Here is a 57,671-nt window from a genome sequence, read left to right as displayed (position 1 = left end):
TCTCATGATCATGATGCATTGTTTTCATTTTTGGGTTCTCTCAGTTTTAATAGGAGGGGCTCTCTTCACGGAAAATAAAACATCTAAAATCACAAAATAAATTGTCGTAAAAAAGCTCTATGGGGGATTATGGGGGGGCTTTATGGGCCCCGTGTTGCTCATGCAATGCTCTCCCTATAATGCTCTTGTGTTGTGAGGGGTATGTAAAAAATACCTCGCAATGTTTGTTCACGTCCATATCATGGGGCGTATAACGTAAAAAGACCTCGTGAAGTCTATCTCGTCCATAGAGAAGCATTTTTGCCATTTATAGATCAAAGTATGGCTTCTCTCCTTGTTTGCTTGTGGTGGTTTAATCGTTATGACATTGAAGATTAGATAGAGGGGGGAGATGAGATCAAAGGGGAATTTTTATGCATTGCTTTTGCTTTCTTGTGAGGTATGAATGGTTTTGTTTGATGGCATTATGTCTCGTTTGTTCGTGTGTTTAAATGTATAAACTCATAACATATGTCCTTCTTTTTACTGGTTTTGTCCTTTGCTGCTGTTTTCTTTGTGGGCGAGCCTTTATTCAAAAGGGGGAAAAGTGTATAAACTAGCGTTTATGGCAGAGACGATTCGTATTATAGGTATTGATCCCGGACTACGGTATACGGGATGGGGCGTTATCGATCTTGCGGGCAATCGTCTTCAGTTTGTTGCGGCAGGGACGGTTTCTTCTGATGTACAGTGTGATCTGGCTTCTAGACTCTGTCAAATCCATAAAGGTCTTTCAGAGGTTGTGCATCAATTTATGCCCCATGAAGCTGCGGTGGAACATGTGTTTGTCAACAAAGATGCTACAGCAACGCTAAAACTTGGGCAAGCGCGTGCCATTGCGCTACTGGTTCCTGCACAGGCAAAGTGTCCTGTTTTTGAATATGCCCCCAACAAAGTCAAAAAATCGGTTATTGGTGTTGGACATGGCGCTAAAGAACAAATTCATATGATGGTTAAAGTTCTCCTCCCACGGGCTGAATTTGATAGCAATGATGCGGCGGATGCCCTTGCTCTTGCTCTTTGTCATAGCATGCATCGTAAGAGGATTGATCAATCTTATCAGGCAAGGGTGGCGATATGATTGGGGTGGCGATATGATTGGCAAGTTAAAGGGTACGCTTGAACATATCTTTGAAGATTATATTGTTCTTGATGTTCATGGTGTGGGGTATGTCGTTTTTATCTCAAATCGGTTGCGTCCTTCTTTGCCTTCTGTTGGGGAGGCATTAAGCCTCTTTATTGAAACGCATGTTCGGGAAGAGGCAATCCGCCTTTTTGGTTTTGCAACAAGAGCCGAACAGGAGTGGTTTTGTATGCTCCAAAATGTTCCAGGTGTAGGGGCAAAGGTTGCTTTGGCAATCTTGGGGACTTTATCGCCAGATGAACTTGCACAAGCTATTGCCTTAAACGATGTGGCGATGATTAGTCGCGCACCAGGCGTTGGTAAAAAAGTTAGTGAAAGAATTGTTGGGGAACTGAAAAGTAAAACACTCCCCTTTGAACAGGCGGTCAAGACGGTTTCAGTTCCGCAGCGTGAGATAACTCATCAACCTGCCCATGATGCGCTTTCCGCATTGATGAAGCTAGGCTTTGAACGTGAGCAAGCAGCCCGGGCTCTTGCTCTAGCGATGAACGCCCTTGAGGGGGACGCTGTTTCTTCTGCCCTCTTGATCCGCCATAGTCTCAAATTGCTTTCTTCTCCTACTTGAAATTAAGGTAACAATGCATAAAGATGAAGATCAACGCCTTTTAGGGGCAGCACCCCTTCCCAACGATCCGGATCGTTCCTTAAGACCACAAGTTCTCGATGATTTTATTGGTCAAGAAGCGGCGCGGGCTAATTTAAAAATATTTATTGAAGCCGCAAAAACCCGGAAAGAAGCGTTGGATCACGTTTTGTTTGTAGGACCACCGGGACTGGGAAAAACAACGCTTTCACAGATTATGGCAAAAGAATTAGGGGTTAACTTTCGCTCTACTTCAGGACCAGTCATTGCTAAAGCAGGAGATTTGGCTGCTCTTTTGACCAATCTTGAAGAACGCGATGTCTTGTTTATTGATGAAATTCATCGTTTAAATCCAGCGATTGAAGAAATTCTTTATCCAGCCATGGAAGATTATCAACTCGATTTGATCATTGGGGAGGGGCCGGCAGCACGCTCGGTTAAAATTGATTTGGCTAAATTTACTTTGGTGGCAGCTACCACACGGTTGGGGCTTTTGACCACACCGCTTAGAGACCGTTTTGGTATCCCTATTCGTCTTAATTTTTATACGATAGAGGAATTAGAATATATCGTGCAGCGTAATGCGCGGCTTTTTGCCGTCAAGATCAGTGATGATGGCGCCCATGAAATTGCACGTCGAGCACGGGGGACCCCGCGCATTGCCGGACGGCTTTTACGGCGCGTTTGTGATTTTGCTTTGGTGAAACAAGCAAAACAAATTGATCGAAAAATCGCCGATGAAGCGCTTTCGCGCCTTGAAGTGGATCATCTTGGGCTTGATCCGCTTGACCGGCGTTATTTGCTGCTGATTGCCGAAACTTTTCTAGGAGGACCGGTAGGCATTGAAACTATTGCGGCTGCTTTATCAGAACCACGCGATGCGATTGAAGATATTGTTGAACCGTATCTTCTCCAACAAGGTTTTATTCAAAGAACGGCTCGTGGACGCATTCTGACCGAAAAGGCGTGGAGCCATTTAGGACTTGCTGCGCCTGCTTCAATGTCGATACAAAAGCGTACGCAACTTTCTGATGCTCAAGACAATGTATCACTTCAGGCAACTTTATGGGATGGGGAAGATGACTAAGGCATCTTTTTAATAAGAACTGTGCGGATGATTTATCGCAAGCTCTTATAAGGACAAGAAGAAAGCCTCTGGTTCTTGTGTTTTCATCGAAAAGGTTTAGAACGATAGAGGGATTTTGTGCTTTTTCTTTTCACAACTTCAACACAAAAATATGTTCAGTCTTTTGATTGATAAACAATTTTCTAACTTAAATGATTTTATGGGACATGAAGTCAATGACAGAAGTAATGCCTTTCAAGAGCGATCATAAAAATGCTTTTCATAATTTTCAGGTGCGCGTTTACGTGGCTGATACAGATTTTTCCGGTGTGGTTTATCATGCGCGTTATCTGGAATTTTTTGAACGGGGACGTTCAGAGTTTTTACGGGATACCGGTTTTAATAATAAGATATTAGCCGCAGGAACTGAGGGGGAAAAACTGTTTTTTGTTGTGCGCCATATGGAAATTAGTTTTTCACGACCAGCCAAAATTGATAACCTTTTAGTCGTTAAAACACGTGTTGATCATATCCAAGGAGCACGTTTTTTTATGGAGCAGTCGATTGTGCACGAGGCGACCACGTTGGTAACAGCGAAAGTTGAAATTGCTCTGATTAATGAAGAAGCAAAACCGCGACGTTTACCCAAAGAGCTGTTTGCAAAAATGCTTGGTTAAAACTCTTACATGTTGAATATACAACAGTTTTATTGATAATGATAAGGTAGGGTTATTCAATTTAAATGAGAGCCTGTGAGTGTTGTAAAATTTTCTCATTTCAAACTCTTTTGTGAATTCATCAAAATCATTTTCTTGTCACAGGCAGGGTTGATGGGTGGAGATAAAAAGGATTGAGAAAGGCATAAAATGCCTTTTATAAAGCGTTTTAAAAGTGCCAAGACTGATTGCAAATTTTGAGCTGGGAGCGCTTATCCTATCATGCTGTAAAACACTTCTCTTTGGGGCGGTGATCGTTGGGTAATGTAAGGGGCTTTTTGTGCGCGTGGGGGGTGAATATTTTGAAAGATTTGCGGGTTGGGGAACACTCTTCTTTGAGAGACAGTGATAATCCTATGAAATAATCAGCTGAGAAATCCGCTAGCACCAGAAGCCAGCGTGTTGATAGACTATTGTTTGCAAAACGGTGTGGGGATAGTTTTGTTTGCTGATTTCTGTCAAAATGAAAAAGCGTAAAACGTGGATCTGTCAAAATGAAATAAAGGATTGGAGCTTTGTGTGTGCTTTTGCCTAATCGGAAATTAACCACCAAATTGCCTTTTGTTTTTTAGGGTGGAGTTCTCTAAAAGTTTTCAAAAGGGTGTGTTCTTTTTCGCTATAGATTTCTTGATCATCGTGTGAGGGATATTCTTTTATGAGGTTATCTTCTTTTTTAGCAATAATATCTGCATAAAAAAAGCTCATTGGAACCTCCAGTAGGTTAGCAATTTCTAGCAAACGTCCTGCGCTTACACGGTTTAACCCTTTTTCGTATTTTTGGATTTGTTGGAAACTGACACCTAAGGAATTCCCTAATTCTTTTTGAGAAAGCCTCATTGACATTCTTCTATGACGAATTCTTTTGCCGATAGAAATATCGTTAAAACGTGAATTTTTGGTTTGCATTTTTCCCTCCCGCCGGTTGCGAGCGCCCTCGCATGAGTATTCCGGGAGGTTGAAAATACTGAACTCGAATCAGCTCTTTGCTTTTAGTGCTGAGATGCACCTGGACATAGCAAAAGCTCCCGGAATTCCGGGATACCCACATAGTGGGACAAATTCATGTACGAGTTTTCGGGTTTTCAACTCCCTATTTGACCGTTGCGTGGACGATCAAAAACACAAGCTCATCAATAAAGCACTTTCAAGAGATTGGCAAGACTAATTAAAGCATTGGCTATGCTATTATACTGTAAAATAGTGTTATTTGAGAGGTGGAAATCTGAAGTCAATGAGAGAATTCGCTTTAAAGAAAGCTGGCGTGTTGATAGACTATTGTTTGCAAAACGGTGTGGGGATAGTTTTGTTTGCTGATTTCTGTCAAAATGAAAAAGCGTAAAACGTGGATCTGTCAAAATGAAATAAAGGATTGGAGCTTTGTGTGTGCTTTTGCCTAATCGGAAATTAACCACCAAATTGCCTTTTGTTTTTTAGGGTGGAGTTCTCTAAAAGTTTTCAAAAGGGTGTGTTCTTTTTCGCTATAGATTTCTTGATCATCGTGTGAGGGATATTCTTTTATGAGGTTATCTTCTTTTTTAGCAATAATATCTGCATAAAAAAAGCTCATTGGAACCTCCAGTAGGTTAGCAATTTCTAGCAAACGTCCTGCGCTTACACGGTTTAACCCTTTTTCGTATTTTTGGATTTGTTGGAAACTGACACCTAAGGAATTCCCTAATTCTTTTTGAGAAAGCCTCATTGACATTCTTCTATGACGAATTCTTTTGCCGATAGAAATATCGTTAAAACGTGAATTTTTGGATTGCATTTTTCCCTCCCGCCGGTTGCGAGCGCCCTCGCATGAGTATTCCGGGAGTTAAAGGTACTGAGCTCTAGTCAGCTTTTTGCTTTTAGTGCTTTTGGCACCTGGACATAGCAAAATCTCCCGGAATCCCGGGATACCCACAACAGTGGATTTATTTGTACGCTAGAGCTTAGGACCTTTAATCCCTCTTGATCGGTGCGTAGACGATCAAAATATCTTTTGATTGATAAAGCACTTTCAAGAGATTGGCAAGACTAATCTAAAGCATTGGCTATGCTATTATACTGTAAAATAGTGTTATTTGAGAGGTGGAAATCTGAAGTCAATGAGAGAATTCGCTTTAAAGAAAGCTGGCGTGTTGATAGACTATTGTTTGCAAAACGGTGCGGGGTTAGAAACTTTGTCTTTTACAGTGAGGGGGGAAAGTCAAGATGGTGGAGCATTCTTTTCATAAACGGGGGGATTGGGTTTTATCCTTCATAGGTATGAAGGGGGAGGCTTTAGGGTGATCTTGCATAAATGCCTTTGTGAGAGAGAGGTGAGGTGTCTTGAGAGATATCTTTGATGATCACTTTTTAAAGAAATTTAAGAAACAGGTCTTGTTTTAGTGCATGGATTTATGTGAGACTGAAATTTTTTACTTAAATTTAGAAACTATAAAACAATCTGTTTTATAAAATTTTAAGAAGTGCACCTTTCATTTAGAGGGACAAAAATTATGCCGCATGGTGAACTAATGAATCCGCAAACAATGGGAATGTTGCATTTGTTTATGCAAGCAAGTCTCGTCGTTAAAGTTGTTATGGTTGGGTTGCTGCTTGCTTCCGTCTGGAGTTGGGCCATTATTTTTGATAAAATTTTTACGTACCGGAGAATACGGCGTGAAATAAAGAAATTTGAACGTAGTTTTTGGTCTGGCAAAGCGCTAGAAGATCTTTATGTCGCCTGTAAAAGTCACCCTACCAATAGCATATCTGCCGTTTTTATGGCAGCAATGGCTGAATGGAAAAAATCTCTTGAAAAAGGAACCCATACTTCGATCAGTTTGCAGAGCAGAATTGATAAGGCGATGGATCTAACATTGGGACGCGAAAGCGAAAAAATAGAATCAAAGTTAAGTTTTCTTGCAACACTGGGATCTGCAGGACCCTTTATTGGCCTTTTTGGAACAGTGATTGGGATTATGCAGTCTTTTCTTTCTATTTCAGCTTCTCAAAATACCTCTCTTGCCATTGTCGCACCAGGGATTGCAGAAGCACTTTTGGCAACAGCTATTGGTTTGTTTGCGGCAATTCCAGCCGTTATTGCCTATAATAAATTGACCCATGAAAGTGCGCGCATCATTGCACAAATCGAAAATTTTGCTGATGAATTTTCAACAATTGTCTCACGGCGTCTTGATGAAACACGTACAGCACCTTCCTCTTTATAAAAAGGAGTTTGTCCTATGGGAATTTCTGTTGCTTCTTCTTCTCAAAAAAATACACGGAGGCGGCATCATTCACGAAGTCAACTGATGAGTGAGATTAATGTTACCCCTTTTGTGGATGTGATGTTGGTGTTGCTTATTATTTTTATGGTCTCTGCTCCCCTTTTGGTGAACGGTGTTCCTTTGGATTTACCACGCAGTCAAGCGGGACCCGTCCGCGCACAAAAAACACCCCTTACGGTTTCCCTGGATGCGCAAGGGCGCTTTGCTATTCATCAAGATTATTATGAAAGTTCACAAGCGTTGATTGCACAGCTTAAAACTCTTCTGGAAGCGGATCCTACACAAAAAGATCAACGGGTTTTTGTGCGGGTTGCTAAAACTGTTGAATATCAACAAGTCTTAAAACTACTCGCAGATATTCAAAAGGCAGGGTTTTCTCAAGTTGCGCTAGCAAGTCTAGCACAATAAGTAACGGACAATAACATGGTCCATAACTTTTTGTTTTTAAATGTTTTTAAAAGAGTGCAGCGTGATTAAAAGTGAAAAAATACAAGGGTTCAATTAAGGCATAAAGAATGAACAAAGACTCCTATCATAGTATGAAACGAGGCTTGGTTTTATCCCTTGTGGTCCATGTTATTTTGATCAGTTGGGGCGCCGTTCAGTTTACAAACTCTGTTTCTTTGCCACAACCCTTGGAAGCAATTCCCATCACTCTTGCGCCTGTGAGCGAAGAGTTTTCCTCTCAACAAGGCGCCGTGGAAGCGCCACTCCATGCAATTCCTGCTGTTAAACCAACCACTGCCCCCCAAGAGATAGAAGATGCTCGCCATATTGGAGAAGGACAACGAGATAGTCTTGCGCCTTTTCAGCCAAAGGAAAAACCGCGTCCCGTTGAGACAATACCGCCGCTTCCAAGCGATCCGTCAGAAACATCCAAGCTTACAGAATCAGTAGAAGCAAAAACAGAGGGTGTACCGAAGGTTGCACCTGAGATGCCTTTGCAAGCGCTAGAGGACGCCCCGAAGGTTGCACCTGAGATGCCTTTGCAAGCGCTAGAGGATGTGCCGAAGGTTGCACCTGAGATGCCTTTGCAAGCGCTAGAGGACGCCCCGAAGGTTGCACCTGAGATGCCTTTGCAAGCGCTAGAGGACGCCCCGAAGGTTGCGCCTGAGATGCCTTTGCAAGCGCTAGAGGACGCCCCGAAGGTTGCACCTGAGATGCCTTTGCAAGCGCTAGAGGATGCGCCGCCCAAGCTTTCTCTTAAGCCTGCGCACAAAAGTGAAGAGATGATATCGCCGAAAGAATTGGCTCCAACGGTACAAAAGGTCCCAGTAGAGCAGATTGTGTCTCAAGTGCCTAAAATTGCACTTCCAGAAAAACCTCTTCTTCCCCAGTTTAAACCAAAATTTAATGAAGAATTTCCAAGGAAGAATGAGGCTGCATTGAAGCAAAAGACGTCAAAGCTTAACAAGAAAAATCAAGAGAAACAGACGATTGAAGATATTTTAGCCATGGAAGAAAATAATTTGCTCAATCGTGCGCGCTCACAAGGAGGGGGAGCAAAACGCTCTCATACACCAGAGGCAATGGGGGCAAGAAAAAATATTCATGATACCACAAAAATGGCACAAACATTGGTCAATATTGCGGGGGGATGTATTCAACAGAAGCTTAAACTGGTGGCGCTTGGTGGCGATTTAAAAAACCGTCCCGTCGTGCGGTTGCGTTTTTACTTAGACCGTGAAGGGATGGTTATGGGGGATCCTATCATTGATCCTGTAAGCGGTCTTGAGAGCCAACAGGCGATTATGATAAGGCAGGTCTATGCGGCTGTCTTTTCATGCCAACCTTATGCAGATCTCCCACGTGATCAATATGATCTGTGGGGGCAAGGTTTTGACTTTAATGTTGACCCCCTCCAAGAAATAAGATGATAAATAAAGAAAAAATCGCTTAACGAAAGGACACATTCCATGATGACTATAACAAGACATAAATTTTTTAGGTGGTTTATAGTCACTTGTGGTGTGTGGCTTTCAAGTTTCTCATCGGCTTATGCGCAATTGAAAGGAACAATTTCCAGCGCTGATTTTAATCCCATTCCCATTGCAGTTACGGATTTTATCTCCAATGATTCGATCGGGTTGAAAATATCTGCTGTGGTGACAGACGATCTTGAACGGTCGGGGCTTTTTTTACCACTTGATAAGGAACATTTTTTTGAAAAAATTTCTAATCCGAATAAACAACCGCATTTTGCTTCGTGGCAGAAAATAAAAGCGCAAGGTTTGGTGACGGGACAAGTCATGAGAGAAATCGACGGACGCTTGAGGGTCGATTTTCGTCTATGGGATGTTTTTGGACAGCGACAATTGAAAGGACGGCGTTTTTATACTGCCACAGAACGTTGGCGGCGTGTGGCCCATATGATTGCTGATGAAATCTACAGTGAAATGACAGGAGAAAGTGGCTATTTTGATACAAGAATTGTTTTTATCGATGAAACAGGTCCCCAAAATGCACGCATTAAACGTCTAGCCATGATGGATCAAGATGGCGCAAATTTGATTTATATGTCTGATGGAAGTGAATTGGTGCTTACACCGCGGTTTTCACCAAAAAGGCAAGAAATCACCTATATGGCTTATGAGGATAATCAAATCCCTCATGTTTATCTCCAACAAATTGAAATGGGGCAAAGAGAGTTGATTGGAACGTTTCATAATATGACAATTGCGCCGCGTTTTTCTTCTGATGGACAAAAAGTCATCATGAGTTTATTGCAAAATGATGGAAGTGCAAATCTTTACACCATGGATTTGCGGACCCGTACAATGACGCGGCTGACAACAACGGCTGCCATTGATACCTCTGCTTCTTATTCACCAGATGGAACACAAATCGTCTTTTCCTCAGATCGTAGCGGAAAGCCGCAAATCTATAAAATGAATGCCGATGGCAGTGATATTCAGCGTATTTCTTTAAACGAGGGCAGTTATTCGACACCCATTTGGTCGCCAAGGGGTGACTATATCGCCTTTACAAAACAATTAAGCGGACAATTTTCTATCGGTGTTATGCGCCCTGATGGACAAGGAGAACGAATTTTAACCACAGGGTTTCATAATGAAGGACCGACTTGGGCCCCCAATGGTCGTGTGTTGATGTTCTTTCGTAAAAACCCCGGTATGGGACCAAAAATTTATACCATTGACATTACGGGACGCAATGAACGTCAACTCCCTACACCCAATGATGCTTCTGATCCAGCATGGTCGCCATTGCTCAATATACAATAAAAAAATGCTTGATCAAAAGATAAAAACAGAAAAGAAATATCAGTCTACACAATCTGAATGGTCTTTAATCAGTTAAAAGAACGCACTTGTGAGAGGAGGCATGGGGGCTATCAATTTCATCCAGCATTGGCTGTCGTTTATCGATAGTCGAATTTTCCTGAGACAAAAACATTTAAAAAAAACAATTTCTTATGGTTTACAGATCAGATGGGGGTGAAATTTTCATCCCTTGAGAGGAGGGAGGAAAGGGGACTCTTTAAAAATAAAGAGAGAGGGCTATAGGGATAATCTTTGGGGTATGTAAGGAAAGCGTGAGACTACAGAGTCTTAGCCTTTATCATAAAAACTGTTGAGCGTTTAAGGAGGCTTGCTTTATGCTATCTTTTTTCTTCAATTCGCTTTTTGGGGCCATCGGTTCTATTTTTGCGATTGATTGATTGTGGTTTTTTTGGCCGCTACCAATGATTGGCCCCGCTTTTTACGCGGGGCTTTTATATTTATGGCTAACGAGGTGAAAGATGTTTTTTAGTCCCTCATTGGTGAAGAGAGGGGGCAATAATGGGCATTATACGGACAGTTTTGCCAAAATCTCATCGCTGACATCAAAATTAGCATAAACATTTTGCACATCATCATCTTCTTCTAAGGTTGAAATTAGTCGTAAAACGGATAAAGCTTTTTCTTCATCTATGGGAGCAAGGGTGGTAGCTTTCCAAATTGTTTTAATCGATTCTGCTTCACCAAGTTTTGCTTCAAGTGTTTTTGAAACTTCACCAATATCTTCAAATGCGCAGGTAATATGATGTCCGGTTTCTTCGGATTGTACATCTTCAGCACCAGCTTCAATGGCTGCATCCATGATGTTGTCTGCTGTTCCTGCTTCTGGTTTATAGATTATTTCCCCAATCCGATTAAACATGAAACTGACTGATCCTGTTTCGCCTAAGGCTCCTCCTGATTTGGTGAAGGCGGCGCGCACATTTGAAGCGGTGCGATTGCGGTTGTCTGTTAAAGCTTCAACAATGACAGCAACACCGCCTGGTCCATAGCCTTCATAGCGGACTTCATCATAATTTTCGACATCGGTTCCTGAAGCTTTTTTAATCGCGCGTTCAATATTATCTTTCGGCATTGACTGTGCTTTGGCATTTTGGACCGCCAGCCTTAAACGTGGATTCATGGCTGGATCAGGAGCACCTTGTTTCGCTGCGACGGTAATTTCGCGTGCAAGCTTAGAAAATATTTTCGAGCGCATCGCATCTTGACGCCCTTTACGGTGCATAATATTTTTAAATTGTGAATGGCCTGCCATAGTTTTCCTTCCTGTTTGAGGGCTTTCTTTCTGGGGTGGGTGTTTTTTAGAATGTAAGGCGATAAAACACGCAGCTCACCAGAATACCCACCAGAATAAATGTGCCACAGCATGAGGTGAAATAATCAAATAAATTCCTTATAAGAAAATTCATCTTAAAGGTAAAGACACCTTTGTTGAGGATCATTCCAAGAGAGATCTCTTGTCGTTGAGCAAAAATCACGCTATAACAGAATGTAATCTCATGGTAAAACGGTTTATTCCAGTCTCGCTTTATTTTAAATAGTGGGTGGAAAAAAACAACATATAAAAACATATAATAAAGAAGTTCCAGTGCTCTTGAATGGGCGGTAACCTGCCTCATAAAAGAGGCGCAGAAGAGGATTTATAAAAATGGCAACGCAACTTTTGATGCCCAAAGCAACAGCTGTTTGGTTGGTTGATAATACAGCTCTTTCTTTTGAGCAGATTGCAGAATTTTGTAAATTGCATGTCTTGGAAGTCAAAGCTATTGCCGATGGAGAGGCCGCTTATGGTATTAAAGGTCTCGATCCAATTAGTTCTGGGCAGTTGACGCGCAGTGAAATTGCACGGGTGGAGGCGGATCAAAACGCACGCTTGAAACTTTCTCAATCGAGGGTGCACATTCCTGAAAAAAAACGTAAAGGAGCACGCTATATCCCTCTTTCTCGACGTCAAGATCGTCCCAATGGTATCTTATGGTTGGTGACCAACCATCCCGAGTTGAAAGATGCACAAATTGCACGGTTGATTGGCACAACAAAAGCGACCATCGAACAAATCCGCCTTCGAACCCATTGGAATAGTGCGAATTTATCTCCTCTTGATCCTGTAGGGCTTGGCTTGTGTTCGCAAATCGATTTAGATTTTGAACTCCAACGTGCGGCAAAAAACCGCCCTGTTGCTGCAGAGGAGGATAGGTCATTGCTTCCTGCCTCTGTGACTGAAAATGCTGCTCTCGAGGAAAATGAGCGTGAAGACAACCCACACAAGACTTTTGATGCTGATAAAGTTTTTGCAAAATTGAACGCGCTGCAAAAAAATCGTCAAGAGCAAGAGGATGCGTAAAAAGCATGACGTATAAGGACAATATTGCTCAATTTCTCGTGGAGATGTTCGAGGAAGAGCTGGAGGGAAGAAAAATTGGCAGAGATTGAAAAATGATGATAAAAAAGAAGAAAAATTTCGTCTTCATTAGGAATTAATGGTTATTCTTAAAAATATTTTTAAGAATTTGCCCTTCTTTACGAAATTCGAGGAGAACAAACTATGCGCTCTACCAAAAATACCTTCTCTCATTCTTTAGCTATTCTCTTGTTTTTCTCATTGTGCTTGGGTGGGTGTGGCAAAAAAAAGATCGGTGCACTTGATGGTATGCATGGTGCTTATATGAATGATGCTGCTTTGAATCAGGGACCAGGTTCAGGGCAGGAGTTTACGGTTAACGTGGGGGATCGCGTGTTTTTTAGTCTCGATTCTTCTTCATTGGATGCCGATGCTGAACGTATTTTAACGCGCCAAGCAGAATGGTTGCTTCATTATCCTTATTATTCTATTATGATCGAAGGTCACGCTGATGAACGGGGAACACGTGAATATAACTTGGCACTTGGACAGCGTCGTGCTGTTGCTGTGCGAAATTATTTGGTGTCTCTTGGTGTGTCTGCACAACGGATTCAAACAATTTCTTACGGAAAAGAAAGACCTGTCGCAGTATGTGATGATATTTCCTGTTGGAATCAAAATCGACGTGCCGTGACAACGTTGAGTGACATGAACAGTCGTTAAAAAAGCGAATGGTTTGTTTCAACCATTCAATGAGCTCTTAAGGGGAGAAAAGAATGTATCGTAAAATTAATTGGAAAACACTCTTTTATATGGCGGTTTTCGTAGCTTGCTCTGCTTCATTTGCTGAAAGTGCAGCACGAAAGGCTTCTGAATATCCAGCACATGATACGGATAAAGTTGATGCTGCCGATAAAGATTCCGATGTGGTGAAGAAAGCCCCTGACGTTGTTGATAAAGCTGCTACTGATACGGCGGAAAAAGCTTCTGAGACTGCCGATAAGGCATCTGATGCTGTGAAGAAAGCCCCTGACGTTGTTGATAAAGCTGCTACTGATACGGTGGAAAAAGCTACTGAGGCTGCCGATAAGGCTTCCGATGCGGTGAAGAAAGCTTCTAATGCTGCCGGTAAAGCTGCTTCTGGTGCGGTGGAAAAAGCCACTGAGGCTGCCGATAAGGCTTCCGATGTGGTGAAGAAAGCTTCTAATGCTGCCGGTAAAGCTGCTTCTGGTGCGGCGGAAAAAGCTTCTGAGACTGCCGATAAGGCTTCCGATGTGGTGAAGAAAGCCCCTGACGTTGTTGATAAAGCTGCTTCTGATACGGTGGAAAAAGCCACTGAGGCTGCCGATAAGGCTTCCGATGCGGTGAAGAAAGTGCGTGATGCTGCCGGTAAAGCTGCTTCTGGTGCGGTGGAAAAAGCTTCTGAGGCTGCCGATAAGGCTTCCGATGTGGTGAAGAAAGCTTCTAATGCTGCCGGTAAAGCTGCTTCTGGTGCGGTGGAAAAAGCCACTGAGGCTGCCGATAAGGCTTCCGATGCGGTGAAGAAAGTGCGTGATGCTGCCGGTAAAGCTGCTACTGATACGGTGGAAAAAGCCACTGAGGTTGCCGATAAGGCTTCCGATGCGGTGAAGAAAGTGCGTGATGCTGCCGGTAAAGCTGCTACTGATACGGTGGAAAAAGCTTCTGAGGCTGCCGATAAGGCTTCCGATGTGGTGAAGAAAGTGCGTGATGCTGCCGGTAAAGCTGCTTCTGGTGCGGCGGAAAAAGCCACTGAGGCTGCCGATAAGGCATCTGATGCTGTGAAGAAAGCCCCTGACGTTGTTGATAAAGCTGCTGGTGTTTCGGTGCACCAAGGGATTATTTTAGAGAATCAGCAGGCTTTATTTAAAGATTATGATTTAGATAAGCTTTTACATAAGATACGGATGGTGCTTGAGCATAACAATTTGAAGACTGTTAACAATCAGTTCCACCGGCTTTTTGATAAAAAAGACTCTTCTGTTTATTCTTGTTCCATTGAAAGTGCCGCTTTGGATGCAAAATCTCAGACTGTAAAAAAAGAGACGGTGCAGGACCATAGCACGAGTGATCAGACAAAGGTTGCAGATGTGAAAGACCATACATCGAAGGAAACAGGTGATCATTTACAAAAAGCGCATGATGTAACGGCTCATATTAAAGCAGATCAGAGTGACACGCTTTCTTCTTCCAAAGCTTTGTATAAGGAAGGGTATGACTTTATCCGTTCTGCCAACTATGTTGAGGCTGAAAGGAGCTTTTGTGCTTTTCAAAATCGTTATAAAAAAGATCCTTTGAGTGATGATGCTTTATTTTGGTTAGCTGAATCTTTGTTGGGACAAAAACGCTATCATGAAGCAGCACAAGTTTATCTGTCCGCATGGTATGCCGATAAAAAGAAGCTCTATACCTCTGAGATTTTGCTGAAATTAGCAAGAAGTATGGTTGCTCTTGAGAAAAATGAAAAGGATTGTGCTTTTTTCGCAAAGAAATCAAAACATCATCAAATGTTAGAGTCTGTGTTTTGTAAGGCTCTAAAATAAGCAGCGAGGTTGTTTTGGGTGTGCGTTAGACTGGCAAGAAATCTCTTTAAAACATCGGATTTTATTCAGTGTCGACGAGTGATTCTTGCCGTCTCAGGGGGAAGTGATTCTTTAGCTTTAATGTTTTTGGTCAAAGAATATTTGGAAACGCTCTCAGTGCCCCCAGAAATAATTGCTGTCACTGTTGATCATCAACTGCGTAAAGAATCCGCGCGTGAAGCAGAAACTGTTGCGGAAATTTGTCGTGATCATCACATTAAACATATCACTGTGCGGTGGGAAGGCACAAAACCAAAGACACATATTGCTTCTAGTGCTCGTGTTGCACGCTATGATCTCTTGGTTTTGGAAGCGCAAAGACAAGGCGCTTCCCTTATTATGACGGGCCATACACTCAATGATCAGGTTGAAACTTACCAAATGCGGTCTCAACGTCTTCAAAAGAGTAGGGGGCTTTTGGGTGATGATGCTAGTGCTATGCGTGATGATTTTTCTGCGGGTGATTTTGCTGGTGCGTTGTGCAGTGAAACTAGGGTTATGGGTGATGGATATCATGCTAGAGAAACGAGAAAAAATATTACCGAAAAAAACGATGGAGTCCTCTATGAGCGTGGTTTATCTTGTATTCCACGTGAAGCATTGTTGCAGAGAAAAGTGCGTTTGATTCGGCCGCTTCTTGGCATAAGGCGCCAAACATTGCGCAATTATTTATGTTCACAAGGAAAAATGTGGATTGATGATCCCACAAACGAAGATCGTAATTTTGAACGTGTGCGGGTGCGCCAATCTCTTTCTTCGAAAAAGCTTACTGATATTGCTCAAAAAATAAATCAAGCCGCCTTGCAGCGTCGTCAACAAGCACAAAATATTGCCGATTTAATTGTAGCGCTGGATATTACGGTTCAACATGGGCGTTGTTTCATCAAAAAACCTGCGCCACTTTTACAAAAACATGCTTGTTTCCCTTTTGTTGTTGGGCTTTTTGCCGTGTTGATGGGTGGTGGATTTTATTTGCTCCCCCAAAAAAAATTAAGCACGCTTGTTCAAAAACTCTGTCTCCATTCTCCCGAAAAGAAGCGTTTTACATATGCGGGCTGTGTTATTGAATATAACAGAGATGGCATTGCTTTATGGCGTGAAGGGCGCAATATGAAGGAGACTCTGGTAGGGACAGAGGAAACGCTCATATGGGATGGGCGCTATCAGATTACCAATCATGGATCTGAGGCTATAAAGGTTGGAGCAGCAAATTTAGAACAGCTGAAATCTTTATTGCAAAACAGCAATTTTAATCTTGAAAAGCCTCATTTTCCTTCTTTACAATCACTGCTGATGATTTCAAATGATAAAGGGTGTGATATTCCTGAGTTGATTTCTCAAGCGATTATTCATAAAAATGTTATTATCAAGCGAATTATGGCGCCTTTCGATTGGCTTTCCTCACGTGAAGATGCTGCGCTGGTGAATGTTTTGGAACCTTTTTTTAATCTTGAGGTGAAAAGATAAAGAAAAATAACGCTAAAAGAGAATAAACCGTCTCTCATCCCTTGGCAAGGGGCTGACAAGGTTATATGTTAAGGGGAACTGTTTGAAATCTATATTTGATTAAGTGGGCTGAATATGAATTCCAATTACCGCTCTCTCCTCATTTGGGGAGTTATTGCCTTGATTTTGATTATATCGTTTTCTATTTTTAATGGAGATAGTCAACGTTCTGGTGGTGGAGAAGTCTCCTATTCTGAATTTTTGCAAAAGGTTGAGAATAATGAGCTAAAATCGGTGACCATTCAAGGTCAAAAATTAACAGGACAAACCATCGAACAGAGAACTGTTTCAACTTTTGCACCACGCGATCCTGGTTTGATACAAAAATTGGAAAGCAAAAACGTTAATGTTAAAGCTATTCCTGAAAGTTCTGGAAATAGTATCTTCCTTAATCTCCTGTTTTCTTTGTTGCCTGTTATTATTATCGTTGGGGCATGGGTCTTTTTTATGCGACAAATGCAAAATGGATCACGCGGGGCAATGGGATTTGGGAAATCAAAAGCGAGATTGCTTAATGAAGCGCAAGGACGTGTTACCTTTAAGGATGTTGCTGGCGTTGAAGAAGCAAAACAAGATCTCCAAGAAATTGTTGAATTTTTACGCGAACCACAAAAGTTTCAACGCTTAGGAGGGCGTATTCCTCGCGGTGTTTTGCTTGTTGGTCCTCCAGGAACCGGTAAAACGCTGTTAGCGCGCTCAGTCGCGGGTGAAGCCAATGTGCCATTCTTCACCATTTCAGGGTCTGATTTTGTTGAAATGTTCGTCGGTGTTGGGGCAAGCCGTGTGCGTGATATGTTCGAACAGGCTAAAAAAAATGCACCTTGTATTATCTTTATCGATGAAATCGATGCGGTTGGACGCCATCGGGGAGCTGGACTGGGTGGTGGAAATGATGAACGCGAGCAAACCTTGAATCAGTTGCTTGTCGAAATGGATGGGTTTGAGCCCAATGAAAGTATTATTCTTATTGCTGCAACAAACCGCCCTGATGTGCTTGATCCTGCTTTATTGAGACCAGGGCGTTTTGACCGACAAGTTGTTGTGCCAAACCCTGATGTTTCTGGGCGTGAACAAATCTTGAAAGTGCATGTGCGCAATGTGCCTTTAGCGCCGAATGTTGATTTGAAAGTTTTGGCAAGGGGAACACCAGGATTTTCCGGTGCGGACTTGATGAATCTTGTCAATGAAGCTGCTCTTATGGCTGCAAGCCGTAATAAAAGAGTCGTGACAATGCAAGAATTCGAAGATGCAAAAGATAAGGTGATGATGGGGGCGGAACGCCGTTCAACCGCTATGACACAAGAGGAAAAAGAACTTACTGCTTATCACGAAGCAGGACACGCTATCGTAGCGCTCAATGTGCCGGTTGCTGATCCTGTCCACAAAGCAACCATTGTTCCAAGGGGAAGGGCATTGGGAATGGTGATGCAATTGCCTGAAGGTGATCGCTATTCCATGAGTTATCGGTGGATGATTTCGCGTTTGGCTATCATGATGGGCGGGCGTGTGGCTGAAGAGTTGAAGTTTGGAAAGGAAAATATCACATCAGGGGCTTCTTCTGATATTGAGCAAGCAACGAAATTAGCACGTGCCATGATCACACGGTGGGGATTTTCTGATCTGCTTGGAAATGTCGCTTATGGCGATAACCAAGATGAAGTCTTTTTAGGTCATTCTGTTGCGCGGACACAAAATGTCTCTGAAGAAACAGCGCGCATGATTGATATGGAAGTGCGTAAGCTTATTGATGATGCTTATAAAAGTGCGACCAATATTTTGAAAACAAAAAGAAAAGAATGGTTTGCTTTAGCACAAGGCTTGTTGGAATATGAAACTTTAACGGGTGCTGAAATTAACGAGGTCATTGCAGGAAAGCCTCCTTCACGCACACAGAAAGATGAGGGTGCTGCTCCGCGGACTTCTTCTGTTCCAAAAACTGGAACAGTGAAGGTAGGGGACTCTGTGGTCGATGAAAAAGATGTTAAAATAACACCTAAAACAGTGTCCCATAAAGAAGAGGCCGTTAAAGGTGAGGCAGGCAAGGCAGAGGGCGTTGTTGGGAAGAAAACAGTAAAATCCAGTGGTACTCAATCCAAGAATACTGAGTCTAAAAGAGCGCAATCGGATGAAGCGGAGAAAAAGGCACAAGGTGCAAAAGATACTACAAAATCAGTCAATCACTCTCAAAGTAAAAGCAGTGCTGAAAAAAAGTCAAAACCTGCGGGATCTGATAAAGGAAAATAAAATCCTTTTTAAGATTGCTTGAGGGACTATGTTTTGGGGAAAATTTTGAATTCTTTGAGAAGGGCGCGAGCGTTGCTTGCGCCTTTGATGTAATCTTTGCCAAAATATGGAAGGAAAAAATTAAGTAAAGCCGTTTATTATGATGGTTTAGCAAGGGATAAGGTGGTTTGTTGCCTTGCGGGTTTAGGCTAAGGGCGTGAGGTTAGGTGCAGGGTTGCCTTGCGAATTTGGGCTAAGGGCGTGAGGTTAGGTGCAGGGTTGCCTTGCGAATTTGGGCTGGGAGCGTGAGGTTAGGTGCAGGGTTGCCTTGCGGGGTTGGACTGAGGGCGTGAGGTTAGGTGATGGGTTGCCTTGCGAATTTGGGGCAAGGGCGTGAGGTTAGGTGCAGGGTTGCCTTGCGGATTTGGGGCAAGGGCGTGAGGTTAGGTGCAGGGTTGCCTTGCGGATTTGGGGCAAGGGCGTGAGGTTAGGTGCAGGGTTGCCTTGCGAATTTGGGCTAAGGGCGTGAGGTTAGGTGATGGGTTGCCTTGCGGGTTTGGACTGAGGGCGTGAAATTATCCTTTGGTTGAGAGTGATTTGGTGTGTAGATGGTGAAGAAGATTTTTTTATCATCTAAAAAGATGAGGGGTGAGTCCAATGGTCTCATTTATATGGTGAGGGGTATAGGGTAAGGGGGGCTATTGTACCAATGGGGCTGTTAGAATTTTAAAGAAAAATCAAGGGAAGAAGTATAAAGGAAAGAGGCATGATGCAAAAATATTTTGGTACAGATGGAATTCGGGGGAAAGCCAATTCATTTCCCATGACACCGGATTTTGCCATGAAGGTGGGGATGGCTGTAGGGGTTTTGTTCCGTTCACAACATCAATCGCGTCGTGTGGTGATTGGCAAGGATACGCGGTTATCTGGCTATATGTTGGAAAATGCTTTGGTTTCAGGATTGACTGCTGCGGGGATGGACGTTTTTTTATTAGGACCAGTCCCAACACCTGCTGTTGCAATGCTTTGCCGCTCTTTGCGCGCGGATCTTGGGGTGATGATTTCTGCTTCTCATAATCCTTTCTATGATAATGGAATTAAACTTTTTGGTCCTGATGGTTTTAAACTTTCAGATGATATGGAAGCAAAAATTGAACAATTGATCGATACAGATCTTTCAAAATCTTTAGCAAGTTCTGCCGAAATTGGTTCCGCAAAACGGGTCGAGGGGGATATTTATCGTTATATTGAATATGCCAAACGAACATTGCCCCGCGATGTTCGCTTAGATGCTGTGCGTATTGTTGTGGATTGTGCCAATGGCGCTGCTTATAAAGCCGCCCCCCGGGCTTTATGGGAATTAGGAGCTGAGGTTTTTGCTATTCATGATGAACCCAATGGCACCAATATTAATCAAAAATGTGGCTCAACCGATTTAAGCTCTTTAAAACGCAAAGTGCATGAAGTGCGTGCTGATGTAGGCATTGCTCTTGATGGAGATGGCGATCGTGTTCTCATTGTTGATGAAAAAGCACAAACAGTTGATGGGGATCAGTTGATTGCCGTGATTGCTGAAAATTGGCATAAAATGGGACGGTTGCGGTGCAATGGGGTTGTTACAACGATTATGTCCAATCTGGGACTGGAGCGGTTTTTGAACGGCAAAGGGTTAGACCTTATCAGGACAAAAGTTGGAGATCGTTATGTTGTCGATGCCATGCGCCAAAAGGGATATAATGTTGGAGGTGAGGCTTCGGGGCATATTGTGCTTAGTGATTTTGGAACAACGGGTGATGGGTTGGTGGCAGCTCTGCAGATTTTAGCTTGTATGAAGGAAAGTCAAAGTCCTATGAGCCAATTGTGTCAACGCTTTGAACCTGTTCCGCAAATTTTAAAAAACGTAACGATTAAAAATAAAAATGTCTTGAAAAAAAATCCCGTCAAAACGGCCATTGATCAAGCAGAGAAGCGGTTGGGAAAAGAGGCACGGTTGGTTATTCGTGCTTCTGGAACTGAACCCGTTATCCGCCTTATGGCGGAAGGGGATGCACGAGAAGTGTTGGATACGGTCGTCACAGAGTTGATGGATGTGATTACTCATCATGATACACGCGTGGACTGTATTTGAGGAATCTTGAATTGTTTGAGGGTAAGCGATCAGGTCATCTTTTGAAAAATAAAAGGAAGCTGCTAAGATGATTTATTGAAGGAATATTCGTTGGGGGAAGCGGGTAGCCTTTGGCGATGTTTTCTATGATGGTTGAGGGGGGTAGGAGAAGATCTTGGCAGATATGTTCTAGAAGGGGTCTTTTAAGTGGGGGAGAAGAGTTCTTGAGTTTTTTTGCGGCAATTTATGGTATCACTGACTCGAGATTTTTAACAGAGGATGTGATCTGTTTTGCAAGTGTGTTGGTTCGCCTTATGGCGGAAGGGGATGCACGAGAGGTGTTGGATACGGTTGTGACAGAGTTGATGGATGTGATTACTCATCATGATACACGCGTGGGTGCTGCCCTTGAAAAATAAAAAGATGAGAAGGATCAATTTTTTTCATGATAATTCTAATATTTATAAAGTAAAAAAAGCCATGTGATATAAAAATAATAAATATTTTTTATCTTCTTGTCGTGTTACACGCTATAGGATTTTAGGATTTAAACATAAAAGGATTGAAGCTTTCTATAATATTACTGGTACGACTAAAGGGATTAGAGCCGCCCATGCCGATTTTAGGGGCTCTTGAAGGAGATGTAGCACCAAAAGATTTAAAGTTATGCGTCCTTTTGATTGTATCTGCTAAAAAGTGATCTCAAGAATTATTGGTCAGTTATTGTCAATGGAAAGTGTCGTGTAATATTTCGTTTTGATGGCGTAGATGTCTAAATAGTTGATTATCTAGATTATCATCAAAAAGGAGATTGAAACAATGATGAAGAATCCTTCACATCCCGGTGAGTTATTGCGTGAAGATGTGATCAAAGAGCTTGGTTTATCAATTAATGAAGCAGCAGAGTGGCTTGGTGTATCTTGTGGAACACTTTCTAGAGTTTTAAATGGAAAAGCCGCTATGAGTGCTCATCTTGCTATTAGGCTTGAAATGTCTGGTGTAAGCACAGCACGTGCTTGGCTTGCACTGCAAACAAATTATGATTTATTAAAAGAAATTCTTTAAATAACAGTCTCATGATAAAGATTGCATAAAAGAGTTTCAAACGGCTGTTAAATTTTTGCAACAGAGATATTGGGGAGAGCAAAATAACGCGAGATAGAGCGTATAAAATCAAAAGATGTGACACGGTAAAGCAAGGAATAAAATCTTGTGTCTGCGGTCTATTCGAGCCATAATGAAGATAAGCTAAAGGAGGATTTTATATGTTGAGTGAAGACGAAATTAAGCGACGTCGCTTTGCTGCTAAAAATGCATTAGCAAGTCAACGTTTAGAGGGGTTGGAGCCAGATCCAAAAGTCGTGGAGCAAATGGAGCGGGTTATTATAGGTGAACTTGAAATAAGTGATGTAATCAAGGATCTTATGGAACGGATAAAACGTGGAGAAATATAAAGGGGGCGGTGATCCTTATACTGATCCTAAAACTGGTGTGATGTATAATCGGTTTGAAATTCAGGATAAAACCGCACTGGAGCGTGTAGAATCTACTTTCTCTTATGTAAGGTCTTTTGAACTTATGCGTGCTGCTACGGGTGGTAAGTTTGATCTCAGCCACATGAAAGAGATCCATAGAAAACTGTTTGGTGACGTCTATGAATGGGCGGGAGAGATCCGTTCAGTGGATATTGCCAAAGGCAATAGTATGTTTGCTTATCATCATCAGATTGAAAGTTATACACCGAAGATTACGCAACAGCTTGCAAAAGAACAATATCTGCGTGGTCTTGATGCAGATGAATTTAGCCAAAGAGCTGGATATTACATGGGAGAGTTGAATGCCTTGCATCCATTTCGAGAGGGAAATGGGCGCACGTTGCGTGAATTTATGGGGCAACTTGCTCGTGAAGCTGGTTATAATATCAACTGGGACGGTATCACGCGAGAGGAAATGACAAAGGCATCAATTGCAGCCCATTTTGGTCATTCTGACCATATGTCTGTACTTATTCGTCAAAACCTCAATCTCTTATAAGCAGCGGCGTTTGTGGTGCGTACAACAATGATGCCAAGTTTGAAAGCTGTTACTATAAATTCCCACAGTGGCATGGAAGAACGCCCAGAGATGATATTGTACCCGATAAATATAATGTAAATGGTACAAGATGCTTTAAGCGGAGCTCTTAAACCCACTGAAAGATTTTTGATCGTTTCGTTCATTATTTGCATGATGGGTTCCATTAACATATTCTCTACCGTGGTAAAGTAAGCTACTTTTTCGAATGTCATTGCACATCCACTCTATCTAATTTTTGCAAATATGATTATTTCTGATTCAATTATTATCTTGGTTCTGTTTAGCACGCTCTTCTGCTTCTCGTTCGGCTTGTTCTTTTGCTTTTTCTTCGGCTTCTTTTTTTTCTATTTCAGCTTTCCTTTTTTCAAAATCAATTTTCCATTTTTCATGTCTAGCTCGTAGTTCGGCTCGATATTCTTCCATCGCTTTACGATCTTCTTCTTCGCGTTCACGCGCTCTTTCTTCAGCTTTGGCTTCATATTCCTTTTCAAGTTCAAGTTGTGCTAATCTTAGGTTTTCACAATTTTTGGCAGTTCCTGCGAATCCACATTTAGCATTCCACTCTTCCATCAATTTTTTATCTTTTTTAAATTCTGCAACGCTGTAGGTTTTTTCACAGCCAGCAGCGATAATTCCAGTGCCAAGTAGCAATGTTGTTATGAGAACTTTATTCATCAATATTTCCCCTTTTTCCTTTCAGTTTTACAAGGTTTGAGCACAATTTTTAAATTATGCTAGGTTATCGGTTTTTTATAACCAGTGATGATAAATCTAGGGCACAGACATAATCTTGCCATAAATGTAATATAAGATGCGTGTAAGTGTTTAGCTTGAGCGGCTAAAGCGCAATAGATGCTATCCATTGTTTCTGTAAGGGGTTCCATCAACATATTGTCGATATAAGAAAATATGCCTTTGGTTACTATTGCCATTTAGATACTTCGCTATTCGTTGTGTATTTTTATAATTTAATTATTATTTTGTTCTTTCGCTTTTTGTTCTTTCTCAGAACGCTCTTTTATCCCAAATGTAGCATTCCATATTTCTTTAGCTTTTGCCTGACGTTCTTTCTCAAGTTCTAAAAATGCTAACCGCATGTTTTCACAATTTTTTGAAGTTCCTGCAAATCCACATTTCGCATCCCACTCTAGGCGTAATTTTTCATCTTTTTTAAATTCTGCAACGCTGTAGGTTTTTTCACAGCCAGCAGCGATAAGTCCAGTGCAAAGTAGCAATGTTGTTATGAGAACTTTATTCATCGATATTTCCCCTTTTTCCTTTCAGTTTTACAAGGTTTGAGCACAATTTTTAAATTATGCTAGGTTATCGGTTTTTTATAACCAGTGATGATAAATCTAGGGCATCGACATAGTCTTGCCATAAATGTAGTATAAGATGCATAAATCTCTTTAAGTTGAGCAGCTAAAGCGCAATAGATGCTATCCATTGTTTTTGTAAGGGGCTCCGTCAACATATTGTCGATATAAGAAAATATGCCTTTGCTGTCTACTGCCATTGAGATGCTCCGCTCTTCATTGTGTCTTAATGGTTATTTTGTTGTTCTTCTGCTGCGCGCTCTTTTGCTCTTCGTTCTTCCTCAGCACGCTCTTTTGCTTCTCGTTCTGCTCGTAATCTATTAGTATCAGCTTCAATTTTTTCAATCCAAGCTTTTTGTTCAGCTTTAAATTTTTCATCTATTTTGCGATTTTCTTCTTCAATTTTTGCCCGACGTTCTTTCTCAAGTTCAGCGCCTGCTACTCTTAGGTTTTCACAATTTTTTGAAGTTCCTACTCCTCCACATCTCGTGGCCCATTCTTCAAATAATTTCTCATCTTTTTTAAATTCAGCGACGCTATAGGTTTTTTCACAGCCAGCAGCGATAATTCCAGTGCCAAGTAGCAATGTTGTTATGAGAACTTTATTCATGATTAATGATTATCCTGTTGTTTTTTAGCGCGCTCTTCTGCTTCTCGTTCGGCTTTAGCCCGTTGCTTAGCTTTAAATTCAGCTTCACTTTTTTCATGTCTAGCTTTTTCTTTAGCCATAAGTTCATCCATACTTTTTTTCCGCTCCTCTGCCGCTTTACGACTTCTTTCTTCAGCTTTTGCTTCATACTCTTTCTGAAGTTCAAGCCCTGCTACTCTTAAGTTTTCACAATTTTTTGACGTCCCTGAGAATCCACATCTTGCGCCCCATTCTTCCATCAATTTTTTATCTTTTTTAAATTCAGCGACGCTGTAGGTTTTTTCACAGCCAGCAGCCATAAGTCCTGTGCAAAGTAGTAATGCTGGTATGATGATTTTATTCATCAATATTTCCCCTTTTTTTAATAATGTTATAATAATTTTTATGGATCAAAATTATTATCGCGTTTTTGTTGTGCTCTATTTTTTTCATACTCAGCGTTTCTTTTAGCTTCTTCTTCTTGTTGTTTTTTCTCCCATTCTTCTCTACGTTTACGATTTTCTTCGTCAATTTTTGCCTGACGTTCTTTCTGGAGTTCAAGCGCTGCTACTCTTAAGTTTTCACAATTTTTTGACGTCCCTGAGAATCCACATCTTGCTCCCCATTCTTCCATCAATTTTTTATCTTTTTTAAATTCAGCTACGCTGTAGGTTTTTTCACAGCCAGCAGCGATAAGTCCTGTGCCAAGTAGCAATGTTGTTATGATGATCTTGTTCATATTCAAGCCCCTCTTTTTATCCTTTATTGACCACGCAGTTTTTTTGCATAATCTGCGTATCGCGCTGCAAATTCTTCGTAGGCACGTCTTTCTGCCGCTTTTTCTTCTGCTTGTTGAATCATCGCGGCGGCTTGCATTTGGAGAACTTTTGTTTGAAGGTTTGCTTGTATTGCTTCTAGTTTTGCTTGAATGCCTTGAATTTTTCCAGCCTCTTCAGTACTTCCAAGTTCATCGAGAAGCTTGTTAATCTTTTTTTGTGTTTCACTGGCTTCTTCGTAGACATCTTGGCCTTTTGAGGCTTGTCCTACTACGCGCTGTTCAGCTCTTTTTACTTCCTCTGCGTAAAAAGCATCTACCGCCTCTTTTGATCCTGCTCCGCCTGAGGGCTCTTTGTATTTAAGCTCTTCTTGCCATTTTTGTGCGTTTTTGCTGCTGCTCCCGCCACCGCCACCGCCACCGCTGCCCATCGATCGTTGAAAGTTATTAAAGTCAGAAGGAAGTGCGCCACTGCTCCCTTGCTGGTTGAACATTTCTTTCAATCCCGAAATGTCAGGTTTGGCATTTAAAGAGCTATATAATTGTTTCATTTGATCTAGTTGGCTCTTTAATTGCTCAAGTTGTTTTGTGCCTTGTTCAATTTGTTTTTGCAATTTGTTAAGTTGTTTCCCTCCTTGCAGATAAGATTTTAGATCGAATGTAGGCATAGTTGCAAAAGCATTTGTTTTTAAGCCTAAAGAAATTGCGCAAAGCGCTGTTGCCAATAAAAGTTTTTTCATTGTTTTGACCTTTCTTGGAAAATGGGGAGCCATTTTTCTGGAGATTTGCCAACTTCTTCCATAATGGTCTCTAAAAGTTCAATATTCTTGGTGGTGCCACTTAAAATGGCTATTTCATCATCAAAGCCCCGTAAATTCAGTTCTGCTACAACAGAACTTTGCCCCTGCTTGATGAGAAAACGCCGTGACTCCCGGCTTAATTCTGCTTGTATTAGGTTAAACTCTCGGTCTGATAATTTAAAACCCTCTACATAGTCCGAGTGGTTGCCCTTTTGATTGGGAAAATAAATCTGAGTGGGACATTGCTCTATAATGGTGTGCGCTATCGTCGAATTAATCGCATCTTTGGGTGATTGCGTGGCAAACAACATCAAACCATTCTGTTTACGAATGGTCTTTAGTCTGTCTTGCGCAAAGGCTTTAAAGGAATCATCCTCTAGCGCTTTCCAAAACTCATCAATGACAATGATAATACGACGCCCGTCAATCAGAGACAGAATCCTATGAAATAAATACATCATTAATGGTGGACGAATTTCATCATTGTCCAAAAAATCCGTCATATCATAACCAATAAATTTGGCATCAATCCCTATGTCATCATCCGGATTGTCAAAAACCCACCCTAAAGCATTGCCTTTACACCATCGCTCTAATCGTCCCGCTATTCCTTCTCTATGCGTGGTGTCAAAAAACATTTGTAAGGCGGATATCGTCCGTTGTTCTTTTGGCAATAGAGCAAGCTGGTCAACAGCTGCCGTGATATCTTGTCTTTCCGATTCACTAATCTTTTGACCCTCAGCAGAAACAAGCTTGATAATCCATTGTCGCAAAAAGACTCTATCTGCTGGATTGTTATAGTCTAAGCCTTTTAGCGGTGCTATGCCTGTGGGTTTCCCATTTTTCAAAGGCATATAGGTGCCGCCACCCGCTCTGACAAAAAGCTCTGCTCCACGATCCTTATCAAAAAAGACCATATTGGGATCATGCTTTTGAAGTTGTGCTAGTAAAAAATTAACAATAACCGTTTTACCAGAACCAGAGGGACCACAGACAAAGGTATTGCCTAAATCACCAAAGTGAAAGTTAAAATAAAATGGTGAACCAGCTGAAGTCTTCATCAAAGCTACCGCGGGTCCCCATACATTGCCATCTATTTTGCCAACCGGAAAAGAATGAAATGGAGAAAGCGCTGCATAATTGCGGCTTGTTATCGCACCAGAACGCGTGCGATACGCATAATTGCCAGGCAATTGTGCCCACCAAGCCGCCGCTAACCCTAAATCTTCCCGCGCTATCACAGCGCCACCATCGGTAAGACGAGAACGCGCTTTGGCAAGATTATCCGCTAACTCTTGTGGCTCGTCGGCAAAAACCGCTAACGATAAATGATGCTCCCCTAAAACAAAACGATTCGATTCAAGATCATCAAGCGCATCATCTAGCTCCATGATTTGTGAGCCCGCACGGTCGCCCGCATTGACCATTTGATTCTGTTTGCGACCCATAATCTGCTTGGCAACATTTTTGCTCTTGAAAACAAAAGATTGCGTAAAAATAAACTCAAAAGGAAGCGTTAAAAGACCATCCGCCATGCCAACTCTCGTTTTTGCTGGATATTCTTTCCAACCAAACATACCCGCAAATCGCTGTCCCGCTTCAGTGCGTATTTCTATGACTTCTTTTCCAAAAATAAGACGATCTGAGTAAACCGTCGAAGCTATCGTCCCCCATGTCAACGGTATGCGTTCACGACGCCCCCCCACCAATTGGTGGATAAACTCACTTTGCTGCGAATAAATATTGCCTTCATGTTCATAAAGACTCAATCTTCTTGCGCCATAACGCTCTAAATTTTGAATGACATCTGTCGTAATATCTTCAAGCTTGCGAATCGATTCTTCATCAACTTCCGTCTTTTCTTGCTTGGCTTTGCCTAAACGTTTGAAAAATTCCGCTAATTTATCCGTTTTATCAACGTGAGGATTCCACAAAATTGAAAGATAGAGTTCATTGCGATAAAGCTCTTGAGAGATCATCCGTTCGCGGTATTTATCATCTAATTGCTTCGCAAATGCTGATCTGAAAGTGCCATCCGGATAAACTGTTTCACGCTTCCTGATAATATGGCTATAAAGCGCTATCCGTTCATCCGCAATGTTTTTAAACAGATTATTCAGCTGTTCGTGAAGCACGTTCAGATCAATAATATCCGCTGTCTCAAAGTTAATCCCTTCAAGTTTAACAACCATCATGAGCGCGCGTGAATCCAGTGCAATGATGTGCTTGTTTACATGGCGCACGTAAGGAATGATCGCCTCTGGCTGCTTTTCACGCTTGCGCTCTGCTGTTTTCATTTTAATTCCTCATAATTACGAATTAATCGTAATGGAGAAATACTTCCTCCACCCCATAGACTAGAATTTCTGGAAAAAATAGTTGTCTTTTGCCATGTTAGAAGAATACGAAATTTGTTATGGTCATGTTTTAGGATTTCCTTGAATATGAAATGGATGGCAACACCAATGGTTAAAAGAAAAATATTGCCTGCCATAATAAACAATATCATCGATCCTATCGCATTTAATCCCATAGCCTCCACCGTCACGCCTGCAATCATTGCAGGGCGCGTGCAAGCAAGAAACAACGTATCCTCCGTTAGCTTCTCATGCTCTTTCATGATTTTTGAAAATGCTAGAGCACGTTAATTAAGCTTTAAGCATTGATACGATTTGCGATGCACCCATAACAATGCCAATGCCAACACAAACAAAAAATGCTTTACGCATTTCAACATAACCAGCTATCCATGCAAGCCCAACACCAGCAACCGCAATGGTGGCAATTGATGTGGCAATAGGTCCTGTTAAAGCTTTTACTATTTTTTGAAGTGCATCGTCAATTTTTCCGAAGCCTTCTGCAAATGCTGGCTCACTGAGTGCAAGGAAAGCAATAAAAAGCATCAATGCTGTGGTTAGCCATTTCTTTTGTGTATTGGATAAAGTAATGTTTTTTAAGGTACGTTCATGACTGAACGAATTATTCATGTTTTTCATGAAAATTCCCCCGCTTTATGTTTAAGTTGATCATAAAATTAATATTTAATATTAATCAAACATCATATAAATGAAAAAAATTACTTTTTCTACAGATAAATTAACAATATTTAATATTTTCTCAGTTAATGAACAATAAAATACATTAATATTCAAAATGATACTTTTTAAAAATTTTCGATCCGTGTTTAAATATATTGTCTTAATTTGTCTTATTGTTTTGGGATACTTTTATTTGAGTGAAAATAATGAACAGATTGTTCAAACTTTTTCTTTAAAAGGATCAGAAAAGACAATAGAAAAATCCGTTCAAAATCCAAAGTCACAATTAATAGATTATGCAAACCAACAAGACGTAAACCAACAAAATGTGGTATTGCATCCAGAACCATTGTCATCACAATTTTATGAAGAAAATGTCCCCGTGTATTCCGGTGCTATACAGGTAACAAGTGGTGTGACCTTTAAAATGATCACACTTGTCGATGAGGGGTGGAGAAAGAGAATCGTCCGTGATATCCGCCTCTATGGTGTGGAAACCTGCGAAGTGCGCCAATTTGCCTCACGCAATGGTGTTAAGTGGCCCTGTGGGGCTTTTGTTACGGCGTGGCTTGTCTCAAAAACAATCGATAAAAATGTTACCTGTCGGCAAGCCCGTGTTATGAAACAAGTTCATTATGCGCAATGTTTTGTGGATGGCGTTGATCTTGCACGCTTAGGCCTTGCAGAAGGATTGATGGTTTTGACAAAAGATCAGCATAATTTTCCATCGCCCGCAGACTATAAAAATTTACAATTGACCGCTCAAAAAGAAAAAAATGGCTTGTGGTCAAGCCAATTTCAACAACCAGAAGATTGGCGAAGAGATCATGGGAGTTATAATCCCATTGATCATAATTGATATTGACCATAACGGATAAAACGCCTTCTTCGGTGCTGTTTAAAAATGAAGACAATATTCCACAACGAGCCTGATCAGGTAAAAGTTGACCACAAGCCCCATAGGTTTTGGTGGACAACTCTCGTCATGGAAAATTATTGTGTTTGGAAAATTGTTGTGTTTAAAGCTCGCTTACATGTATAGGTTACTCACTACAGTGCTATATGGGAGCACGTTCCCTTCTTATGCCTCATTTTCGCTTTTTTTTAAATGAGAGGCTCTTCGCTTCGGTCGCGGTAAAAGGGCTGATGAAAGTGTGTAGAGAAAGGCAAAAACAGACCTTTTTCAAAAAACAACCAATTGCAAAACAAACCAGAATTTTTAACGCAAGCATTGCCTCATGTTGCTATGTTTGAAAAATAGGGTGTGCAATGCGAAAGGGATTTAATCAGATCTATGGAATTTTGAGCTAAAATGAAGGGAATTTCTTCTCAAAAGCTTGAAGACGCTAAAAAGACTTGGAAAACAAAAGGGTGTTTTCTCTCTCAAAGGAAAGAAAACACCCGGGGGGGGATTAGAATGACAGTGTTACATATTTTCATCTGAAAAGCGGTCTTTTTTATCTTTTTTCCACAGAAAATACGTTGCTAGTCCCAGAATGGGGACGCCCAATTTGGCAAAAGGGAGATGTTGACTGAGAACAGCAAGGCTGGAAACAGTTGCATCTGTCATCAGTTTGTGGCGTTGTTCTTCGGTCTTTTTTTGTTGGTCATAGCGTTGATAAACCTTCAGAATCCTGTTGATCATAAGTGCTAATCCGGCAAGAAAAAGCCAAATTAAAAACATGATACTGGCGGCAAAAAGAGGCTTCATAACAGTACATAACCCAAGAAAACCAATCATACATAAAAAAAGCAAAGCCATGAATAATGAAACGCCAATAAACCCACAGCAAATGGCTTGAAGGCGCACTTGCTTAACCGTGCTTTTTAGTCCTCCACCGACAAGATGGTTTAAAAGAGGAGCGATAAACTTATGCATTGCTTAACGACGCAGTAACTGAGAAAGAATAAAACCAACGCCTGCTGCAAACAAAACGCTTTTGCCAGGATTTTTACGAACGCATTGATTCATGGTTTGTTCAAGATCACTGATTTTGTCTTTTGCTTGAGACATGAGGTCTTCACTACTTTCTTTTGCTGAGTGATACAGTTTTTCCGCTTTGTTTTTGGCTGCATTGAATTTTTTAGCACCAAGATCTGTCAGTGTGGAGGTCATCCCTGAAATTTCATGACGTAACGTTTCTAATTGTCCCTGGAGCTCGTTTTGTAGGTCTTTTTCTGCTGCGGTTTTATTGTTTTGTGTTGTTTTGTTCTTGTTCATGATGTTCTGTCCCTCTCTTGTATAGTGGTGTTTGCTGTGTTCATCGTAATCATTTGCATTGGAGTGAAAATTTTTACTGCCGAAATAACGCCAAAAGTGTTTTTTAGTTCCTTGTCTTTTTGTGCAATTTAAAATTGTTTTATGCCTTTCAAGGTATTCAGCACCATTCTTTCTCTTTTGGGGGGCTGTTTCTTTTAAAAGGTTAAAGATCTTTTTCTTTAAGAGAAAAATCTGTGTTGTTTATCCCGTATAAATTATCTCTTGCTGGCAGATGTTTTGTTCTCTTTATTCAAGAGCGGTTGAAATGAGAAAAGCTTGCGTCTGAAAGGCTTGTTCAGCAATAATTGTGATAAATTATTATTATAAATCAATATGTTGCAAGTAGAAAGATGATGCGTTATTTTTATCAATTGAGATATTATACGGGAGATTTCTGATCAGTCTATCATTTTGCCAAATTTATACAGTAAAGTGATTGAAGTAAGGTAAACTTTTGAAGGGTTATAAAAAAATTTCTTGAATGATTTCTTTAGAATAAGAGAGTGTTTAGGGAATAAAACTATACTTGATTTATCAAGTTTTCTTTCTTAAGAGGAATGTGGAAGTGATGTTGAAGTGGCGGTGTGGAACAGGGGAGCTCTGCAGAATGGCGATTCAGCGTATAATGGAAGATTAAGACCACGAGAGTTGTGAGACAGAAATGGAATCTGAAACAGTCCCTTTAGAGAGTAGTTCTGCTGTATTGGCAGGGCATGATTTTTCACCTTTTTCTATGTTTATGGCTGCTGATTGGGTGGTGAAAGCTGTTATCGTTCTTTTGTTGCTTGCTTCTTTGATATCTTGGACAATTGCTTTTGTGAAAATTATTGAGATCACTGTGGCAAAACGACGCGTGCGTCATGAACTCCGATTGGTTCTAAACGCTCAGACTCTCACGCGTTTGGCGGCGAGCTTAAAAGAAAGCAAAGGGACAGGGGTGTTTTTTCTCAAAGAAGTGCTTAAAGAGGTCTATCTTTCGACACAAGAGGTTCATTTTGTTGCTCCTGAAGGAACAAATGAAAGCTCTGCTGAGAGAACAAATCCAAAGAAAAGTGCACAAACGCTTGAAGATATTCTCTTTTATGAGGAAAATGATCAATATGGAAATGTTTCTCGTGATGGTTATGTCCGCGATGTTCATGAGGGTTTAAAGGAAAGGGTTCATTCGATTTTATCGCGCTGCTTGCTGGCTGCGACACGACGTGTTGCCTGTGGAAGCGCTGTTCTTGCAACTATTGGGGCACTTGCGCCCTTTGTGGGGCTTTTTGCAACGGTTTGGGGAATTATGAATTCTTTTATTGGGATTGCGCAATCGCAAACAACGCGGCTTGATGTGGTTGCTCCTGGAATTGCTGAAGCCTTATTTGCAACGGCTATGGGGCTTTTTGTAGCTATTCCCGCCGTGGTTATGTATAATAGTCTTATGCGTGCTTTGAATGGGTATCGTAGTGATTTAGGGGATATCGCTGCTGCTCTTGAAAGGCTCTTGAGTCGTGAACTTGATCGACAAAAACAACAGAAAAGTCATAAAAAATGAAAGCAAGCTTTAATGATGATTTTGATCTCGATGAGAGTGGGTTGTACAGCGAAATTAATGTGACCCCTTTTATTGATGTTGTGTTGGTGTTGCTGATTGTTTTTATGGTTGCTGCTCCCTTGGCAACATCTGTCATTCCTGTTCAGCTTCCTTCGATCACTCAAGCGCCTTCAGTGGTTCAACCTGATGAGCCCCTTTATGTCACTTTGCAAAAAGATCATTCTCTTTACATTGGCGATCATCTTATAGAACAAGCAGCCTTGAGAGAAACTTTGTTAAGAGAAACCAAACAAAATTTGGAAACAAAAATTTTAATCAAAGCAGATAGTGAAATTGATTATGGCATTGTCATCGATTTATTAAACAAAATACGCATGGCTGGATATCATAAAATTGGTCTTGTCGGATTACAAAATTCTCCCAATCTTGCTGCAAGAGGTAGGGGAAATCATAAAACAGCCGATACGAAAAATGGACCTGTTGTGGCAGACGGTACTCTTGAGGGAGCGGGTGCTAACGTAGTGGGGCAGGAAGCGGCAACAATGAGCGATGCCGTAAATGCTCATATTTCTGGAACTTCTGGAATGGCTTTTGAGCCGTGATAAAAAAGAGCCTTTTAAACAAGGAAATAGAACACTTTCATCAAAGTTACAGAGTGAAATTGATAATGGAATTGTTATCGATTGATCAAACCGCGTATGCGCTGGAGAGCGTAAAATTAAGTCTTGTCAGATTATAAAATTCTCTCAATATTATCATATTGCCGCAAGAAATGCGGTATAAAACAACTGTTGTCATTGTTTGTATCTTAATGCATCTAAAGCTTCTGCAACGGTATCCATAAAGGATGCCCTCATAAAATAATCATTAAAAAAATTGATTGGAAACTTCATCTTGAGGCTTCATAAAAGAGCAAGCGGGTATCATTATATTCTTTGCATCTTCTCTCAAAAGCCTCCATGGCAAACTCTTTTAAGGAATGAAGATTATGTATTGCTTCACGCTTTTGTTTGTCTCCTATCTTTGATAGGGCTATGATCTTCACGTAAAACAGAGCGCCACCCAGTTGCCAATTCACCGGCTTGTTTTAAGAAACATCTCTTAAGGCACCTAAGCCCATTTCACGACGGTGCTTGTGAAGGGTATAACGATAAATCCATTGTGCTCCACCATTTTTACCTGTGTGAAGAAGCAAGCCGGCACTATCACATACTTTGCCAGCTCGTGGGTATTGTGATAAGCCCTTAGTACTGAGAGCGTTCATAAGAGCCATTTTTAGTCCTTTCTTGTATAGTTTTTATCCACACGCTTATCCTACTCTATGGCGTGCAAGCAAATAGTTTTGGTTGTTGCAACATAAACAGGTCTGGAATGAGAGAATCTTACGGTATTTGGGACTCTCCTTCAAAATACAAACAGTGAATTATCATTATAAATCAATGTATTGTGCAAGATTTTGACAGTCTTTGGCACATGAGGTCATAAGAAGCATTTTTCCAGTTTTTATTTACACTGGCCAGTAGCGCTTGTCATGGACTTGTAACCGATAAGAGACTTGGCTTTGATGGGGACACAAACAGATTTGCCATGAGAAAATCTCATGGCATTTGGCTCTCTTATTTTACAAGATAATGTATTATTCTTATCAATCATCAATCAAGCTGATGCGTCTTCTGGGTCATCATCGTCAAACGTTTCAAGGGGTGTTGAGGCGCATGTGAAGGGTATGGTTTGTGTGAGAAGCATGGAAGGATGTGTACTTTAAAAGCCCCAAGTGATCAATGAAAGACGTGCTGGAATAAGGGCATTGTCTCAAGTGCTAAGGTTTTTTCTTCTCCAAGGGCTGTATATCAATCAAGACTAGCAAAACCAGCCATATAAGGAAGTTTCATTGTTTCAAACGCAAGACGGCTGAATTGATAAAGTAACGAGATTGTAAAGGGTGAAAAGAGATAGGAGAAAAAAGAATGCTGCTTTAGAGGCGTGTTTAGCGAAGGAGTCTTGGGCATAAATAGGCGTTACTTCTGCTTCCACGCTTTAACAACCAAAGATCCCCAAAAAATCAAGGAAACCAGAGGTGCCAGAAGTGAAAGAGTCGTTGGAATGAGCCTTGTGTTGCTTTAAAAGCAGATTTTTTAGAGCTGCTTTAAGTATGTCCTGTAGAACCAAAACCGCCTGTTCCACGGCTTTGGTTATGGCTTTGGGGTTTTTGTTCTGGTTCAATAGCGCAAACAGTGACTTTTGTGACCGGGGCGATGACGGTTTGGGCAATACGCATGCCTCGTTCAATAGAAAAGTCTTCCTGACCCAAATTGATGAGAAGAACTTTGACTTCACCACGGTAATCACTATCAATGGTTCCAGGGGTATTGAGGCAGGTGATGCCATGTTTTAAAGCGAGACCAGAGCGTGGGCGTATTTGCGCTTCAAGCCCTGGGGATAAATGAAAAATGAGACCCGTTGGAATAAGAGCACGCTGCCCTGGCGAAAGGACGAGCGTTTCTTCTTCTCCAAGGGCAGCACGTAGATCAAGACCCGCAGAACCCGCTGTCGCGTAGTGAGGAAGTTCTAAACCTTGTCCGTGTGCAAGAATCTCGACGGATAAAGTCACGGAGTGTGAAGATTTTGAAGAAACACAATTTGCTTGGTTGTTGAGTGGTGCGTTGGTTTCAGTATGCGGCATGATCAAAGCATTTCCAAAATATGAGGTCTAGAAAAAAGGATACTTTAACAAAAGATATCCATAAAACAAGTCGATAAAGGTTTTTTGATGCAGGTTGTCCCCAGAGCTTGGTTATGATCTTTTGTTGATCCAGAATACTACGCTAAAGTATGCAGCCCAAAGCACCATAAGAATCTTTTTAATAAAGGGATTGCCAATAATGATTTGATGCCCGTTAAAAGGGATGAGCTATGAGAGAGATCAATTATATTCGAGATCAGAAAAGACAGGGGGTGCGCGTTTTTAAATACTGCCAATAAGAATCCCTGTGGCAAAAACCAAAGCTCCTCCAATGATGACCTGTAAAGAGGCGCGCCAAAAAGGGGTCGACATGTATTTGTTCTGAATCCAGACGATGGCGCCGAGTTCGAAAAAAACAATGATACAGGCAATCACTGTTGCGACATAAAAAGAATTGATCAAATAGGGAAGTGTATGACCTAAGCCCCCTAATGTTGTCATAATGCCGCTGGCAAGACCTCTTTTCAAGGGCGAACCCCGTCCTGATAATTTTCCATCATCATGGGCGGCTTCTGTGAAACCCATTGAAAGTCCCGCTCCAATGGAAGCTGAAAGCCCGATCAAAAAAGTTTGATGCGTTTCTCCCGTGGCAAAAGCGGCAGCAAAAATGGGGGCAAGGGTGGAGACAGAGCCATCCATTAACCCGGCAAGACCTGGTTGAATCCATGTCAAAAGTGTTTGTTTTTGCGCTTTTGAGGGTTTTTTTATGGTGTGATTTGCTGCTGTTTTTTTAGGAGAGGGTTGGCTCCCCTTGCTTTTTATAAAAGAAGTTTTTTCACATAATCCATCCGCCGTGTATCCATCCGCCGTGTGCGCACGATTATGGCAAGAAAGACACAAAAGTTGCTTATAATTTTCAAGCTCTTGAATCCCCATGGCGGTAAAAACCGCTGCTTCTTTAGAGGAATAAGGCTCTAGCGCTTTTGCATATTTTAAATAGAGCGCAGCCTGTTGCTCTTTTACTTTGAGTGCTTGAAGGAGCATTCTTTGTGCCGAACGAAAGAACAGAGCTTTACGCTGTACAAATGAAAAAAACGATTTCAACATTCTCTGTTCCTCTGCACTTTAGAATAATTCTAAAAGATGAAGAAAAATAAACTGAAAGTCAACCTAAAAGTTAAAAACTGAAAAAATGCAAAAAGGTTTCAGTAAGAAAAAAAGAATTTAGGGATGCCATGAAAGTAAAGCTGACCAATCAATAAAGGAGATTTATCCAGGGGAGGGGTGAGGAGCTCGTGTGAAAAAATTGAGAGAAAATAGGCTTTATTTTGCTAAAGAAGCGTTGCAATAGAGCATTCCGATTATTGTACGAGAGTCAATGGATTTAGGCTCGGAAATATATGGAAAGAAAAGAGAATATATGGAAAGAAATAAGTCAGCCCCATTATTTAGTTGATCGTTCAAAAGACGATAAAAAACTTTTTGAAATTTGAGATCATTCTTTAAAGACGACTTTTTTCAAGCAACAAAAGCCTATTTTACAAGGGCATCCGTGAAGCGTATAGGTGAAGCGTATAGAAGGTGAGAGCGGCAAAGCCCCCATGAAATAATACAAACGCTATTGAGTCTTCTTCTCTTGATGCTTCATAAATCGGTACCATGACACCTGCTTAGTCCCCAATGTTTGCGACAGTCTTTAGCACCGTTTATTCTCGGTATTTTTATTGGATCGTTTTACATCCCGTATCCCGTTTTAAGTGTAAGCCAGTCCCCTTATGATACTAGCATTGAGGTGGATTTGTTTGCGTCTAACAAATTATCTTTTGTGCTGTGATTGGGATTGGTTTTAAAGGTTAGAGTGTATCAATGAGAGAGATATATTTGTTTGATCACGCATGAAAATTGATGCTTTATGAAGGATCATTTATCGCTTTGCAACGCGCCTTATATCTTGCATGAAAGCCCTAAATTTAGTAGGATTCTCTCACTTCAAAACTTGTTATATTGAATCAATTAAAATCATTTTCTTGTAGATCACAAGGAGGGGTGTGGGGGCTGTGTTTTTATTTACAGTATGGCATGAGTTGCAACGTGAAAGAGCTGAATTGTACATTAACAAATGTTTTTGATGTTTTTAAAAAAGAATTAAGTTGTGCAGAAAAAAGAGGAACTCTGTGGAAATTGATGACAGTTTAGAATGGTTTTTGGGTTTGCAAAAACTAACAATACCGCAGGCAGCGCTTTTAGTAGTTGGATTAAATCCAGGAAAATGTCTGTTTGAAGATGAAACAGAACCAGAAAGGGGTGATATTTACGAAGATAACCTTTCCGTATCATCAGAGAAAACTGCTTGTTTCCGGGGAGCTTATAATGCCATAGTTCAGGCAGGAAAAGACGATCAATTAAAGATAGAATGGTCGAGTTTTTGTGATTATATAGAGACATATTCCTCATATGTTCTCGTTGAAGATTTAAAAAAATGGCTTTTATCGCGTGGTTTGCGCCCTGCATTTTTTTTCCCTGAAGATGATTCTCGTGACACTAAGGATAAAAAATATTATGCGTTTCAAGATCCAACGCATCCACGCTATGCTCCAAAGCTTGCTGCAGCTGTTGCGGCTTGGGAAGCGGTGAACGAGGCTGAGGGTGGTAAAACTGTTAAAGGCACGCTTATAAAATGGTTGCAACAGAATGCTGATCAATATGATTTACGCAATAAGAAAAGTAGTAAGTTAAAAGAAGATGTTATTGAGAAGCTTGCAAGTATTGCTAATTGGGAACCTACCGGAGGGGCTCCTAAGACACCTGCCAATTAATTTTATCAAAAGAGAAAAAACAAAAAGATCACTAAAAGTGTGCTGCTTTGTTTGATAATCTTGAAGATAATCTCCTTTTCTGGGGAAAGTTTTTACCTTTCTCCCCTAGATTATAAGTAGTTGTTTTTACATAATAAAATATTTTATAGTGTTTCAATGATTGTTTAGAGGAAGAAAAATAGACATTTTGGGGCAGCAAAATTTACCCTATAGTTTTCGTAACTTATCCCTCTATTTTTGTTTGATTTTTTTGGGCATCGTTCAATCCGTATTCACAATAACGGAATTGAACATGATCAAAATCTTTTCTTTTTTTACGGGGACTGAAAGCGCAAAAAATTCTCAAGGAAATATACCGATGAATGGATCGATATTGGAGCAGCCTGTGGCGGATGAGGTGGTGCGAAAATCGTTTAGAGGGAGCGTATTGTCGCGTTGGTTAAAGTTTGAATTTATCATTGTGATGGAAAAGGTCAAAACACGGCGTCCTGCGCGCTCTCCATAAAGAAACCTTGCTCTCTATCGCTTTGTGAAGGATTTCTCTTGAAAAATTGGCGCCATAGTAAAACCCTCTCTATGGCATAATACGAAAAGGATATCTTATGATTTATTATGATGAAAATGCGAAAAGAAAAACGACTGTAGGGCATGGTCACTCTGGAAGAATCTGTCGCTCGCGCAGGTGATGATCGATATTTCAGTGTCTCTTTTGTCCATTTATTTCTGACCAATGGAAGTGATGAACAAGCTTTTGTTTTATGGTGATGGTGGTCAACGTTAAAGAATGACACTTGGAGAATATCAATGGCTTTCAAGGGGGGAGGGCAAAGAAAAATATATTCCACCAAAGAGGGGGGCTTGGAAATAAAGTTGACCATTAAAACGCTTGTTTAAAGGAAACAGGTAACCGTGTAAGGAGAATGCATCCTGCAGGCTGTTTATTGTGAAACAGTTTTCTAAAGAGAGAATTATAATCCTTGCTAATGCGTAAGCCTCTTTACTTTTAGCTTGTGATCGTTGCTCTTGCGTGATGTTGGTGATACTCTTGCCTGATCGCTTAAAACAAAAAACAAGCGCCTCAATGACGAAAGGAGTGGTTTCCCACTCCTCCGTTCCTATCTCCCCTTTCGGGGAAGCGGCCACCATTACTGATGCCGTATATGCTTTCCTATATACGCTTATTTTTTTTAAAAGTCAAGGGTTCAAACGCGGTAAATATTTAAGCATAAGAGAAATAACTTTATGAAATTCTTCCTCCGATAATCTTGGGGCACCACTATGTGAGCAACTAAGACGGCTTACTGAGACGGTTGTTACATAATTGCAGATAATCCATGCTTTTTTATGTTCTATCGGAGATTGTAGGGGATAAGCCGCAGGATTATTCGGTTGTGATTTTGTCGAAAAGGGCAAAACCGTAACATTGCCATAGAGTTTTGCATTCTTAGAAAGCACTAAAACAGGACGTTTTTTCCAAAATTCAGGGAGAATCGAATCATGAGGAAAATCGCACCAAAAAACTTGTCGAATGCGGGGTGCTGATTTGAGCCGCGGTTTTATATGAGGGGGCTTTGTGTAAGGTGCATTGATATCCCCTAATTTCACATGTTCTCGCCATGCGGCATGATCATGTTCCATCACAATATGCGGTGCTTCAAGATGACAGATTTCTACAGGAGTGAGCGGGGGAGGGAGAGTGGGAGGCGTTGTGTTTTTATCCTCAGACATGGTTGACCATTCAATCTTTATTGGTCCCCTCACTGACATTCTCTGATCACTTTTCTGTCGCTAGCTTCTATCAAAATATTGCTGATAAGTACAGAGAAGCAAAACAATAAAATACGGATATTCGTTGTTTTTCTCCTCCTTTTGGAGAACAGAATATTGATAAAAATATTAAACCTGAAAAGGCATGAAAAGAAAACAGAGGGAGATTTTACAACAAAAGGTGTGGTTCATCTGTTTTAATGTTCAAGGAGAAGTTTGATGATAAGAAGATGATGTTTGTGGACACGCGTTACAGGGGCAATTTTTGTGCTCTGGATGCTTTGTACGGGGCGCCGTTCTTTTGCTGTGGAGATCCATACGCTATGCGGTTTTTAAAGAAAAAGTATGCTGTTCCGCATGGGGGGATTTGTTTATGTCTTGTGGCTCGAGAGAATGCCTTTCGAAGTAATATAGAGGCTCATAAGGCTGAAAAGGAGGCTTGCAACCACATTCCAACCGGCAAATGAAAGAAAAAGAAAACGGGTGGGAGCTTCTGAACAAGAAGGAGGGTGAATATTGTTTAATTGATTAAGCAGTTGGTTAACGTCTAAGGCTTTGCGTATGGTGTTTGAACCACAACTGAGAGGCGCTGTCCAAAAGCCATATTCAACACCGGCATGATAAATGGCGAGAACAAGGCTAATGCTCATTAAGACAAAAACACATAAAAATAAAAGTTGTATCCACGAAGACATGCGAAAAAACCATGCTCCAAAACCTGCTAAGAGCAAAAAGGGGATGGCACCGTAATAGGGAAAACGCTCGATAAGACATAAATCGCAAGGAAGATACCCACCAAGATGTTCAAAACAAAGGGCGAGACCTACAGTGGCGGATAAGCAAAAAGCCAGAAAAAAAGCCCATAAACTTTGTTCTTTTCTGCTGGGTTCTAGATGAAGGTGTTTGTTTAAAAAGGAATGGGAAGAAAAAACACATGCCATTGGGTCTGTTCCTTATAAAAGCTGCTTATTAAAAAAAGCTATAAAAATCCCATAAACCAAAAGGAGACTAACACACCCTACGAGGATAATCCATTTGAAATGTCGTCTTAGAAAATTCATTGCTTTTTGTCCAAAATGTTTAATCAACCACGCGAGAAGATAAAAACGAGCGCCTCGGGAAAAAATACAAATGAGAATGAAAAGTTCAAGACGGACACTCATCACACCCGCCAAAATTGTGACAATTTTGATAGGGGGAAGATGAAAAAAACCTGATGTTATCAGTAAAATAATCAGAAATTGTAGGGTGGCATTGTTTTTTAGAGCTTCAAAACTTTCAACTTTGCCGTAAAATTCTAAAATGGGTTTGGCAAGGGTGCCATAAGCAAAATGTCCGATAAACCAACCGGCAATGCCGCCTAAAACAGAACAGATCGTTGCAATGAAAGCATAGCGATAAACCTGCTTTTGACGGATAAGCAGCAGGGGGATATATAAAATATCTACGGGAATGGGAAAAAAAGAACTTTCAATAAAGGCAATGAAACCAAGCCAGTGTGGTGCTGTACGCCGATTTGCTAAAGAAATCGTCCAAAGCTTTAATTTGTTTAATATCATGAGGCTTTTTATAAATTTAAGTGGTAAAAACTTTACAAATGAGTTTGCTGTCAATTCGATAAAGAAAATATTCCATCAAACAGAGAAGAAAATGAGAGAAATTCTTAAAAAATCAGAAGTCTGCTGTTGACGAATCTATGCTTCTTCATATAGTGCAAAAGAATAATCGACAAGTCTGTCTTTTATAACACAAGTGCGGGTGTGGTGGAACTGGTAGACGCGCCAGACTCAAAATCTGGTTCCGAAAGGAGTGTCGGTTCGAGTCCGACCACCCGCACCACTTTGATAAAGACTTCCATTTTATCCTATGAGAATCTCCCTCACATTGATGATAGAACTCTCAGGTTTTATAAAATAGTGGGATTTGTAAATTGCGCTTTATAAAGACCGTTTACCATTTTTCATGTTCAATGAACAACCTTGAAGATGAGAGAGGGCTCTCATTTCAAGTCTGTTTATCGTTAATCAAACAAAATCATATCTCTTGCACATTACACGCTGGATATACTTGCGTGGCGTAAAACTGTACAAAAAAATGCCTTTTTATGAATCTTATGAAGAGTATACCGTAAAATCCATTGAGCACTTCCATCTTTACGCTTATGAAGAAGCAAGCCGGCATCATCACACCATTTGCCAGCCCCCAATGTTGCGACAGCCCTTGGCACTTAAGACGGTTATAAGGACCCTTTTTAGTTCTTGTCTTTAACAAATTTGATCCACACACTCATCCCGCTTGTTATGTGCTGCCAAGTGGTTTTTCTTGCTTCAAGATAAACAGATTTGAAATGAGAGAATCTTACGTTATTCGGGATTCTCATTCAATATGAATAACACTAGATTATCATTATAAATCAATATGATTGTATCTTTAATAAGAAATAAAAGTTTGTATTTTGGCGTCGAGTAGAACCTCTTTTAAAGGTAATTTTACTGCAAGTAGTATTTCATAAAATTACAATTAAAACAGAAAAATAATTGAAAAATTTTTCTTCTGAGAAGCTGATTGACGCAACAACTATTCTTTATTTCAGTCCCAAAAAACCTTTTTAAAATTACTTGATAAAGTAGACTATTGCATATTTCTTATTGCGTTTGAAGTGAAATAGCCATTGAAATCAAGAATAATCCTTTTTGAATGAACTTAATCATTAAAATGGAAATTAGCTGAGCACAAGAGTTTTTTGATTTATACCGGTATAGGCCAATTTGTTTTCCAAACTGAATATTGCGTAATACAGTTAAATTGATTTTACAATTATAAAGTTGTAAATCCTCAAACTTTTTACACAACACTCATTGTCTTGAATATACATAAGGTACATAATAACAATATGAGGAGGATATTATGATATACGGGGGGCGAATAAATTTGATCGCGTGTGGAAAAACATTCAAACAGTTAAGAATCTTCAACCTCTGCAAAGTATAGGAATAAGAGCGACAGTTACCAAAGAGATTTTAGAAAATATTATTCATTTTATCGATTTTTGTATAAGCAAAGATGTCGATTATATCGGATTCAGCCCGCTCGATACATCGTCATTTAGTTTTTCTAGAAAAAATAATACAAACGATCAATCTAAGGGGATCAATCTAAGACTTTAAGAAACAAAACTCTTCCGCCAAACGCCTTACTTTTTCATTTGAGAGATGAATTATCAAGGAAAGAATCTCCCCTCCAGATTTATAGAGATAAAAAGTTCCAAGAAAGAAAAATCTCATGGACGTCACAAAATTTTGTAAATTGTATTCATGATTACTTAGGCGAAAATTCTACGTACGTTTCGTCGCCGTTAATGTGTTTATTTCCATTTTCATCCTTGGTATTGGACTATAATGGAGATTTAAAAAATTGCTTTTATTCAGAAGCTTTCGGGAATCTACAAAATTATGAGGCAATAGATTGGTCTGCTCAAAGCGTTTTAAAATCTTTGAAAGAATCTGGTGCATGTAGCGGATGTCGTGGGACAAGTATTTTATGGATAAGGTTAAGCAATTTAAGATTTATAGCCTTAGCAAGTCTACTGCTCTCGTGGTTGCTGTTTTACCGCTTTTTTTGTCGGAAAAATTGCATTTGTCGCAAGCGGATATTGTTTTAATCGGGAGTTATTTTTTATTGCTTCCTTTGATCTTAGAAGTCCCCTTGGGTTTATTATCAGATGTTTATGGAAGTAAGCGCGTTATTTATATTGGGCTGTTTTTCTTTCTTTGTGGTTTTTTAGCTCTTTTTATGAATTATGCATATTTTGCTTACGCCACTTATTTGTTGTGTATTACATTAGCAGCCGCTTGTTTCTCAGGTGCGGAAGATAGTTTACTCTTTTCTGTAGTCCCAAAGCATCGCACACTGTTTTCCGTTAAGTCTGAAGTGGCTGCAGTTACCTATAGTGTGACAACGGTACTTATTTTTTTAGGGGGAATACTTTATTATGTACATCCTGCATTGCCTTTGATTTTTCAAGTCCTTTCATTAATTTTTGCTCTTTTTATGTTTTCAAAACTGACGAAGGGATTAGATAGTTTTCATATCAACGCTCATCCGAGTATTTTCACAGTTCTGTGCACCAGCCGTAAAGAAGTCAAAAACCCTTATCGCTTCACTCTTATTTTTTTAAGTGCAGTTTCAGCTTTTGCTATTTTGGTTAATAATCGAACTATTTCTATCGCATTTTCTGATTTTTTGCCATTTCAACCTGCTATTTTGGTTTCGATTATTTTTATCATTGGGAATTTTTTTTCAGCAAGTTCCAATATATTGTTTCAGAAGTATTTTTCAAAGTTTCAAAATCCTATTTTTCCCGTCTTAATGATTGGTTGTATGGTAACCATTGCTTTTTTTCTCATGTCATTTCAAATCATTGCGGCTCTTACATTAGGATTTTTACTGCTATGTGTTTTTAAATCTGCTTATCGATCTTATCTGTCGTCTCTTCTTATAAATTCACTGATTGATCCCAAAGCTATCGCGACTGTTTTATCATTTACAGCCATTATTACAGCTGTTGTATCCTTTGCATTCAGTTTTTTATACGGTTATGTTTTTTCAACATTCTGGCAAGCTAATTTGTGGTTGGCAGTGGTTATGGCTGTGATTTTTGGGGTGTCTGCTTTAATTATTTTTGTCAGAAAACAAGAAATCATTTGGTTACAACCTGAAAATGCACAATCGTCAAAACAACATTTCTTGAAACGCAAGCATCAAGAGTTTTGCTATGGGCAAATTTATCCGGAAGCATCGTGCATTAATGAAAACATCAAGGATGGCTCTTTTCGACAAAGTCTCTATCCTGCACCAAATTTGATAACACTTTGCGATGAAGTCGTCGAATGGGAGTTTATCCGGGGTACTGTATTGAGCCAAATGGATTTGCTACATCAAAAGGCGATTATTGATCAAATCAATAAGATCTTTGAAGATCGATTAAGCAAGAATATAATCTTATCACATGGAGATTTACATCCTGATAATATCATTGTTACTCCTGAGAATTCTTTTATGGTAGTGGATTGGGATTTATGTCAAGAAGCCAGTCCGGAATTGGATATCTTAACATTTTTCACCAGTCCAAGATTATCTCTCAATTTAGAAGAACGGATAGACCATATTTCTCATTTGCTGTCGATATCAAAGGATGAAGCTTTACCAATGATAAAAGCGTTTGTGGCTAAAAAAATTTCTGATCTTTGTCTATACCAAAATATTTTCATGAAACAATTAGTATTGGATTATATGAACTTGAATAAGGAATTTCATGGGCGATAATATTGTAATTTGTAATGAAAATTGCAGTGCGGGCTGCAATCATTGTCCCTATTCGATGGAATGTATGGTGAGAGATGACGCGTTGCCTGAATCTTTATATACAATAAATGACATAAAATCTGATTTTATTATTCTTTCTGGTGGAGAGCCTTTTGAGCTCGATTATGATTTACTTCATAAATATACTTGTATGTGTCTCATTTGTAAAAAATATTTTCGGATTGCAACAGGGGGGGCACATCTATATTCAACCATATTTGAAGCTATTAAAGAGTAATCCGTTCTTTTTAGGGATACAAATAGGCACAGATGTTATTTCAGAGATAAGAAATCTAGACAGTAAAAAATATAAACAAAAGTGGGTGCGTAACATAGAATGTATGAAAAAAGATAGCGTATCCTATAGTGTGACGATTACTTTATCGGAGAGATTCGATTTGGCAGAAGTGTTCGCTCTAATACGTATCGCTACTCCCGAGTTCATTTTAGTTAATTTTGAAAATAGAAAAAAGTACGAGAATACATTTCAGTTAAATATGATACGGGATTTTTTTCTGGCTGTGAGATAAAATATGGATATACGCATCAGAATTTACACCAATAAATATAGACTATCGGATTCTTTATGTTTGGTTTTAAGCACTCTCCTATGGCATGAGGGGTTAAGCCCAAATGGGTTGAAAACAAAAGCCTGATCTCTACTCTTTAAAAGATATTGCTTTAGAGGTTTTTGAAAGTCGTCAAGAAGATGTCGTGAGGGGAAGGCTGGAAACAGCTTTTTACAAATGGTTTTTTCATCTTTACAACGTCATATTCTTCCCCAATGCGTTCTTCCCCAATGAGATTGTTTCTTTCGTTTTAGAAATGACACAAACAGAGAAAGACAATACCCATGCGCCACTCTGCATAGAACAGTTCCCAACAGCGTCATTTGACGTGAGGTGATAGAAGGCAAGCCGTTTCAGTATTTTTTTCAGTGTGTCTTGAATATTCAAGTGAGGGTTTGCCTATAGCGTTTTTCAGTTTAAGTGACTCCCATGAAATGGGAAGTCAAGAGCAAATTCACTCAAGAGTTATCGTTTCTTTACAAACCGACATGGGGGATAATCCGCCATGGGTTTTTAGAATAGTGGTTTAAAATAGGGGTTAAAATCTTTGTTTTTTTGAGATGGGAAGCGAAAAGCAATTTTTGTGACCCTATCAAGTGATTTTACTTGAGGAAAAAGGCGGTGAATTAATACTGAAAAATCCAGATTGTTCGTCGATGAAAAACCATTCCTTTGGGAGGCGTGAAGATAAAGATTGAAAAATGAACGTATATATGCTTCTCTTTTATGGTGTTGTCACGTTATCATCATCAGCTGTTCTTGATGCTCAGTATCCGTCTTTGTTTTAAACACATATCTGTGTTCTTCTTTATTTCATTACAATGGTCGTGAGGGTAAAGCTCTTCTATTTTAAATGCGTCCTCTAAAAGGGGGAGAGGATAGGAGCTTTCGAGACGCTGGATGATTTAGCCTTTATGGACGGTTTAGTGCTGGTTTTTAGAGCCTTCGTTTTTTTAAAGGGGGAGAAAGGCATGAAAAAAAACCCTGTTTTTAACAGGGTTTTTTAAACGGTTTTATTTTTTCTACAAGAAATTAGAATTTATAAGCGATGCCAAGGCGAAAATTATGCGCTTGGGCACTCATTTTAAGTTCATCATTGGCAAATTTCTGTTTAAAAAAATCTGTATAACGGTATTCTGTACGCATGATAATGTCATCTGTCATGGCAAGATCAAAGCCACCCCCAACAGTATAACCAATCATTCTTTTTGTCTTATCAAACACATTGCCAGAAGCAAATACTGTCGAATCTTCTTGCGATTTTGTTAAAAGCGATAGGATATATTGCATCTGTGTGTAGGCAACACCCCCTGCAATATAAGGCATAAGACGATGGGAAGCAAAACCAATGCGTGCTCGCAAAGCGCCAGACCATTTTTCTTTCAATGTGACACTGCTTACAACAAGATCATCAGCGTCGGGGATCATTGCATCCCGAGTGCCAGATGTTAGAAGAGGAATCCCAGCTTCTTGAAAGGCTGCGTTAAGAGAGTCTAATTTATCGAGAATTTGCTTGCCAGTGTCCGTTTGGGTGTTTTTCCGCCCAGACCAAATCATATCCGTATCAAAACTGACAATAAGGTTATCTCCTAAATCGATATTAGAACCGGCATAAAAACCACCGACAAATCCTGATGGTTTGGGTGAGAGATCTCTGTTGACCCAAGCCCATTTCCCACCATTGGATTCTGGTGCGTAATTTAAAGTGCTGTTAATGGAAACATGTCCAATTTGTCCACCAAAATAAAAACCAGTCCAAGAAAAAGGCGCTGAAATAGTCACTGGCGCAATCCTTGGAGCTAAGCCACTTGGTGCTGTAACATTCGGCTTTGATGGTTGAAATATTACCGTATCAGCGGCTTGCGCTGTTGAAGCAGTCATAAAAGTGAAAAGAGAGAGTGCAATTAAACATTTTGTATTCATAAAACGTCCCCAATTTATTTCAATTACATAGTGTATTATGCATAAATTAGTTAAAAAAATCTATATATAATTTCATTATGAAAAAATAAAATATACCAAAAATCCATAATTTTTCAGTGTTAAGCGTTTTTAAAAAACGTGTTTATCTTGCTTTTTTCCGTGAATATCTTAATTTTTAAGGATTTTTTTTGGCTGTATTCTTTCAGTGTTCTCTGCAATGTATAAAACATTATGGAGCAATAAGTAAAATTTTATCTTGTTGAAAAATATTATTTTGTAGATATAAAAATACTTTTTATTGTTAATATATAAATACATTATCCATAATGATTGTTATTTTTTTGTGCTTCATATATATCTGGATATCAATGTCCTTCGTCTTAAAAAAGGGCAGGGGGAGACCTTCTTATTCTTTGTCCGTTTTTAGTCTTGTGACTCCTCTTGTGTGACGATAGCCTTGAGGGCTTGAGAAAAACAGCAATATTCTTTTTTCCCATTGTTTTTATCGCTATGCTACGCTTGCTTGTGACGTTTCCCAAGCGCAGTGTTTGGACTGATTGAATATAAACAGCGTTGAAATGAGAGAATTTCAAGGTATTTGGAATTCTCAATAAAAACAATATATGCCCTCTTTTGACCAGAGCTAAAATGGAGATGAGAGCCTAAAATAGACAGTGTAGATAATCCTCATCGGGGCGCTCATGCCCCGATGGCTTTGAGGGAGAACAGCGCATGGATTGAGGCTTTGGGGAGCAATGCACGAAAGTAACCATGATGGGTAGCGCTTCAAATTGATTGCACGTTACCCAAGGATATATCTCTGTGAGGGTGCTGATTGTTTTGAGCAGAGGCAAAGTCAAAGTTTTGCGGGGTGTTGTATTTTGTTCCAAACTTTGTTTTTCTATTGCACACACTCATCTTTGGTGTTTCATAAAAGAGAAAGCCGGCATATCATACACTTGGTATACACTTTGGGGGGCTGCTTTAAAGGGCTCTAAAATGTTGTGTTCCCCCTTGGTTCTTCAGACGGTTCATGAGAAACATTTTTTAGTCCTTGTCTCATACAATTCTACGCCACATACTCACTATGCTTATGATGTGCAAGCAGGTGTTTTTGATTGATTCAACATAAATGGATTTAAAATGAGAGAATTTTATCGATATTTAGGACTCTCATGCAAGCTGGATAATGCTATAGTGTCATTATAAATCAATAGATTATCTTATTTTACAAAAGCTGGAATGGGGATAAGCGTTTAAAATACCGTGGTAATATAATCGGAGCGTGAGCGCCCCGATAGTTTTGACAAAAAGATTTAAGAAGTTTGCATTTTCTCTTAAGGATTCTTTGATTTAGGAGCAATCATCTTTTTGGGATCAACCAGCCGATCATAATCTTCTCCAGAAACACCTGCTTTGAGGGCTTCAGTGCGCAAAGTTGTATCATTTTTATGCGCTGCTTTGGCAATTTCAGCGGCTTTTTCATAACCAATTTCTGGGGCAAGAGCGGTGACTAACATCAGTGAGCGCTCCATGAGGGCGTGAATATGAACACGATTGGCGCGTAATCCTTGAATGCAATGCATAATGAGGGTGCGGATTGTTTTTTGTAAAGGAAACGTTAAAGCTTTGTGGGGCGTTGTGTTCTGCTCCAAGAACTCTTCTTCCTTGGGTCAAGAGCTAGAATGGGATAGGCGTTTAAAATGAACACTGGGGAGAATCATAACCAAATATAATCGGGGCGTGAGCACCCCGATGGCTTTGAGGGATAAGGTTGAAGATGTTTGCCTCTTCTTTGTCGGTTTCTTATTGGGGAGCAATCATCTTTTTGGGATCAACCAGCCGATCATAATCTTCTCCAGAAACACCTGCTTTGAGGGCTTCAGTGCGCAAAGTTGTATCATTTTTATGCGCTGCTTTAGCAATTTCAGCGGCTTTTTCATAACCAATTTCTGGGGCAAGAGCGGTGACTAACATCAGTGAGCGCTCCATGAGGGCGTGAATATGAACACGATTGGCGCGTAATCCTTGAATGCAATGCATATCAAAAGAACGCATGCAATCCCCAAGAAGGGTAATCGATTGTAAAATGTTATAGCCAATAACAGGTTTATAGACGTTGAGTTCAAAATGCCCTTGACTGGCGGCAAAGGTGACGGTGGTATGATTGCCAAAAACTTGGGCTGCAACCATGGTCATGGCTTCACACTGGGTGGGATTAACTTTGCCGGGCATAATAGAGGAGCCGGGTTCATTTTCAGGCAAGTTGAGTTCACCTAAGCCAGAACGAGGACCAGAACCTAAAAACCGAATGTCATTGGCAATTTTAAAGAGATCAGCGGCTAAGGCATTCAAGCTGCCATGGAAATGCGCAAGAGCACCATGATGCGCCAGCGCCTCAAATTTATTGTGCGCCGTTTTAAAGGTTATTCCGGTGAGGGTGCTGATGGTTTCTGCAAAGGCAACGTCAAAACCTTTCGGGGCGTTGAGCCCTGTTCCTACAGCTGTTCCGCCTTGAGCAAGCATTTGAACATCAGTAAGGGCTGTTTCAATCCGACGAAGATTGGCTTCAAGCGCAACCCGATAGCCTGAAAATTCTTGGGCAAGCGTTAAGGGCGTGGCATCTTGCGTATGCGTGCGTCCAATTTTGATAATGTCGGCAAATTCTTCTTCTTTTTTCTTGAAAGTGGTAATGAGTGCTTCCAGAATAGGAAAAAGATGTTGGCGCGTTTGCAGCGTGGTGGCAATGTGAAGCGCCGTGGGAAAGGAATCGTTGGAGGATTGACTCATATTGACATGGTCATTGGGATGAACAGGCTTTTTGCTGCCCAATTTACCCCCCAAAAGCATGCTGGCATGGTTGGCGATCACTTCATTGACATTCATATTGCTTTGGGTCCCTGAGCCTGTTTGCCAAACAGAAAGGGGAAAATGCGTATCGAAAGCGCCAGAGAGAACTGCATCAGCTGCTGTGACAATCGCTTTTCCGATCTTGGGGGAAAGTTTGCCTTTGTCCATATTGACAAGAGCAGCCGCTTTTTTGATAAGGCTTAAGGCGTAAATGATGGTAAGAGGCTGCTTTTCACTGCCAATATTAAAATTATGCAGAGAACGTTCAGTTTGTGCTCCCCAATAACGATCTTGACGTACCGAAATCGTTCCAAAGCTATCCGTTTCCTGACGTGTTTCAACCATGATATAAGATCCTTTATTTGTTTACGGGTTCTTAAAAAAGCTAGATAACGCGAAATGCCAAGAAGAAGCAAGATGTGGAAGCTTTATTTATAGAGAAATTATAGAGACAAATTATTTTATGGCTATCCTTGACATTGAGAAAGGCCGATTTTATATCTTGGATAGTGTTAGCACTCACTCTTAGAGAGTGCTAGCAAGAACTTTCTAAGATTAATGCAATTATGTTCAGTTTTAAGGATTTAAAACATGGCTAATATACAATTCCGCCCACTTCACGACCGTGTCGTTGTTCGTCGGGTTGAATCTGAAAATAAAACCGCTGGTGGGATTATCATTCCTGATACAGCAAAAGAAAAACCACAAGAAGGCGAAGTGATTGCTGTTGGCAATGGCGCTCTCGATGATAACGGAAAGCGTGTGCCTTTAGAAGTCAAAACAGGGGACCGTATTTTGTTTGGAAAATGGTCTGGAACTGAAGTCAAGATTAATGGGGAAGATCTCTTAATCATGAAAGAATCGGACATTATGGGAATTATGGGTTAATTGAAAGGCCCTCAATTTTTCATTGTGTACTATTTTGAAAAAACTCCAAGGAGAAATTAAATGGCTGCTAAAGAAGTCAAATTTGGCCGTGAAGCGCGTGAACGTTTGTTGCGCGGTGTCGACATCCTTGCTAATGCGGTTAAGGTGACACTCGGCCCTAAAGGGCGCAATGTGGTGATTGATAAATCATTTGGTGCGCCACGCATCACAAAAGATGGTGTATCCGTTGCAAAGGAAATCGAACTGGACGATAAGTTCGAAAATATGGGTGCACAAATGTTGCGTGAAGTTGCTTCTAAAACCAACGATATTGCTGGGGATGGAACAACAACGGCAACGGTGTTGGGACAGGCGATCGTGCAAGAAGGCGTTAAAGCCGTTGCTGCGGGCATGAACCCTATGGATCTTAAACGCGGGATTGATGCCGCTGTAGATGAAGTGGTGGCTAATCTTTTCAAAAAAGCTAAAAAAATCCAAACTTCTGCAGAAATTGCGCAAGTTGGAACCATTTCGGCCAATGGTGCTGCTGAAATCGGTAAAATGATTGCTGATGCCATGGAAAAAGTGGGCAATGAAGGCGTTATTACCGTAGAAGAAGCTAAAACGGCTGAAACCGAATTGGAAGTCGTGGAAGGAATGCAGTTTGATCGTGGCTATCTTTCCCCTTACTTTGTCACGAATGCTGAGAAAATGGTTGCAGATCTTGATGATCCTTACATTCTCATTCACGAAAAGAAATTGTCCAATTTGCAATCCTTGCTTCCCGTTTTGGAAGCGGTTGTGCAGTCTGGCAAACCCCTTCTTATCATTGCTGAAGATGTGGAAGGCGAAGCTTTGGCAACGCTCGTGGTCAACAAATTGCGCGGTGGTTTGAAAATTGCTGCTGTAAAAGCCCCTGGATTTGGTGATCGTCGTAAAGCAATGCTTGAAGATATCGCTATTTTAACATCTGGACAGGTGATTTCTGAAGATGTCGGCATTAAGCTTGAAAATGTCACTTTGGATATGCTTGGACGTGCAAAGAAAGTGAATATTTCTAAAGAAAACACCACCATTATTGATGGGGCTGGACAAAAGGCTGAGATTACCGCACGTGTCAATCAGATTAAAGCGCAGATTGAAGAAACAACTTCTGACTATGATCGTGAAAAATTGCAAGAAAGATTGGCTAAACTCGCTGGTGGTGTTGCTGTTATCCGTGTGGGTGGTGCAACAGAAGTTGAAGTGAAAGAAAAGAAAGACCGTGTGGATGATGCGTTGAATGCAACACGGGCGGCTGTCGAAGAAGGTATTGTTGCTGGTGGTGGTACTGCATTGTTGCGTGCAGCAAGTGCGTTGAGCGTTAAGGGAAGTAATCCTGACCAAGAAGCTGGTATTAATATTGTTCGTCGTGCTCTTCAAGCACCTGCGCGTCAAATTGCAACCAATGCCGGTGAAGAAGCGGCTATCATTGTTGGCAAGGTGTTGGAAAATAATGCCGATACATTTGGTTACAACACCGCAACGGGTGAGTTTGGTGATTTGATTGCTTTGGGAATTGTTGATCCTGTGAAGGTGGTCCGTTCTGCTCTTCAGAATGCGGCTTCCATTGCAAGCCTTCTGATTACAACAGAAGCAATGGTTGCTGAAATGCCAAAGAAAGAGGCTCCAATGCCTCCGATGCCGGCTGGTGGAATGGGCGGAATGGGCGGAATGGATTTCTAAGCTCTTTTCCCTAAAGAGAATAAGGAAACGGGTCTTTTGGGCCCGTTTTTTTTGTCTATTTCTTTTGTTTCTCACGCTTTTGAAAGGAGCTTCCTTTACGTGAGAAAGAAGCTTTGCCCTATCCTTGCTCTAATTCCCTATCTCTAATGGTTTATTTTTATGCTTTCCAATATACCACAGCTCTGATGGTTTCATGAGCAGCATGCTATCTTTTATCTCTTTCATTTGTGCTTTTTTCCCGATCTTTTTTCCCCCACATCATTGTTCTTACAAAACAGATATTCTTACTGTTTTTTACAGTTATACATTTTTACGATTTTGATCATTTACAGAAAATAGCTTCGCGATGGAGCTACTGAGTGGTCGCGGGGTGATGCGAGGTTGGTGCCGTGGTGCGGGGGCTGGTGCCGTGGTATGAGGCTGGTGCCGTGGTGCGGGGGGTTGGGGCGTGGTGTTGGAGGGGGCGGCGTTGGAGGGCGTGTTGGAGGGTGCGGTGTTGGAGGGCGTGTTGGATAGGGTGGTGCTGGATGATGGGGCGGTGTTGGAGGGCGTGGTGCTGGAGGGGGCGGAGGTGCTGGAAGACGGTGTCATTTTAAACCTCCGTTACAGGCGTTAGGGCGACATTGGCGGTTTGTTGCTGACGCCAATCTTCTAAGCGTTGGGCAAGATCAGGATCATAAACCGCCATAACGGCGGCGGCTAAAAGGGCGGCATTAATTGCCCCTGATTTGCCAATGGCTAACGTGCCAACCGGTATGCCTGCTGGCATTTGCACGATTGAAAGTAAAGAGTCTTGACCAGAGAGAGATTGTGAGTGAACTGGAACGCCAAAAACAGGAAGTGGCGTAAGCGCTGCGAGCATTCCAGGAAGATGCGCTGCACCTCCAGCACCAGCAATTAAAACTTTAAAACCTGCCGATTTTGCTTCTTTGGCAAATTGATAAAGGCGTTCAGGGGTGCGGTGGGCTGAGACAATATGCGAACTATGAGAAACGCCAAGAGCCGTCAAAATATCGGCACTATGGCACATCGTTTGCCAATCCGATTGGCTCCCCATTAAAATCCCGACATCACATGATTTCTTCATCATTCTTCGTCCTTTTCAAAGATTCAAGGCGATTCTTTATCATTCGTTTTGTAAGAGTTTTATAATCTCTTTGCAAAGCCAATTGATGACAGAGAAACAGTTTTTTTAAAATAAGATTGAAAGGTCAAAATTTAAAGGGCAAGTACAGAAGTTCAAAAATACCCTCTTGAAGCTCATAAAACACTGTCCTTTGAGCTTTTCGCTGTTCAATATGTTGGAGGATGTTGGAGGGGAAGTGGTTAAACAGCCAGAGTGTCTTTTACTTTAAGAATGCTTTTGTACTTTAAGAAAATGTACTTTGAAGCAGAAAGAAAAAAATACAGACTGCAAATATATTCTGGAAAAGTCTTTGAAGACTATAAGGTTTTTAGAAAATGTCTCATTTTTTGTTGCTAAAACAAATACCGTTCCCATATACTGTAATGGTGCAATTTGAAACACTATTTATGATAAAAAGAGATTTTTATGGCAAAACTGCGTTCTAAATAAGGATATTTTTCCAGAAAAAGTACAGAGGGGTATCTTGTCTTTCAAAGGCTTTTTATTTTGCTGTTGAGGTATGGGGGAAAGGGGCTCTTTCAATAATTGTTGAGATCAAAGAATAAAAATAATCAACGCTTTAATGCTTTTGTTCAAAGGTATTTTGAGGCGTTTAGCTCTTTCATCATTTCTTCATATAAATGTAACGATAAGCTATAAACATAACGACAATATAAAGTGAAGGATGAATTGTGAATAATAAATCCATGGTCTCTTTTTTGCCCAATTTTTTAATATGTTGAACCCTCATAATAAGAAAGAACAGTTAAACACCGGATATTAAGAAAGGAGATTTAAAAGTTATGTTTTTTCCATTTTTAATCGCTTTAGGCACTGCAATAACAACGGTGTATGGCAAAAAAAATATAAGTTATGTTTTGTGGGCTATTTTGTTCGTTGTTATTCTTCTAACCTTTAATCATCACGCAACTTCTACTTTGAATTTATCTTTTTGAGAGAATAGCCATGGAAAATGTTGAACAAAAAAATCCTCATTTCGTCATTTTTATGAATACACTAGGACTGATTGGGTTGTCCATTGTCTTGGTGGTTGCTTTTTATTATCAATTGGTAAAATTTGAGTTACCTTGTCCCCTCTGTTTGCTGCAACGCGTTGGATTGATGCTGGCAGGATGTGGGTTCTTGCTCAATATTCACCATAGAGTGAAAAATACCCATTATGGGATGGTTATTATCGGTTGTATGGTCACCAGTGCTGTTGCTGCTCGGCAGGTATTTTTGCATATCACACCTGATGATCTGGGATATGGTTCAACGTTCTTTGGATTGCATTTTTATACTTGGGCTTTCATTATTTCTGTCCTTTGTATCTTTGCTGTTGCATTCGTCATGATTTTAGGTGAATTGGCACACAAGTTTAAAGAGTTTTCTTCTTTTCCAATCTTAAGTAAAACAGCAAGTTTCTTATTTGTGTTTTTAATCGCGGCAAATTTGATTTCGACCATATTGGAATGTGGTGGTGGACAATGCGCCGATGATCCTGTAAGGTACGAATTGTTATCAAATTGGTTCCCTTCATAGTCTTGAATTTTTTAAATTATTTCTCATCATAACTTTACGATTAAAGAGGCGGAAATGTTAAAAAATCCGCTTCTTTTTCTTTTTTACTGGGGCGATGATTCATCAAGATTGTTGATCTCCTCAAAGGGATCTTTTATCGAAAAATTGGCTTTTATGCCTATGTGCGATTGATCTGTAAAAAAAAGACTTGGTTTATCGTCTTTTGGGGTTTGTAATTTTTTTTAAAAAAAAACGTGTTATCGTTGAGCGGTGTTGGACGATTCGTTCGAGGGGACTTGTCTTGAGCCGTTGGATTGTCGAGCGGTGGGGGATAAGAAATCTCGTTTGTTAAGGGGGCATTAACGATAAAATTTTTTGTTCTTGATTTTTTTTCGCTTTGTGCTAGATAATCCTTTGTATTCATTTTGGTGCTTCTGAAGTATTTTAGATACTTTTAGAGGGAGTAGTTTAAAATTTTGAAAATTATTCCAATAATTTTCTCTAGAGGTTTGTTTATAAGAGACGAACCTTTTTTTTTATCTTTTTCTTGATATCTCCTTTTTTATGAAGCCTTTGTTTTAGAAAAGCATGAGCACTTTGATGATGATTCTCCTTACAAAAAAACATTGGCATAGAAAAACAATTTATCATTGTGATTATTGAAGGCAAAAATCAAAAAGGTCTTCTCATGTCTAACTTTCTGAGAGTGAAGCCATTCAATGGATCTTTATTCATTTTAAAAAAGCACTGCTTGTGGGGCAAGATTCTCTAAAAAATTGTAAAAATGCTTTTTATGACTCCTTTTAATCACCCAAATGGGCGTGTAAAATTTTGCGCTGGTCAATAAAATAATAAACTGGTTTATCTCTATCATTGAAATTAAAATGGGAGAATTTGACGTGAAAATGAGACCGAGATTTTAAAGGCGTTTTTTTAAAAAAAGGATTGTATCATCATTTTGTACAAATATTTCTGTAAATCTTTAAAAGCGTGAAAACAGAAATACGCAAAAAAGAGTGGAGGATTGATCTGTTGTGCAAGCTTTGGGGCCGTGGTTTGGGCTTGTGGTATGGCGTGAAATGGAGGGAGCGAATTGGGGCGGAAACGTTTGTGAATGGGGGTAAGCCGTGGTGAAAAGGGAGATGTGAT

Annotated in this window: 53 protein-coding genes, 1 tRNA gene and 4 pseudogenes; 30 read left to right on the top strand and 28 right to left on the bottom strand. The window is 40.4% G+C overall.

Annotated features, from left to right (window positions below; genetic code table 11):
• The first annotated feature begins 604 nt into the window (after positions 1-604).
• The 4 genes from ruvC (at position 605) to ybgC (ending at position 3,509) form a co-directional block, all read left to right on the top strand.
• Positions 605-1,120 carry a crossover junction endodeoxyribonuclease RuvC gene (ruvC, locus tag D1093_RS00315; protein ID WP_120099888.1) on the top strand — a complete coding sequence of 172 codons (516 nt, stop codon included), beginning with the start codon at positions 605-607 and terminating at the stop codon, positions 1,118-1,120.
• A 13-nt stretch (positions 1,121-1,133) separates the two neighbouring features.
• Positions 1,134-1,748 carry a Holliday junction branch migration protein RuvA gene (gene ruvA, locus D1093_RS00310; protein WP_120099887.1) on the top strand — a complete coding sequence of 205 codons (615 nt, stop codon included), beginning with the start codon at positions 1,134-1,136 and terminating at the stop codon, positions 1,746-1,748.
• Between the two features lie 13 nt (positions 1,749-1,761).
• Positions 1,762-2,853 (top strand): Holliday junction branch migration DNA helicase RuvB, encoded by a 1,092-nt coding sequence (ruvB, locus tag D1093_RS00305; protein ID WP_120099886.1) that lies wholly within the window; start codon positions 1,762-1,764, stop codon positions 2,851-2,853.
• Positions 2,854-3,068: 215 nt separating this feature from the next.
• Positions 3,069-3,509, top strand: coding sequence for a tol-pal system-associated acyl-CoA thioesterase (gene ybgC, locus D1093_RS00300; protein ID WP_120099885.1), 441 nt, complete (start codon positions 3,069-3,071; stop codon positions 3,507-3,509).
• 570 nt (positions 3,510-4,079) lie between these two features.
• On the opposite strand, the gene D1093_RS00295 is transcribed toward ybgC, so the two are convergent.
• The gene (locus tag D1093_RS00295; protein ID WP_120099884.1) at positions 4,080-4,454 is read right to left on the bottom strand and encodes a helix-turn-helix domain-containing protein; all 375 of its coding nucleotides are present in this window, start codon (positions 4,452-4,454) and stop codon (positions 4,080-4,082) included.
• Between the two features lie 487 nt (positions 4,455-4,941).
• The gene (locus D1093_RS00290) at positions 4,942-5,316 is read right to left on the bottom strand and encodes a helix-turn-helix domain-containing protein (RefSeq protein ID WP_120099882.1); all 375 of its coding nucleotides are present in this window, start codon (positions 5,314-5,316) and stop codon (positions 4,942-4,944) included.
• A 715-nt stretch (positions 5,317-6,031) separates the two neighbouring features.
• Here D1093_RS00290 and tolQ point away from each other — a divergent pair.
• From tolQ to tolB, 4 genes are all read left to right on the top strand, one after another.
• On the top strand, positions 6,032-6,745 hold the full coding sequence (gene tolQ, locus D1093_RS00285) for a protein TolQ (RefSeq protein WP_120099881.1): 714 nt from the start codon (positions 6,032-6,034) through the stop codon (positions 6,743-6,745).
• A 15-nt stretch (positions 6,746-6,760) separates the two neighbouring features.
• Complete coding sequence (gene tolR / locus D1093_RS00280) at positions 6,761-7,213, top strand: protein TolR (RefSeq protein WP_120099880.1); 453 nt, start codon at positions 6,761-6,763, stop codon at positions 7,211-7,213.
• 107 nt (positions 7,214-7,320) lie between these two features.
• Positions 7,321-8,682, top strand: a complete 1,362-nt coding sequence (locus tag D1093_RS00275; RefSeq protein ID WP_150222235.1) for a cell envelope biogenesis protein TolA — start codon at positions 7,321-7,323, stop codon at positions 8,680-8,682.
• 42 nt (positions 8,683-8,724) lie between these two features.
• Positions 8,725-10,047, top strand: a complete 1,323-nt coding sequence (gene tolB, locus D1093_RS00270) for a Tol-Pal system beta propeller repeat protein TolB (RefSeq protein WP_174767410.1) — start codon at positions 8,725-8,727, stop codon at positions 10,045-10,047.
• A gap of 565 nt (positions 10,048-10,612) precedes the next feature.
• On the opposite strand, the gene D1093_RS00265 is transcribed toward tolB, so the two are convergent.
• Positions 10,613-11,359 carry a YebC/PmpR family DNA-binding transcriptional regulator gene (locus D1093_RS00265; protein WP_005774608.1) on the bottom strand — a complete coding sequence of 249 codons (747 nt, stop codon included), beginning with the start codon at positions 11,357-11,359 and terminating at the stop codon, positions 10,613-10,615.
• 393 nt (positions 11,360-11,752) lie between these two features.
• Here D1093_RS00265 and D1093_RS00260 point away from each other — a divergent pair, with 393 nt between their 5' ends.
• From D1093_RS00260 to D1093_RS00210, 10 genes are all read left to right on the top strand, one after another.
• Complete coding sequence (locus D1093_RS00260; RefSeq protein ID WP_120099877.1) at positions 11,753-12,448, top strand: DUF1013 domain-containing protein; 696 nt, start codon at positions 11,753-11,755, stop codon at positions 12,446-12,448.
• A 201-nt stretch (positions 12,449-12,649) separates the two neighbouring features.
• Complete coding sequence (gene pal / locus D1093_RS00255) at positions 12,650-13,168, top strand: peptidoglycan-associated lipoprotein Pal (protein WP_120099876.1); 519 nt, start codon at positions 12,650-12,652, stop codon at positions 13,166-13,168.
• A 53-nt stretch (positions 13,169-13,221) separates the two neighbouring features.
• Complete coding sequence (locus D1093_RS00250) at positions 13,222-15,006, top strand: tol-pal system YbgF family protein (protein ID WP_150222233.1); 1,785 nt, start codon at positions 13,222-13,224, stop codon at positions 15,004-15,006.
• A gap of 18 nt (positions 15,007-15,024) precedes the next feature.
• Positions 15,025-16,512 (top strand): tRNA lysidine(34) synthetase TilS, encoded by a 1,488-nt coding sequence (tilS, locus tag D1093_RS00245; RefSeq protein WP_120099874.1) that lies wholly within the window; start codon positions 15,025-15,027, stop codon positions 16,510-16,512.
• A gap of 114 nt (positions 16,513-16,626) precedes the next feature.
• Positions 16,627-18,795 (top strand): ATP-dependent zinc metalloprotease FtsH, encoded by a 2,169-nt coding sequence (ftsH, locus tag D1093_RS00240; protein WP_120099873.1) that lies wholly within the window; start codon positions 16,627-16,629, stop codon positions 18,793-18,795.
• A gap of 745 nt (positions 18,796-19,540) precedes the next feature.
• The gene (gene glmM / locus D1093_RS00235; protein WP_120099872.1) at positions 19,541-20,902 is read left to right on the top strand and encodes a phosphoglucosamine mutase; all 1,362 of its coding nucleotides are present in this window, start codon (positions 19,541-19,543) and stop codon (positions 20,900-20,902) included.
• Positions 20,903-21,105: 203 nt separating this feature from the next.
• Positions 21,106-21,300, top strand: coding sequence for a hypothetical protein (locus tag D1093_RS00230; RefSeq protein ID WP_150222231.1), 195 nt, complete (start codon positions 21,106-21,108; stop codon positions 21,298-21,300).
• A 400-nt stretch (positions 21,301-21,700) separates the two neighbouring features.
• The gene (locus D1093_RS00220; RefSeq protein ID WP_120099870.1) at positions 21,701-21,946 is read left to right on the top strand and encodes a HigA family addiction module antitoxin; all 246 of its coding nucleotides are present in this window, start codon (positions 21,701-21,703) and stop codon (positions 21,944-21,946) included.
• A gap of 200 nt (positions 21,947-22,146) precedes the next feature.
• Positions 22,147-22,335 carry an antitoxin VbhA family protein gene (locus D1093_RS00215; RefSeq protein ID WP_120099869.1) on the top strand — a complete coding sequence of 63 codons (189 nt, stop codon included), beginning with the start codon at positions 22,147-22,149 and terminating at the stop codon, positions 22,333-22,335.
• On the top strand, positions 22,322-22,915 hold the full coding sequence (locus tag D1093_RS00210; protein WP_120099868.1) for a Fic/DOC family protein: 594 nt from the start codon (positions 22,322-22,324) through the stop codon (positions 22,913-22,915). The genes D1093_RS00215 and D1093_RS00210 overlap by 14 nt, the downstream gene beginning before the upstream one ends.
• Here D1093_RS00210 and D1093_RS10560 read toward each other — a convergent pair.
• The 10 genes and pseudogenes from D1093_RS10560 to D1093_RS00150 form a co-directional block, all read right to left on the bottom strand.
• Positions 22,912-23,169: pseudogene (locus D1093_RS10560) on the bottom strand (type IV secretion system protein); the annotation flags it as partial. The gene D1093_RS00210 and the pseudogene D1093_RS10560 sit on opposite strands and share 4 nt — an antisense overlap.
• Positions 23,170-23,215: 46 nt before the next feature.
• Entirely contained in the window at positions 23,216-23,632 is a 417-nt protein-coding gene (locus tag D1093_RS00200; protein WP_120099866.1) for an EexN family lipoprotein, read from the bottom strand.
• Positions 23,633-23,925: 293 nt separating this feature from the next.
• The gene (locus D1093_RS00190; RefSeq protein WP_120099864.1) at positions 23,926-24,216 is read right to left on the bottom strand and encodes an EexN family lipoprotein; all 291 of its coding nucleotides are present in this window, start codon (positions 24,214-24,216) and stop codon (positions 23,926-23,928) included.
• Between the two features lie 283 nt (positions 24,217-24,499).
• Entirely contained in the window at positions 24,500-24,883 is a 384-nt protein-coding gene (locus D1093_RS00180) for an EexN family lipoprotein (RefSeq protein WP_120099862.1), read from the bottom strand.
• A 2-nt stretch (positions 24,884-24,885) separates the two neighbouring features.
• Entirely contained in the window at positions 24,886-25,266 is a 381-nt protein-coding gene (locus D1093_RS00175) for an EexN family lipoprotein (protein WP_120099861.1), read from the bottom strand.
• A 38-nt stretch (positions 25,267-25,304) separates the two neighbouring features.
• Positions 25,305-25,640, bottom strand: coding sequence for an EexN family lipoprotein (locus D1093_RS00170; RefSeq protein ID WP_120099860.1), 336 nt, complete (start codon positions 25,638-25,640; stop codon positions 25,305-25,307).
• A 23-nt stretch (positions 25,641-25,663) separates the two neighbouring features.
• Positions 25,664-26,416, bottom strand: a complete 753-nt coding sequence (locus D1093_RS00165; protein ID WP_120099859.1) for a TrbJ/VirB5 family protein — start codon at positions 26,414-26,416, stop codon at positions 25,664-25,666.
• The gene (locus tag D1093_RS00160) at positions 26,413-28,773 is read right to left on the bottom strand and encodes a VirB4 family type IV secretion/conjugal transfer ATPase (protein ID WP_120099858.1); all 2,361 of its coding nucleotides are present in this window, start codon (positions 28,771-28,773) and stop codon (positions 26,413-26,415) included. Before D1093_RS00160 ends, D1093_RS00165 begins: the two co-directional genes overlap by 4 nt.
• Positions 28,770-29,096: a VirB3 family type IV secretion system protein gene (locus D1093_RS00155; RefSeq protein WP_120099857.1), complete on the bottom strand. Its 327-nt coding sequence runs from the start codon at positions 29,094-29,096 to the stop codon at positions 28,770-28,772. Before D1093_RS00155 ends, D1093_RS00160 begins: the two co-directional genes overlap by 4 nt.
• A 28-nt stretch (positions 29,097-29,124) precedes the next feature.
• Complete coding sequence (locus D1093_RS00150) at positions 29,125-29,472, bottom strand: TrbC/VirB2 family protein (protein WP_120099856.1); 348 nt, start codon at positions 29,470-29,472, stop codon at positions 29,125-29,127.
• A 157-nt stretch (positions 29,473-29,629) separates the two neighbouring features.
• Here D1093_RS00150 and D1093_RS00145 point away from each other — a divergent pair, with 157 nt between their 5' ends.
• On the top strand, positions 29,630-30,373 hold the full coding sequence (locus D1093_RS00145; protein WP_120099855.1) for a nuclease: 744 nt from the start codon (positions 29,630-29,632) through the stop codon (positions 30,371-30,373).
• Positions 30,374-30,940: 567 nt separating this feature from the next.
• Here D1093_RS00145 and D1093_RS00140 read toward each other — a convergent pair.
• Complete coding sequence (locus tag D1093_RS00140; protein WP_120099854.1) at positions 30,941-31,393, bottom strand: phage holin family protein; 453 nt, start codon at positions 31,391-31,393, stop codon at positions 30,941-30,943.
• A 3-nt stretch (positions 31,394-31,396) separates the two neighbouring features.
• Positions 31,397-31,735, bottom strand: a complete 339-nt coding sequence (locus D1093_RS00135; protein WP_120099853.1) for an ElaB/YgaM/YqjD family protein — start codon at positions 31,733-31,735, stop codon at positions 31,397-31,399.
• Between the two features lie 700 nt (positions 31,736-32,435).
• Between D1093_RS00135 and D1093_RS00130 the strand changes: the two genes are divergently transcribed.
• Together D1093_RS00130 and D1093_RS00125 are read left to right on the top strand one after the other, a co-directional pair.
• Complete coding sequence (locus D1093_RS00130; protein WP_120099852.1) at positions 32,436-33,311, top strand: MotA/TolQ/ExbB proton channel family protein; 876 nt, start codon at positions 32,436-32,438, stop codon at positions 33,309-33,311.
• Positions 33,308-33,913, top strand: a complete 606-nt coding sequence (locus D1093_RS00125; RefSeq protein ID WP_120099851.1) for a biopolymer transporter ExbD — start codon at positions 33,308-33,310, stop codon at positions 33,911-33,913. Before D1093_RS00130 ends, D1093_RS00125 begins: the two co-directional genes overlap by 4 nt.
• Before the next feature lie 329 nt (positions 33,914-34,242).
• Here the strand turns inward: D1093_RS00125 and D1093_RS00120 are convergent.
• The 4 genes and pseudogenes from D1093_RS00120 to D1093_RS00110 form a co-directional block, all read right to left on the bottom strand.
• Positions 34,243-34,584: pseudogene (locus D1093_RS00120) on the bottom strand (Arm DNA-binding domain-containing protein); the annotation flags it as partial.
• 577 nt (positions 34,585-35,161) lie between these two features.
• Positions 35,162-35,320, bottom strand: a complete 159-nt coding sequence (locus D1093_RS09885) for a hypothetical protein (RefSeq protein ID WP_167309080.1) — start codon at positions 35,318-35,320, stop codon at positions 35,162-35,164.
• Between the two features lie 137 nt (positions 35,321-35,457).
• Positions 35,458-35,994 carry a dUTP diphosphatase gene (gene dut / locus D1093_RS00115; protein ID WP_120099850.1) on the bottom strand — a complete coding sequence of 179 codons (537 nt, stop codon included), beginning with the start codon at positions 35,992-35,994 and terminating at the stop codon, positions 35,458-35,460.
• 282 nt (positions 35,995-36,276) lie between these two features.
• Positions 36,277-37,101, bottom strand: coding sequence for a VIT1/CCC1 transporter family protein (locus D1093_RS00110; protein WP_120099849.1), 825 nt, complete (start codon positions 37,099-37,101; stop codon positions 36,277-36,279).
• Between the two features lie 1,067 nt (positions 37,102-38,168).
• Here D1093_RS00110 and D1093_RS00105 point away from each other — a divergent pair.
• Together D1093_RS00105 and D1093_RS00100 are read left to right on the top strand one after the other, a co-directional pair.
• The gene (locus D1093_RS00105) at positions 38,169-38,810 is read left to right on the top strand and encodes a hypothetical protein (protein WP_120099848.1); all 642 of its coding nucleotides are present in this window, start codon (positions 38,169-38,171) and stop codon (positions 38,808-38,810) included.
• Positions 38,811-39,102: 292 nt separating this feature from the next.
• Positions 39,103-39,315 carry a hypothetical protein gene (locus D1093_RS00100; RefSeq protein ID WP_120099847.1) on the top strand — a complete coding sequence of 71 codons (213 nt, stop codon included), beginning with the start codon at positions 39,103-39,105 and terminating at the stop codon, positions 39,313-39,315.
• Between the two features lie 296 nt (positions 39,316-39,611).
• Here D1093_RS00100 and D1093_RS09880 read toward each other — a convergent pair whose 3' ends face one another.
• From D1093_RS09880 to D1093_RS00080, 4 genes are all read right to left on the bottom strand, one after another.
• On the bottom strand, positions 39,612-39,956 hold the full coding sequence (locus D1093_RS09880) for a hypothetical protein (RefSeq protein ID WP_167309079.1): 345 nt from the start codon (positions 39,954-39,956) through the stop codon (positions 39,612-39,614).
• Between the two features lie 48 nt (positions 39,957-40,004).
• Complete coding sequence (locus D1093_RS00090) at positions 40,005-40,538, bottom strand: type II toxin-antitoxin system PemK/MazF family toxin (RefSeq protein WP_120099846.1); 534 nt, start codon at positions 40,536-40,538, stop codon at positions 40,005-40,007.
• Between the two features lie 410 nt (positions 40,539-40,948).
• Complete coding sequence (locus tag D1093_RS00085; RefSeq protein ID WP_120099845.1) at positions 40,949-41,518, bottom strand: disulfide bond formation protein B; 570 nt, start codon at positions 41,516-41,518, stop codon at positions 40,949-40,951.
• A gap of 12 nt (positions 41,519-41,530) precedes the next feature.
• Positions 41,531-42,136, bottom strand: a complete 606-nt coding sequence (locus tag D1093_RS00080; RefSeq protein WP_120099844.1) for a YqaA family protein — start codon at positions 42,134-42,136, stop codon at positions 41,531-41,533.
• 195 nt (positions 42,137-42,331) lie between these two features.
• Between D1093_RS00080 and D1093_RS00075 the strand changes: the two genes are divergently transcribed.
• Positions 42,332-42,416, top strand: a tRNA-Leu gene (locus D1093_RS00075).
• 274 nt (positions 42,417-42,690) lie between these two features.
• On the opposite strand, the pseudogene D1093_RS10555 reads toward D1093_RS00075, so the two are convergent.
• Positions 42,691-42,804 (bottom strand): annotated as a pseudogene (locus tag D1093_RS10555) (integrase); the annotation flags it as partial.
• Between the two features lie 1,313 nt (positions 42,805-44,117).
• Between D1093_RS10555 and D1093_RS00060 the strand changes: the two are divergent.
• A complete protein-coding gene (locus D1093_RS00060; protein WP_120099843.1) occupies positions 44,118-45,902 on the top strand; it encodes an MFS transporter in 1,785 nt (594 codons plus the stop codon).
• A gap of 1,640 nt (positions 45,903-47,542) precedes the next feature.
• On the opposite strand, the gene D1093_RS00050 is transcribed toward D1093_RS00060, so the two are convergent.
• From D1093_RS00050 to fumC (D1093_RS00040), 3 genes and pseudogenes are all read right to left on the bottom strand, one after another.
• A complete protein-coding gene (locus D1093_RS00050; RefSeq protein ID WP_005774663.1) occupies positions 47,543-48,433 on the bottom strand; it encodes an outer membrane protein in 891 nt (296 codons plus the stop codon).
• A gap of 1,337 nt (positions 48,434-49,770) precedes the next feature.
• Positions 49,771-50,022 (bottom strand): annotated as a pseudogene (gene fumC / locus D1093_RS00045) (class II fumarate hydratase); the annotation flags it as partial.
• Positions 50,023-50,239: 217 nt separating this feature from the next.
• Complete coding sequence (gene fumC, locus D1093_RS00040) at positions 50,240-51,628, bottom strand: class II fumarate hydratase (RefSeq protein ID WP_120099841.1); 1,389 nt, start codon at positions 51,626-51,628, stop codon at positions 50,240-50,242.
• A 246-nt stretch (positions 51,629-51,874) separates the two neighbouring features.
• Between fumC (D1093_RS00040) and groES the strand changes: the two genes are divergently transcribed.
• The 3 genes from groES to D1093_RS10420 all read left to right on the top strand — a co-directional run bounded on the left by groES (position 51,875) and on the right by D1093_RS10420 (position 54,391).
• A complete protein-coding gene (gene groES, locus D1093_RS00035; protein WP_005774667.1) occupies positions 51,875-52,171 on the top strand; it encodes a co-chaperone GroES in 297 nt (98 codons plus the stop codon).
• 60 nt (positions 52,172-52,231) lie between these two features.
• The gene (gene groL / locus D1093_RS00030) at positions 52,232-53,875 is read left to right on the top strand and encodes a chaperonin GroEL (protein ID WP_120099840.1); all 1,644 of its coding nucleotides are present in this window, start codon (positions 52,232-52,234) and stop codon (positions 53,873-53,875) included.
• Positions 53,876-54,259: 384 nt separating this feature from the next.
• The gene (locus D1093_RS10420; protein WP_280178761.1) at positions 54,260-54,391 is read left to right on the top strand and encodes a hypothetical protein; all 132 of its coding nucleotides are present in this window, start codon (positions 54,260-54,262) and stop codon (positions 54,389-54,391) included.
• A 76-nt stretch (positions 54,392-54,467) separates the two neighbouring features.
• Here D1093_RS10420 and purE read toward each other — a convergent pair whose 3' ends face one another.
• A complete protein-coding gene (purE, locus tag D1093_RS00020; RefSeq protein ID WP_120102224.1) occupies positions 54,468-54,965 on the bottom strand; it encodes a 5-(carboxyamino)imidazole ribonucleotide mutase in 498 nt (165 codons plus the stop codon).
• A gap of 839 nt (positions 54,966-55,804) precedes the next feature.
• On the opposite strand from purE, the gene D1093_RS00015 reads away from it, so the two are divergent.
• Both D1093_RS00015 and D1093_RS00010 read left to right on the top strand, forming a co-directional pair.
• On the top strand, positions 55,805-55,957 hold the full coding sequence (locus D1093_RS00015; protein ID WP_005774735.1) for a DUF5993 family protein: 153 nt from the start codon (positions 55,805-55,807) through the stop codon (positions 55,955-55,957).
• Between the two features lie 10 nt (positions 55,958-55,967).
• The gene (locus tag D1093_RS00010; RefSeq protein WP_005774736.1) at positions 55,968-56,543 is read left to right on the top strand and encodes a disulfide bond formation protein B; all 576 of its coding nucleotides are present in this window, start codon (positions 55,968-55,970) and stop codon (positions 56,541-56,543) included.
• Positions 56,544-57,671: the final 1,128 nt, after the last annotated feature.

This window comes from Bartonella kosoyi, assembly GCF_003606325.2.
Taxonomy (GTDB): domain Bacteria; phylum Pseudomonadota; class Alphaproteobacteria; order Rhizobiales; family Rhizobiaceae; genus Bartonella; species Bartonella kosoyi.
Note: the sequence above shows the minus strand (reverse complement) of the source record. Positions and strands in the feature narration are given on the sequence as shown.

What these genes read in the sequence shown, in the direction of transcription:
- ruvC (WP_120099888.1), top strand. Translation starts at nt 605, where the DNA reads ATGGCAGAGACGATTCGTATTATAGGTATTGATCCCGGACTACGGTAT.
- ruvA (WP_120099887.1), top strand. Translation starts at nt 1,134, where the DNA reads ATGATTGGCAAGTTAAAGGGTACGCTTGAACATATCTTTGAAGATTAT.
- ruvB (WP_120099886.1), top strand. Translation starts at nt 1,762, where the DNA reads ATGCATAAAGATGAAGATCAACGCCTTTTAGGGGCAGCACCCCTTCCC.
- ybgC (WP_120099885.1), top strand. Translation starts at nt 3,069, where the DNA reads ATGACAGAAGTAATGCCTTTCAAGAGCGATCATAAAAATGCTTTTCAT.
- D1093_RS00295 (WP_120099884.1), bottom strand. Translation starts at nt 4,454, where the DNA reads ATGCAAACCAAAAATTCACGTTTTAACGATATTTCTATCGGCAAAAGA.
- D1093_RS00290 (WP_120099882.1), bottom strand. Translation starts at nt 5,316, where the DNA reads ATGCAATCCAAAAATTCACGTTTTAACGATATTTCTATCGGCAAAAGA.
- tolQ (WP_120099881.1), top strand. Translation starts at nt 6,032, where the DNA reads ATGCCGCATGGTGAACTAATGAATCCGCAAACAATGGGAATGTTGCAT.
- tolR (WP_120099880.1), top strand. Translation starts at nt 6,761, where the DNA reads ATGGGAATTTCTGTTGCTTCTTCTTCTCAAAAAAATACACGGAGGCGG.
- D1093_RS00275 (WP_150222235.1), top strand. Translation starts at nt 7,321, where the DNA reads ATGAACAAAGACTCCTATCATAGTATGAAACGAGGCTTGGTTTTATCC.
- tolB (WP_174767410.1), top strand. Translation starts at nt 8,725, where the DNA reads ATGACTATAACAAGACATAAATTTTTTAGGTGGTTTATAGTCACTTGT.
- D1093_RS00265 (WP_005774608.1), bottom strand. Translation starts at nt 11,359, where the DNA reads ATGGCAGGCCATTCACAATTTAAAAATATTATGCACCGTAAAGGGCGT.
- D1093_RS00260 (WP_120099877.1), top strand. Translation starts at nt 11,753, where the DNA reads ATGGCAACGCAACTTTTGATGCCCAAAGCAACAGCTGTTTGGTTGGTT.
- pal (WP_120099876.1), top strand. Translation starts at nt 12,650, where the DNA reads ATGCGCTCTACCAAAAATACCTTCTCTCATTCTTTAGCTATTCTCTTG.
- D1093_RS00250 (WP_150222233.1), top strand. Translation starts at nt 13,222, where the DNA reads ATGTATCGTAAAATTAATTGGAAAACACTCTTTTATATGGCGGTTTTC.
- ftsH (WP_120099873.1), top strand. Translation starts at nt 16,627, where the DNA reads ATGAATTCCAATTACCGCTCTCTCCTCATTTGGGGAGTTATTGCCTTG.
- glmM (WP_120099872.1), top strand. Translation starts at nt 19,541, where the DNA reads ATGATGCAAAAATATTTTGGTACAGATGGAATTCGGGGGAAAGCCAAT.
- D1093_RS00220 (WP_120099870.1), top strand. Translation starts at nt 21,701, where the DNA reads ATGATGAAGAATCCTTCACATCCCGGTGAGTTATTGCGTGAAGATGTG.
- D1093_RS00215 (WP_120099869.1), top strand. Translation starts at nt 22,147, where the DNA reads ATGTTGAGTGAAGACGAAATTAAGCGACGTCGCTTTGCTGCTAAAAAT.
- D1093_RS00200 (WP_120099866.1), bottom strand. Translation starts at nt 23,632, where the DNA reads ATGAATAAAGTTCTCATAACAACATTGCTACTTGGCACTGGAATTATC.
- D1093_RS00190 (WP_120099864.1), bottom strand. Translation starts at nt 24,216, where the DNA reads ATGAATAAAGTTCTCATAACAACATTGCTACTTTGCACTGGACTTATC.
- D1093_RS00180 (WP_120099862.1), bottom strand. Translation starts at nt 24,883, where the DNA reads ATGAATAAAGTTCTCATAACAACATTGCTACTTGGCACTGGAATTATC.
- D1093_RS00175 (WP_120099861.1), bottom strand. Translation starts at nt 25,266, where the DNA reads ATGAATAAAATCATCATACCAGCATTACTACTTTGCACAGGACTTATG.
- D1093_RS00170 (WP_120099860.1), bottom strand. Translation starts at nt 25,640, where the DNA reads ATGAACAAGATCATCATAACAACATTGCTACTTGGCACAGGACTTATC.
- D1093_RS00165 (WP_120099859.1), bottom strand. Translation starts at nt 26,416, where the DNA reads ATGAAAAAACTTTTATTGGCAACAGCGCTTTGCGCAATTTCTTTAGGC.
- D1093_RS00160 (WP_120099858.1), bottom strand. Translation starts at nt 28,773, where the DNA reads ATGAAAACAGCAGAGCGCAAGCGTGAAAAGCAGCCAGAGGCGATCATT.
- D1093_RS00155 (WP_120099857.1), bottom strand. Translation starts at nt 29,096, where the DNA reads ATGAAAGAGCATGAGAAGCTAACGGAGGATACGTTGTTTCTTGCTTGC.
- D1093_RS00150 (WP_120099856.1), bottom strand. Translation starts at nt 29,472, where the DNA reads ATGAAAAACATGAATAATTCGTTCAGTCATGAACGTACCTTAAAAAAC.
- D1093_RS00145 (WP_120099855.1), top strand. Translation starts at nt 29,630, where the DNA reads ATGATACTTTTTAAAAATTTTCGATCCGTGTTTAAATATATTGTCTTA.
- D1093_RS00140 (WP_120099854.1), bottom strand. Translation starts at nt 31,393, where the DNA reads ATGCATAAGTTTATCGCTCCTCTTTTAAACCATCTTGTCGGTGGAGGA.
- D1093_RS00135 (WP_120099853.1), bottom strand. Translation starts at nt 31,735, where the DNA reads ATGAACAAGAACAAAACAACACAAAACAATAAAACCGCAGCAGAAAAA.
- D1093_RS00130 (WP_120099852.1), top strand. Translation starts at nt 32,436, where the DNA reads ATGGAATCTGAAACAGTCCCTTTAGAGAGTAGTTCTGCTGTATTGGCA.
- D1093_RS00125 (WP_120099851.1), top strand. Translation starts at nt 33,308, where the DNA reads ATGAAAGCAAGCTTTAATGATGATTTTGATCTCGATGAGAGTGGGTTG.
- D1093_RS09885 (WP_167309080.1), bottom strand. Translation starts at nt 35,320, where the DNA reads ATGCCCAAGACTCCTTCGCTAAACACGCCTCTAAAGCAGCATTCTTTT.
- dut (WP_120099850.1), bottom strand. Translation starts at nt 35,994, where the DNA reads ATGCCGCATACTGAAACCAACGCACCACTCAACAACCAAGCAAATTGT.
- D1093_RS00110 (WP_120099849.1), bottom strand. Translation starts at nt 37,101, where the DNA reads ATGTTGAAATCGTTTTTTTCATTTGTACAGCGTAAAGCTCTGTTCTTT.
- D1093_RS00100 (WP_120099847.1), top strand. Translation starts at nt 39,103, where the DNA reads ATGATCAAAATCTTTTCTTTTTTTACGGGGACTGAAAGCGCAAAAAAT.
- D1093_RS09880 (WP_167309079.1), bottom strand. Translation starts at nt 39,956, where the DNA reads ATGGTGGCCGCTTCCCCGAAAGGGGAGATAGGAACGGAGGAGTGGGAA.
- D1093_RS00090 (WP_120099846.1), bottom strand. Translation starts at nt 40,538, where the DNA reads ATGTCTGAGGATAAAAACACAACGCCTCCCACTCTCCCTCCCCCGCTC.
- D1093_RS00085 (WP_120099845.1), bottom strand. Translation starts at nt 41,518, where the DNA reads ATGGCATGTGTTTTTTCTTCCCATTCCTTTTTAAACAAACACCTTCAT.
- D1093_RS00080 (WP_120099844.1), bottom strand. Translation starts at nt 42,136, where the DNA reads ATGATATTAAACAAATTAAAGCTTTGGACGATTTCTTTAGCAAATCGG.
- D1093_RS00060 (WP_120099843.1), top strand. Translation starts at nt 44,118, where the DNA reads ATGGATAAGGTTAAGCAATTTAAGATTTATAGCCTTAGCAAGTCTACT.
- D1093_RS00050 (WP_005774663.1), bottom strand. Translation starts at nt 48,433, where the DNA reads ATGAATACAAAATGTTTAATTGCACTCTCTCTTTTCACTTTTATGACT.
- fumC (WP_120099841.1), bottom strand. Translation starts at nt 51,628, where the DNA reads ATGGTTGAAACACGTCAGGAAACGGATAGCTTTGGAACGATTTCGGTA.
- groES (WP_005774667.1), top strand. Translation starts at nt 51,875, where the DNA reads ATGGCTAATATACAATTCCGCCCACTTCACGACCGTGTCGTTGTTCGT.
- groL (WP_120099840.1), top strand. Translation starts at nt 52,232, where the DNA reads ATGGCTGCTAAAGAAGTCAAATTTGGCCGTGAAGCGCGTGAACGTTTG.
- purE (WP_120102224.1), bottom strand. Translation starts at nt 54,965, where the DNA reads ATGATGAAGAAATCATGTGATGTCGGGATTTTAATGGGGAGCCAATCG.
- D1093_RS00015 (WP_005774735.1), top strand. Translation starts at nt 55,805, where the DNA reads ATGTTTTTTCCATTTTTAATCGCTTTAGGCACTGCAATAACAACGGTG.
- D1093_RS00010 (WP_005774736.1), top strand. Translation starts at nt 55,968, where the DNA reads ATGGAAAATGTTGAACAAAAAAATCCTCATTTCGTCATTTTTATGAAT.